The sequence below is a fragment of the Pseudomonas pergaminensis genome (genome assembly GCF_024112395.2).
Taxonomy (GTDB): domain Bacteria; phylum Pseudomonadota; class Gammaproteobacteria; order Pseudomonadales; family Pseudomonadaceae; genus Aquipseudomonas; species Aquipseudomonas pergaminensis.
The window spans coordinates 4,805,176-4,861,114 of record NZ_CP078013.2 but is presented as its reverse complement, the minus strand read 5'-3'; the positions used below and the strand labels follow the sequence as shown (position 1 = coordinate 4,861,114).

Sequence of the window (55,939 nt, the reverse complement as noted above, 5' to 3'; positions counted from 1 at the left end):
TGTTCCCCACATCATCGGCCACCAGCAAATCCCCTTGCTGATCAATCACCACGCCCACCGGCCGGCCCATGGCTTTCTCATCCTTGTCGAGGAACCCCGTCAGCACGTCGACCGGCTGTCCTTTGGGTTGCCCGCCCTCGAACGGCACAAAGATCACCTTGTAGCCACTGTGCGGCTTGCGATTCCACGAACCATGCTGGCCGATAAATGCGCCGTTGCTGAACTGCGCCGGGAGTTTGCTGCCCTCGGCAAACGTCAGCCCCAAGGACGCCGTGTGCGGGCCTACTGCGTAGTCGGGTGCAATTGCCTTGGCCACCAGGTCCAGGTTCTGCGGTGAAACGCGCACATCGACATGCTGGCCGTAGTAGCTGAATGGCCAACCATAGAAGGCGCCATCCTTGACCGAGGTGATGTAGTCCGGCACCAGGTCGCTGCCGATCTCGTCACGCTCATTCACCGCCGTCCACAGCTTGCCGCTCTGGGGTTCCCAGGCCATGCCGTTGGGGTTGCGCAGGCCGGAGGCGAAGATGCGGTGCTCGCCGCTGGCGCGGTCTACTTCCCAGATCGCTGCCCGACCCTCTTCCGCTTCGAGGCCGTTTTCCCCCACATTGCTGTTGGAGCCGACGCTGACGTACAGCTTGCTGCCGTCCTTGCTGGCCACCACGTTCTTGGTCCAGTGGTGGTTGATGCTGCCGCCCGGCAGGTCGACGACCTTGGTGCCGGCTTGCTTGATCGCGGTTTCACCCGGTTGATAGGGAAAGCGCAGCAACTTGTCCGAGTCGGCCACGTACAGGTCGTTGCCGACCAGCGCCATGCCAAACGGTGAACTGAGATTTTCGAGGAACACTGTGCGGGTTTCCGCGACGCCATCGTGGTCGGCGTCACGCAGCAACGTGATGCGATTCGGGCTTGGCACACCGGCACCGGCGCGGCCCATGACTTTTTCCATGACCCAGCCACGAATGCCTTTGGCGTCATCCGGCTTGGGCGGCGCGTTGGTTTCCGCCACCAGCACGTCACCATTGGGCAGCACATACAGCCAGCGCGGGTGGTCCAGGCCGTCGGCAAAGGCCGCCACCTGGGTGCCAGCGGCGGCGGTGGGCTTCGCGCCTTCGGGCCAGCCGATGGCCGGCGCGATATTCACGGTGGGGATCAGCGTCTTGTTCGGTTCCGGCAGCTTGGGCGAGGGGCCGGTGCCGTCGGAGACCTGGAGGGTGGAGCTCTCACCACAGGCGGCGAGGGTGCCGGCGATCATGATGAGTAGGGCGAGTCTGGTTTTATGCATGGTGTTCTCCTTGATACCTGTAAGGGTAGAGGAGGGCGGCAGTGCGATGGTTCAAGTGCAAGGCCAGCTTTAATTGACGCTCCACCCCCAACCCACTAACCTTCGCCGCTTGTTCCAGGTGCTCTGTGACCCATGGGTCGACGGAGTGAAACAGGGAAGCCGGTGAGTGAGCGCACTTGTACACAGTGCTGCCGCGATTCCGGCGCTGCCCCCGCAACGGTAAATGAGTCAAGACGGCGCCTTTTGCCACTGTATCGAGAGCGATATGGGAAGGCGCGCCGTCGGCCTGCCTGCTCGACAAAAGCAAGCGTCACTCATGAGCCCGGAGACCGGCCTGAAACATCCAACAGCATCACGGTGGGCGATGCTTGGCTGTCTTTTATCTTTTTTCCTGCCCGCCGTTTTTGTCCAGCCCCAACGGAGAGCTGCCATGACCGATTCCCCCGACCGCGACGAACGCCACCTGGCGCGCATGCTGCGCAAAAAAGCCGTGATCGACGAGCGCATCGCCAACTCCCCCAACGAATGTGGCTTGCTGCTGGTATTGACCGGCAACGGCAAAGGCAAGAGCAGCTCCGCGTTCGGCATGCTGGCCCGGGCCATGGGCCACGGCATGCAGTGCGGCGTGGTGCAATTCATCAAGGGGCGCAACAGCACTGGCGAAGAGTTGTTCTTCCGCCGCTTCCCCGAGCAAGTGCGCTTCCATGTGATGGGTGAAGGTTTCACTTGGGAGACCCAGGACCGCCAGCGCGATATCGCTGCCGCCGAAGCCGCCTGGGCGGTTTCCCGTGAATTGCTGCAAGACCCGGCCATCGGCCTGGTGGTGCTCGACGAGTTGAACATCGCCCTCAAGCACGGCTACCTCGATTTGGACCAGGTTCTCAGCGACCTGCAAGCCCGCCCGCCGATGCAACATGTGGTGGTCACCGGTCGGGGTGCCAAGCCTGAATTGATCGAAATGGGCGACACCGTCACCGAAATGGGCATGCTCAAGCACGCGTTTCAGGCTGGCATCAAGGCACAGAAGGGCGTCGAACTTTGAATCAGCCCCGTCATTGCCCGGCTGTCCTGATTGCCGCACCGGCGTCCGGCCAGGGCAAAACCACCGTCACCGCCGCACTGGCGCGGCTGCACCGCAACCTGGGGCGCAAGGTGCGCGTGTTCAAATGCGGCCCGGACTTCCTTGATCCGATGATCCACGAGCGTGCCAGCGGTGCGCCGGTTTACCAATTGGACATGTGGATGGTCGGCGAACAGGAAAGTCGCCGCCTGCTGTGGGAAGCGGCGGGGGAGGCGGACCTGATCCTGATCGAAGGCGTGATGGGCCTGTTCGACGGTACACCGTCCAGCGCCGACCTGGCCCGACACTTCGGCGTGCCGGTGCTGGGTGTGATCGACGGCACGGCCATGGCGCAGACGTTCGGCGCCTTGGCGCTGGGCTTGGCGCGTTATCAGCCGGATTTGCCATTCGCTGGCGTACTGGCCAATCGCGTCGGCACCCTGCGCCATGCGCAATTGCTGGAAGGCAGCCTCACCGAAGGCCTGCGCTGGTACGGCGCCTTGTCCCGCGAGACCGGTATCGAATTACCCAGTCGTCACCTCGGCCTGGTGCAGGCCAGCGAACTGAATGACCTCGATGCGCGCCTGGACGCGGCTGCCCAAGCGTTGGGCAGCAGTTGCGAAGTGGCGTTGCCGCCACCGGTGACCTTTGCCGCGCCGCAAGTGATCGACGCCGAGCCATTGCTCAAGGGCGTGCGCATCGCCGTGGCGCGTGACGAAGCCTTCGCCTTTACCTACGGCGCGAGCCTCGACCTGCTGCGGGCAATGGGCGCCGAATTGAGCTTCTTCTCGCCGATCCATGACCGCGAATTGCCTGACGCCGACAGTCTTTATCTGCCTGGTGGCTACCCTGAATTGCACCACCAGGCGCTGTCGCAAAACACCTCGATGCTCGACGCTATCCGTGCCCACCACGCGGCCGGCAAACCCTTGCTCGCCGAGTGCGGTGGCATGCTCTACCTGCTCGACTCGCTGACCGATGTCGACGGCACCCGCGCCGAACTGGTTGGCCTGTTGCAGGGCGATGCCGTGATGCAAAAGAAACTCGCGGCCCTGGCCCTGCAAAGCGTCGAATTGCCGGAAGGTACGCTGCGCGGCCACACCTATCATCACTCCCTGACCAGCACCGAGTGGCAACCGATTGCCCGTGGCCTGAGCCCCAATGGCGGGCGCGGTGCCGAGGCGGTGTATCGGCAGGGGCGGATGACCGCGTCCTATGTGCATTTTTATTTTCCGTCGAATCCGGCTGCGGTGGCCGCGTTGTTTGCGCCGCACCGGGAGGCCGGCATCGCAGGCAAGCCAGCTCCCACATCGACAGTGTTAACAGACCAGCCGGTGGGAGGGGCGGTGCGACGATTCGACTTGCCCGCGAAGAGGCCATGACCGACAACGCCTTCCCCGAGGCCGACCGCCAAGCCGTCTACCGCGCCATTGCCGAACGCCGCGACATGCGCCACTTCAGCGGCGGCACTGTCGCCCCCGAATTGCTGCACCGTCTGCTCCAGGCCGCGCACCAGGCGCCGAGTGTTGGCTTGATGCAACCGTGGCGTTTTATCCGTATCAGCGACCGTGCCTTGCGTGGCCAGATTCAACAACTGGTGGAGCAAGAGCGCATACGCACTGCCGAAGCCCTGGGCGAGCGCTCCGATGAGTTCATGAAGCTCAAGGTCGAAGGCATCCACGACTGCGCCGAAGTGCTGGTGGCGGCGTTGATGGATGACCGTGAGCGGCACATTTTCGGCCGGCGCACCTTGCCGGAAATGGACATGGCGTCGCTGTCCTGCGCGATCCAGAACCTGTGGCTGGCAGCCCGCGTCGAAGGCCTGGGCATGGGCTGGGTCTCGCTGTTCGAACCCCAGGCGCTGGCCGACCTGCTGGGTTTGCCGCCGGGTGCCAAACCCCTGGCCGTACTGTGCCTGGGGCCGGTGGACGAGTTCTATCCGGCACCGATGTTGCAGCTCGAAGGCTGGACCGAGCCTCGGCCATTAAGTGACATGTTGTATGAGAATGTGTGGGGAGTGAGTCAATGAGTGTGGCCTTGCTGTGTGTCGCTGCCGTGGCGCTGGATGCGCTGCTGGGCGAGCCCAGGCGCTGGCATCCGCTGGTGGCGTTCGGCAATTTTGCCGGGCGCATCGAGCAACGTTTCAACAGCGGTGGTCGCGGCTGGCGCAGCCATGGTGTGACCGCGTGGGTTATCGCCGTGGTGCCGTTGACCCTGCTGGCCACGGCCTTGTCGTGGGCGCCGTATATCGGCTGGGTCCTGGAGATCCTGGCGTTGTACTGCGCCCTCGGCATGCGCAGCCTCGGCGAGCATGTGATGCCGGTGGCCCAGGCCCTTCGCAGCGATGACCTGGAGGAAGCGCGCACGCGCGTGAGCTACCTGGTCAGCCGCCAGACCAGCGAGCTGGACCGCACCGAAGTCGCCCGCGCCGCCACCGAATCGGTGCTGGAAAACGGCAGCGATGCGGTATTCGCCGCGATTTTCTGGTTTGTGGTCGCCGGTGTGCCGGGCGTGGTGCTTTACCGCCTGAGCAACACCCTTGACGCCATGTGGGGGTATCGCAACGAACGCTTCGAGCGTTTCGGCTGGGCTGCGGCAAAAATCGACGATGTGCTGAACTACATTCCTGCACGTCTTGTGGCATTGACCTACGCGCTGCTGGGCAAGACGCGGCTGGCGCTCAAATGCTGGCGCACCCAGGGCCCGACCTGGGACAGCCCCAACGCCGGCCCTGTGATGGCTGCCGGTGCAGGTGCCCTGGGCGTGGAGCTGGGTGGTGCGGCGATCTATCACGGTGAAGTGCACCAGCGTCCGCGATTGGGCGAAGGCCCGGCGGCGGATGCCGATTCCATCGAACGGGGCTGGCAACTGGTGCAGCGCGGCGTATGGTTGTGGCTGCTGATCCTATGTGCGGGGGCGCAATTCTATGCTTGAACACGGTGGCCGGCTGCGCAAGGCAGCGATTCAGTACGGGATAGCCGAGGCCGACTGGCTCGACCTGTCCAGCGGCCTCGCGCCTTGGCCTTGGCCGATCCCCGAGGTTCCCCTGCGCGCCTGGGCACGCCTGCCGGAAACCGACGACGGCCTGGAGCAGGCCGCCAGCGAGTATTACGGCGCTGCGCACCTGTTGCCGGTGCCCGGCTCCCAGGCGGCCATCCAGTTGCTGCCGCGCCTGCGCCGTGCCGGCAAGGTCGGCGTGCTGTCGCCGTGCTACGCCGAACACGCCGAAGCCTGGCGCCGCGCCGGTTACGTGGTGCGCGAAGTGCAGGAACAGGAAGTCGACTTCTTCCTTGATGGCCTCGACGTGCTGGTGGTGGTCAACCCCAACAACCCCACCGGCTTGAGCCTCAGCCCACAGCGCTTGCTGGACTGGCACTCGCGGCTGGCCCAGCGCGGCGGCTGGCTGGTGGTGGACGAAGCGTTCATGGACGTGACGCCCCAATTGAGCCTGGCGGGCCACGCGCATCAGGTCGGCCTGATCGTGTTGCGCTCGTTTGGCAAGTTTTTCGGCCTCGCCGGTGTGCGGCTGGGCTTTGTGTTGGCCGAGCGCAAGTTGCTCAAATTGCTCGCCGAACAGGTCGGGCCATGGGCGGTCAGCGGGCCGACGCGGGTGCTGGGCCAAGTGTGCCTGCGCGACACCGCCGGGCAAGCGCGGCAACGCGCACGATGCATCGAGGCGGGCCAGCGTCTGTTCGCTTCGCTTGAGCGCCACGGCTTTCAACCCCAGGGCGGCTGTGCCCTGTTCCAATGGCTGATCACGCCCCACGCCGAACGCATGCATGAATTCATGGCCCAGCGCGGCATCCTGCTGCGCCTGTTTGTCCACGACAGCAGCCTTCGCTTTGGCTTGCCCGATACCGAGGCCGACTGGCAGCGTCTCGACGCAGCCCTGGTCGCCTACAAGGAAGCGACATGAGTACGCTGATGGTGCAAGGCACCACCTCCGACGCCGGCAAGAGCACGCTGGTGACGGCACTGTGCCGCTGGCTGGTACGCCAGGGCGTGGCGGTGGCGCCGTTCAAGCCACAGAACATGGCGCTCAACAGCGCGGTGACGGCCGAAGGCGGCGAGATCGGCCGCGCCCAGGCGGTGCAGGCCCAGGCCGCCAACCTGGCGCCGCACACCGATATGAACCCGGTGCTGCTCAAACCCAACAGCGATACCGGCTCTCAAGTGATCATCCATGGCCGCGCCGTGACCAGCATGAATGCGGTGGCCTATCACGACTACAAAGCCATCGCGATGCAGGCGGTGCTGGCTTCCCATGCACGCTTGAGCCAGGCCTACCCGGTGGTGATGGTCGAAGGCGCGGGCTCCCCGGCGGAGATCAACCTGCGCGCCAACGACATCGCCAACATGGGCTTCGCCGAGGCGGTGGACTGCCCGGTGCTGTTGATCGCCGACATCAATCGTGGCGGCGTTTTTGCTCACTTGGTCGGCACCCTGGAATTGCTCTCGCCCACGGAACAGGCGCGGGTCAAAGGCTTTATCATCAACCGTTTTCGCGGTGACATCGCCTTATTGCAGCCAGGCCTGGACTGGCTGGAAGCGCGCACCGGCAAACCGGTGGTGGGCGTTCTGCCCTACGTAATGGACCTGCACCTGGAAGCCGAGGACGGCATCGACCAGCGCCAGATCGACAAGGCGGCGCAGGTACTCAAGGTGGTGGTGCCGGTGTTGCCGCGTATCAGCAACCACACGGATTTCGACCCACTGCGCCTGCATCCCCAGGTGGATCTGCAGTTCGTTGGTCCTGGCCAGCCGATCCCGGCTGCCGACTTGGTCATCCTCCCAGGCTCGAAAAGCGTGCGCAGCGACTTGGCCTATCTGCGCGCCAACGGTTGGGAAAGCGCCGTGGCGCGGCACTTGCGCTATGGCGGCAAGGTGCTCGGTATCTGTGGCGGCTTGCAGATGCTTGGCGAGCAGGTACATGACCCGTTGGGCCTGGAAGGGCCTGCCGGCTCCAGTGATGGGCTGGGGTTGCTGGCGTTCAGCACCACGCTGGAGGAAGAGAAGCAACTGCGCAATGTGCGCGGGCGGTTGTTACTGGAGGATGTGCACGTCAGTGGTTATGAAATTCATGCGGGCGTGACGACCGGTGCTGCCTTGGCGAACGCCGCTGTTTTGCTGGACGACGGTCGCAGCGATGGCGCCCAGAGTGCTGATGGGCAGATTCTCGGCACCTACCTTCACGGCGTGTTCGAAACACCGGCGGCGTGCAGTGCCTTATTGCGCTGGGCTGGGTTGCAGGATGTGCAGGAGGTTGACTACCACGCCTTGCGCGAGCGCGATATCGAGCGCCTGGCGGACCTGGTGGAGAATCATTTGGATACTGAGTTGTTGCGCAATCTATGTGGGGTTTGAGCGGGGGGACGTGGTCCTCGTGTGGGCGCGGGCTTGCCAGCGAAGGCGGCCATACAGCCGACCACTATTCAACGGACGCACCACGCCCAAAATGTGGGAGCGGGCTTGCTCGCGAACGCGGCCTTACGGTCAACCCATTTCAGCCAATCCAAGGTGCCATCCCATGCTTCAACTGATCCTCGGCGGCGCGCGCTCCGGTAAAAGTCGCCTGGCGGAGAAGCTCGCCAGCGACAGCGCCTTGCCAGTCACTTACATCGCCACCAGCCAACCGCTGGATGGCGAAATGAACGAGCGTGTCGCGCTGCATCGCCAACGTCGCCCGGACCATTGGGGCCTGATCGAAGAGCCGATTGAACTGGCTCGCGTGCTGCGGGACAACGCGGCCCCCGGGCAGTGTCTGCTGGTGGACTGCCTGACCCTGTGGCTGACCAATCTGCTGATGCTCGAAGACGCCGGGCGCTTGGCGTCCGAGCGCGATCAACTGCTGGACGCCCTGGCGTCGTTGCCGGGTGAAATCATTTTTGTCAGCAACGAGACCGGTCTGGGTGTCGTGCCGCTGGGCGAATTGACTCGCCGCTATGTGGACGAAGCCGGTTGGCTCCATCAAGCCTTGGCCGAGCGTTGTCAGCGTGTTGTCCTGACCGTTGCCGGCCTGCCCCTGACTCTGAAAGGTACTGCGTTATGACTGACACCTGGTGGCTCAACCCTTGTAAGGCGATCGACGCTCAAGCGTACGAACAAGCCCTGGCGCGCCAGCAGCAATTGACCAAGCCGGCCGGCTCGCTCGGTCAGTTGGAGGCGCTGGCGGTGCAATTGGCTGGCTTGCAGGGCCAGGTCAAACCGTCGGTGGATTCACTGTGGATCGCCATCTTCGCCGGTGACCATGGCGTGGTCGCCGAAGGCGTGTCGGCGTTTCCCCAGGAAGTCACCGGGCAGATGCTGCAAAACTTTGTCTCCGGCGGCGCGGCCATCAGCGTATTGGCGCGGCAACTGGACGCGCAGCTGGAAGTGGTCGACCTGGGGACAGTAACGCCGTCCTTGAACCTGCCGGGTGTGCGTCACCTGAATATCGGCGCCGGCACCGCCAACTTCGTCAACGCTCCGGCGATGACCGAGGCCCAGGGGCAACTCGCCTTGCAGGCCGGTCGCGACAGTGCGCGACGTGCATTGGCGAACGGTGCGCAACTGTTCATCGGCGGTGAGATGGGCATCGGCAACACCACCGCCGCCAGTGCGCTGGCGTGTGCCTTGCTCGATTGCCAGGTCAGCGACCTCACGGGGCCGGGCACCGGGTTGAATGCCCAGGGTGTCAGCCACAAGGTGGCCGTGATCGAGCGTGCACTGGCGTTGCATGCCGGTCAGCGTGAGGATGCGTTGCAGACCCTGTTCAATCTGGGCGGCTTTGAGATTGCCGCCCTGGTGGGCGCGTATCTGGCGTGTGCCCAGGAAGGCATCGTGGTGCTGGTGGATGGGTTCATCTGCACGGTCGCGGCGCTGGTTGCTACACGTTTGAGCCCGGCGTGCCGTGAGTGGCTGGTGTTCGGCCATCGCGGCGCCGAGCCTGGTCATCGCCATGTGCTGCAGCGCCTCGACGCGCAGCCGTTGCTGGAACTGGGCCTGCGCCTGGGTGAAGGCAGCGGTGCTGCGCTGGCGGTGCCGTTGTTGCGCCTGGCCTGCGCGCTGCACGGGCAGATGGCGACCTTCGCCGAAGCCGCCGTGGCAGATCGCCCGGCATGACCTTGCGCCTTGACCTGCTGCGCCACGGCGAAACCGAATTGGGGGGTGGCTTGCGTGGCAGCCTGGACGACGCACTCACCGCCAAGGGCTGGGCGCAGATGCGCGCGGCGGTGGTGGAGCAGGGGCCGTGGGACCGTTTGGTCAGTTCGCCACTGCAGCGTTGTGCGCGGTTTGCCGAGGAATTGGGCGCTCAGCTCAATCTGCCGGTGACACTGGAGAAGGACCTGCAAGAGCTGCACTTCGGCGCTTGGGAAGGCCAGAGTGCGGCAGCCTTGATGGAGACTGACGCTGAGAGCCTGGGGTTGTTCTGGGCCGATCCCTACAGCTTTACACCACCCGACGGCGAGCCTGTTAGCGTTTTTTCCGACCGCGTTCTGGGCGCAGTCGCACGCTTGCACCAGGCCTACGCCGGTGAGCGTGTGTTGCTGATCAGTCACGGTGGCGTGATGCGTCTTCTGCTGGCACAAGCGCGTGGCTTGCCCCGGGAGCAACTGTTGAATGTCGAAGTGGGCCACGGCGGGCTGTTCAGTGTGCAGGTCGTGGCGGACGGTGTCCTGAAGGAAAGGGTGTAGACATGCTGCCATTCTGGATTGCCCTGCAGTTTCTCAGCAGCCTGCCGATTCGCTTGCCGGGCATGCCGCAGCCTCAGGAATTGGGACGCTCGTTGCTGTTCTATCCCGTCGTCGGGCTATTGTTCGGTGTGCTGTTGTGGGCCCTGAACACCGTCTTGATGGGGGCACCGTTGTTGCTGCACGCCGCACTGTTGCTGACGGCCTGGGTGTTGCTCAGTGGCGGTCTGCACCTGGACGGCCTGGCGGACAGCGCCGATGCCTGGCTGGGTGGCTTCGGCGACCGCGAGCGTACGCTCACGATCATGAAAGACCCGCGCAGCGGGCCGATTGCCGTGGTTACGCTGGGGTTGGTGCTGCTGCTCAAATTCACCGCGCTGGTGGCCTTGATCGAGCAACATAACGGCGCAGCGCTGATCCTGGCACCGCTGATTGGACGCGCGTCGATGCTGGCGTTGTTCCTCTGCACACGCTATGTGCGTGCCGGAGGATTGGGCCAGGCTTTGTCGGACCATTTACCGAGGATTGTCGGCCAACAGGTATTGATCCTCAGTGGCCTGGCCTGCGTGCTGATCGGCGGTGTCAGCGGCGGGATGGCCGTATTGCTCGCGGCGATCTGCTTCATGGGCCTGCGCCAATTGATGGTCAATCGCCTGGGCGGTACCACGGGGGATACCGCAGGCGCCATGCTTGAACTGCTGGAAGTCGCGGTCGTGGTCGGTCTGGCGCTGTAACACTTTCTTGCATTTCCTTAATCGCGGGTATATACACGTTCCATGCTTGCCTCCCAATGTTTGTGTACCAACCTGCGACGTGCCGCACGTGGCGTCAGCAGGCATTACGACGGCGCCCTTGATGGCTTCGGGATCAACGTCGCCCAGTATTCTCTGCTGTGCAACCTGCAGCGCCTCGACCAGCCAAGCATTTCCAGCCTGGCGGAAGCGATGGGCCTGGATCGCAGCACCTTGGGGCGCAACCTGCGGGTGCTGGAAGGCGAGGGCTTGGTGCAGTTGGTTGAGGGTGACGACCTGCGTAACCGCCTGGTGAAGTTGACCGAGGACGGTGAAGCGCGACTCGCCGCCGCATTACCCGCCTGGGAAGCGGCACAGCAGAAACTGATCGATCAACTCGGCGCGGAAAAACGCGAAACCTTGTTGGCCTTGCTAGACGAACTCGCCTGAGCGCGGGTTTGTCCGACTATAAGCGGGTATATACCCGCGAGCGGAGAATAAGAAATGAACTCGATGTGGCGCACCAGTGGCTGGATTCTTGTGGGGAGTGCGCTGATCCTGGCGCTGTCGTTGGGCGTGCGGCACGGCTTCGGCTTGTTCCTCGCACCGATGAGCAGCGAGTTCGGCTGGGGACGTGAGACCTTCGCCTTTGCCATCGCTTTGCAAAACCTGATCTGGGGCCTGGCGCAGCCGTTTACCGGTGCGCTGGCCGACCGGTTTGGCGCCACCAAAGCGGTCTTCGTTGGTGGCGTCCTGTACGCCGCAGGCCTGGTGTTGATGGGCATGTCCGATTCGGCATGGTCGCTGTCCCTCAGTGCGGGCCTGCTGATCGGTATCGGTCTGTCCGGTACGTCGTTCTCGGTGATCCTCGGCGTGGTCGGCCGTGCGGTGGCCCCGGAAAAACGCAGCATGGCGATGGGGATTGCCAGTGCCGCAGGTTCATTTGGACAGTTTGCGATGGTGCCGGGCACCCTGGGCCTGATCAGTTGGCTCGGCTGGTCTGCCGCACTGCTGGCGTTGGGCTTGATGGTGGCGCTGATTTTGCCGCTGGTCGCGATGCTCAAGGATAAGCCACTGCCGGTGATGGCCGGCCAGCAAACCCTGCGTGAAGCCTTGAAGGAAGCCTGCTCCCATTCCGGTTTCTGGCTGTTGGCCTTTGGCTTTTTTGTCTGCGGTTTCCAAGTGGTGTTCATCGGTGTGCATTTGCCGGCCTACCTGGTGGACCAGCACTTGCCGGCCACCGTCGGCACCACAGTGTTGGCGCTGATTGGCTTGTTCAATATCTTCGGGACCTACACTGCCGGGTGGCTAGGCGGGCGCATGTCCAAGCCACGTTTGCTGACCGGCTTGTACCTGCTGCGCGCTGTGGTGATCGTGCTGTTTCTGTGGGCACCGGTCACCGAAGTCACGGCCTACCTGTTTGGCATGGCCATGGGCTTTTTGTGGCTGTCCACCGTGCCGCTGACCAACGGCACCGTCGCGACACTGTTTGGTGTGCGAAATCTCTCCATGCTCGGTGGGATCGTGTTCCTGTTCCACCAACTCGGTTCGTTCCTGGGCGGCTGGTTGGGTGGGGTGGTCTATGATCGAACGGGCAACTACGATTTGATCTGGCAGGTGGCAATTCTGTTGAGCCTGCTCGCCGCGGCCCTGAACTGGCCGGTGCGTGAGCGGCCAGTGGCGCGATTGCAGGCGCAGATGGAGGCAGCATGAGTCTGGCGGTACGCGGTGTGATACTTGCGGCAGGGTTGGTCCTGGTGCTACTGGCCTGGTGGGGCTGGCAACACGGTGGGCTGGCGTTGATGCAACTGGGTATGTCGATCTGTTAAGTTCGTAGCCTGAATATTTTCAAGGACACACGACATGCAGATGCGCTGGCTCGCTGTACCCGTCCTGATGGCCATTGGCGGTGCCGCCCTGGCCGCCAGTTGCCCGCCGTTGTTGGAAGGCCAATTACCCAAGCTGCGCGCCAAGGAATCCATCGACCTGTGCCAGCGTTTTGCTGGCAAGCCCTTGGTGGTTGTCAACACCGCGAGCTTCTGCGGGTTCGCTCCACAGTTCAAAGGCCTGGAAGCTTTGTATCAGCGCTACAAGGGCGAAGGGTTGGAAGTGATCGGCGTGCCGTCCGATGACTTCAAGCAGGAAGCCAAGACTGGCGAAGAGACCGCCAAGGTCTGTTACGTGAACTACGGCGTGACGTTCACCATGACCGAGCCGCAGAAGGTCAAGGGGCCGGATGCGGTGCACCTGTTCAAGGTGTTGGCGCAGCAGACTGACGCGCCGCCGAAGTGGAATTTCTATAAATATGTGGTCGACCGCCAAGGCAAGGTAATCGCCAATTTCTCCAGCCTGACCAAGCCGGACAGTCCGGAATTGATCAAGGCCGTGGAGGCGGCGATAGCCTCCAAGCCTTGAGAGTCAGCCATTAAAAAGCCCCGCCTCCTTTGCAGGAGAGCGGGGCTTTTTCACACCCGTCTGAATCAGAAGGTGTAGGTCATGCCCAGGCCGAAACCGTTGGCACTGTTTTCATATTTGGCGCGGTAGCTGGCGGTAGAAGGAGCGGCAGCGGTCTGGTTGACCTTGACGTCCTCTTCCTTCAAGTACGAGTAAGCCAGGTCGATGGTCATGTTATCCATGACTTTGTAGCCCAGGCCCAGGCTGAAGATCGTGCGGTCGCCCGTAGGGATACGCGGCGAGCGGTTGGTGTTGTTAGTGGGCGACTGGTCGAAGGTCAAGCCGGTGCGCAGCACCACTTGTTTAGTCAACTGGTAAGAAGTACCCACGGCGTAGGCCCAGGTATCGTGCCAGTTTTGCTCTTCAGTGATAGCGCTGAGTTGGCTGGGTGCCAATGCACCGCCTGCCGCGGTCACACCTTTGTTGTTGACGGTGATCTCTTTCAGGCGACTCCAGCGCGTCCAGGTAGCACCGCCATACAGTTTCCAGGCGTCAGTCAGGTCTTGTGTGACCGACAGGTCGTAGGACTCAGGGGTATCGATTTTCAGCGACGCGTCGTAACGGTTGTTACGCAGGAAAGGTTGAGTGGCTGCGGGGCCGCTGACGGTGGTATGGCCGTCCAGCTTGTACTTGACCTTGGAGTGGTAGGTCAGGCCCACACGTGTGGTATCGGTCGCCTGGACCAATACACCGACGTTGAAGCCCAGTGCAGTGTCATCACCCTTGATTTTGACGTTGGTATCGCTGACGGCAGGGTTGAGGGTCTTGTCTGACTCCAGCACACCAGAGATCCGGTTGATGGTCGGACCAAAGCCAACGGATACCCGATCATTGAAGGCATAGCTGACAGTTGGCTGGAAGGTGATGACCTTCACTTCGCTCTTGCTGCCGAAACCTTTGCCCTGGAAGCCGCTTTCATAGTCGGTTACCAAGCCAAACGGTGCGTACACACCGAAGCCGATAGCCCACTGGTCGTTAAGTTTGTTGGTGTAGAAACCAAATGGCACCGCGGTGAATGGAACCATGTCACCTTTGTTGGAGCCGCGCGAGTTACCGCCAGTATCGCTGAGATCAGTCGAGGCATCGATTGCCGCAACGCCGCCCGTGATCTGCTGGCCATTCAGGCGAGCCATACCGGCAGGGTTACCGTAAACAGTGCTTGCATCATCGGCAGAAGAAGAGCGGCCTGCGAAACCCGTACCCATCCCGCTGACGCTCTGTTCGTTCAGTGCGAAACCGCTTGCAAACAGTTGGGAGGATGCCATAGCAACGGCGAGGCTAAGTGTGGTCTTGAGCATTACTTTTTTCATTATTAGAACTCCGTGGTGATCACCGCTGCGGAAAGTAACAATAAATTTAAGATCGCGCTATAGGCTGTAATGCAGGAGATAGAGCGGTTTTGTAGGACAATCCGACCAAAATTCAGGGTTTTTGCCGAATCTTGCAAATTGCCCGGTCAGCAAACCACGTGATTCATGGGTGAAACACAGGTTTGCCAGGCTTGAGTGAAATCGCGCAGTCGTCCGTGTGGGTGAAAAATTTCTTTCCAGATACGCGCCATGGCCAGTACATCTCCAGGCGGTGGCAGTGCGGGGGTGTGTTGTTCGACCAAAAGCCAGGCGATTGCCGTGGCGTAACGCAGGTTTACCGTCAGCTCCAGTTGTGGCGCGCTGAGGAAGGCATGCTGGCTGGCCAACCCGCGTACCAGGCTGGCACGTTCGGGGTCGAGTGCCAGGTAGTCATCCCACAAGGCGCGGTGGCGCGGTTCGGTGATGCTGTACAAGCCATGCCCACGGCGATCGTGCAACGCGGAGCCGAGTTCCGACTGGCTGGCGGCAATGCCCAGCAGCAAGGACTCGGCCGTCGGGTTATGGCGGCCGAGATACATCAAGGTCGGCCGGATCACATAACGACACAATTCGCTGGCGGCGATACCCATACAAGCCTCAATCCGTGAAAGTGGTCGACGAGGCCTGAGAAGGTGGGGGCTTGGCAGCAGTGAATCGGATCTCAGGCTCGCCGGAAGCGGATCATGCCGCTTGAGTTGAAGTGTAGTGTCATATTTGTGATGTAAAGGACTGTTTTTAAAACATCTTCTTCATTTAGTTATAACGTTTATATCTATTTGAACTGAGTGCCATCGCCTGTGCATAAAAGCCAGGCAATAAAAAACCCTGCTTTTTAAACAGGGTTTTTGTGTTTCAGCGACTCGGGTCGATCAGGCAGTCAGTGCCTGACGGGTACGCTCGATCACGGCCTGCAGCGGTTCTGCGCTGGAGTATTGATCGGGGTACAGGCGTTCGCTGTGACGAGCGATGCCGTGTTCGTTGACCAGGGTGAAGCTGAAGCAGCCTTTGCGAGCGGCCATGATCAGGCAGTTCATTGGGGCAAAAGCGTTAGTGAGGGTGCGAATGGCATCCTGAGTGTGGATTTGAGCGTTCATATTATTGGTGTTCCTACAAATGACACGGATTAAGAACCGTGCAACGTTAAAACGTTCCAGTAACGTTGATCACCATTGATCAAACGAAGAACCCGACTGGAACAAAGCAGCCAGTTTGAAGCGCTAATAAGTTAGGCGCGCTTGGGCTGGCAGGTAGGTACTTAGGAGGGCAGGCAGCACAACAGGGGCAAAGGTTCTGGGCCCAGGGTGAAGATCCTGATCAATTTGCAGGCTGGTTCGGTCAGAGTATTGAAACTTCGCGACACCCTTTGCGTGTTCAAAGGCAGTGTCGTCACAAGCGATACCTGGAAACCATCGAGGTGGTCGATCCCGTGTTGGACAGGGGAGTTGTTCGACCAGAATTGACTTTCAGCTTGGTACTAACGCCGCGGATAGTAACGGATTGAATCGGGTAAGGGAAGTGTGATAGCAAAAAAACTTCAATCAGCCGCCCAGCAGGCCGCGATAGACCAATACTGTCATCGCGGCTGCCAGCGAGCAGCCCAGCGCGTAGGCGGCGAGCGTCAGTCGCAGGGACTGGCCAGTCTCCACCACCGTCATCACATCGCCCATGTCATTGATTCGACCTTCACCCAGCTCAATGCACAGGCTGACCGCCGTAAACGCGGCCGACAGCAAGATAGCGATGGCAAACAACGCCCCATCCGGTGACGGCAGTGCGGCATTGATTCCCAGGGAAATGGCGCAGATGGCCAGTAGCAACACGGCGAACAACAGAATTCCTTTCATCGACCCTACTACCATCGCGCTGTAGGTCCGGGAGTGTGGCGAGCCAGGAAAGATTTGAAAAGTCCCAGGTTTGTCCCGGCGGTAACATTTATGACGCGTGTCGCTTCAAAAAAAGCCGCTGATATAACCATCAGATGGGTACTTGTGCACATTAGTTGCGGGGTGTGTAACCGCGCTGTCATCTGCCCTGCGGGGTTGCCATTTGCCTGCAATGGAAATTTAAGTCAATGAAAAATCTGGCTTTTTTTTATTGGTGAAAAAATCGTCAGTTTGACTGCGGCCCCCATTCCATGCGGCTTTGAGCGAGTTAAAGGGGGGTTGTCCACTGAGTTATCCACAGCTTCTGTGGATTGTCCCGAGCGCTTGCTCTAGAACGGGCGTGCAGAGTTTTTTCAGCTTTACCTGTACGAAAAAAAGAGTAGAGTGGCGCGCCTTCCGATCTGTCCCACAGTGCTTTATGAAGTTTCGCTCAGTATCACCTTCTGTTACCGACGCCCCTCAAACTGTTACCGCCCCCAAGCGCTTCTCCTTGAAAGTTGCCTTGTGGTTGCTCGACAGTCCGCGCCTGGGTCACAACACCAACGTCAAACACTTCGCTGGGCGTTTGCTCAAGCAGCCGGCCCGTGAAGGCGTGGTCGCTGCCCAAAGCCGCCTGGGCCAACTGATGTGTCGTGAATGCGGCAATGCCCGCGACCGCCGCATCGGCCACGACCTGCTGCGCCTCGCGGCCCGCGCCGGTGACCGCCGCGCCCAACGTGAACTGGGCCAGGTCGAAGACTGAGCTGTCCTCAGGCCCTGCGCTCCGCTAACCTTGTTTTTTTTCGGTGATGGCAGACATGTCTATGGCTTTTGACTGGACCAGCATTGCCCTGGGCCTCGCTGGCGCTGCCGTGCCTTTATTGGCTGTGTGCTGGCAGCTTCAGCGCCGCTTGACCGCGCGCATGACCGGCTGGGAGCTGCTCGAAGAGCGCCTGGCCACTGCACAATTGGCCCAGGAGGGCCTCGCCGCCCAGTTGGATGCCAGTCGTGATGAAATCAGCGACCTGAGCCAAGCCAATGCCGCCAAGCAGGCCGACCTCGCTGCCGTGCGCCGTGAAGTCGAATTGCTGCAGATCGACCGCGACAATGCCCGCGACGCGGCCCACGCCTGGAACCTCGACCGCAGCGCCAAGGAGGCCGAACTGCGCCGGCTTGATGCGTTGGCGGCGGCCTTGCGTGCCGAACTGCGCGAGCAACAGGACAGCCATCAACAGCGCCTCACCGACCTGCAAGGCTCGCGCGATGAGCTGCGCGCGCAATTTGCCGAGCTGGCCGGCAAGATTTTCGATGAGCGTGAACAGCGTTTCGCCGAGACCAGCCAGGAACGCCTGGGCCAGTTGCTCGACCCGCTGAAAGAGCGCATTCAATCGTTCGAAAAACGCGTGGAAGAAAGCTACCAGAACGAGGCGCGTGAGCGGTTTTCCCTGGCCAAGGAGCTTGAACGCCTGCAGCAACTGAACCTGCGTCTGTCAGACGAGGCCACCAACCTCACCCGTGCGCTCAAGGGCCAGAAAACCCAAGGCAACTGGGGTGAACTGATCCTTGAGCGGGTACTTGAGCATGCGGGCCTGGAGAAGGGGCGCGAGTACCAGACCCAAGTCAGCCTCAAAGGCCCGGACGGCGAGCGGTTCCAGCCGGACGTGCTGATCATGCTGCCCGGCGACAAGCAGGTGGTGGTGGACTCCAAGGTCAGCCTCACTGCATATCAACAGTACGTGGCCGCTGAGGACGACGTGATCGGCCAGGCGGCCTTGAAGCAACACGTGCTGTCGCTGCGCAATCACGTCAAAGGCTTGGCCGGCAAGGATTACAAGCGCCTGGAAGGCCTGCACAGCCTGGATTTCGTGTTGCTGTTCGTGCCTATCGAGGCGGCGTTTTCCGCCGCACTGCAAGCCGAACCTAACCTGTTCCAGGAAGCGTTCGACCGCCATATCGTTATCGTCAGCCCCACCACCTTGCTCGCCACCCTGCGGGTGATCGACAGCCTGTGGAAGCAGGAGCGCCAGAGCCAGAACGCCCGCGAAATCGCCGAGCGTGCGGGCTGGCTGTACGACAAATTCGTGCTGTTTATCCAGGACCTGGATGAAGTGGGCAACCGTTTGCAGCAGTTGGATAAGGCTTACAGCGCAGCACGGAACAAGCTGACAGATGGACGCGGAAATCTGGTCAGCCGCACCGAGCAATTGAAGTTGCTCGGTGCGCGCGCCAGTAAAAGCTTGCCGACGGATTTGCTGGAGCGGGCGATGACCGATTCCGATGGTGTAGCGCACCTGCCCGAATAAACGCGGCCATTGTAGGAGCCGGCTTGCCGGGGATGGCGTCGGTACAATCGGCGCCATTCCCAAGGCCCTCATCGCCGGCAAGCAGGCTCCTACAGATGACCTACAGCGGTAGGTGCCGGCTCAGCAACGCCCGCAACGCCGCCGGCTTCACCGGCTTGGCCAAGTAATCCAACCCGGCCGCATGCACCTCGGCCACCATCTCCGGGCGGCCGTCGGCGCTGATTACCACGCCGGGAATCGGCTCGGCCAATTGCGCGCGCAGCCACCCCATCAATTCAGTACCGGTTTCACCGTGGTCCAGGTGGTAGTCCACCAGGGCCAGCTGCGGGCGCACGCCCTCGGCCAGCAACGCCGCGCACTGCGCCTGGTCGGTGGCGGTCCACACTTCGCAGCCCCAGCGCGTCAACAGGCTGCGCATGCCGATCAGGATGCTTTCTTCGTTATCCACGCACAGCACCTGCGCGCCGCTCAACGGCAGGCCGGTTTCCTGGGGTGTCTTGATCTGCGGGCTGGCCTGGTTGCGTGCCAGCGGCACGCGCACACTGAATACGCTGCCCTTGCCCGGCCACGAGCGCACGCTCAGGCGGTGGCCCAGCACGCGGCACAGGCCGTCGGCGATCGCCAGGCCCAGCCCCAGGCCTTTCTCCGCGCGGGTCTGGTGGCTGTCCAGGCGCTTGAATTCTTCAAAGATCACCTTTTGTTTATCCTGCGGTATCCCCGGGCCACGGTCCCACACTTCCAGGCACAACTCGCCCTTGCGGCGACGTACGCCGAGCAGCACCGGGCCGTCGGCATAACGGAAGGCGTTGGTGAGAAAGTTCTGCAGAATCCGGCGGAGCAACTTGATGTCACTGTCCACGCGTAAATGGCTGCCGCGCAGGCGAAAGCGCAGGCCTTGCTCCTGGGCCAGCGCCTTGAACTCCGCGCCCAAGGTGTCGAACAGCTCATTGAGCACAAAGGGCTGGCGCTGTGGAGTGATCTTGCCGTTTTCCAGGCGCGAGATGTCCAGCAAATCGCTGATCAGGTCTTCGGCAGAACGCAGCGAGCTGTCCAGGTGCTGCACCAATTGCCGGGCTTCGCTGGACAGGCCGTCGTTCTGGTGGGAGAGGGCGGCCGAGAACAGGCGTGCCGCGTTCAGCGGTTGCATCAAGTCATGGCTGACGGCTGCCAGGAAGCGTGTCTTCGACTGGCTGGCGGACTCGGCCACACCCTTGGCGTCGGTGAGCGCTACGTTAAGCTGGGACAGCTCGTGGGTGCGCTCGGTGACCCGCTGCTCCAGGCCTTCGTTGGCTTCGGTGAGTGCCTGTTCAGCTTCGCGGAACGCGGTAATGTCGGTGAAGCTCATGACGAAACCGCCACCGGGCATCGGGTTGCCGATCAGTTCGATCACGCGGCCATTGGGGAATAAACGTTCGGAGGTGTGTGCACGACCCTGGCGCATCCAGTGCAGGCGGCGCGCCACATGCACTTCGGCCTCGCCCGGGCCGCACAGCCCGCGCTCGGCGTTGTAGCGGATGATGTCGGCAATCGGCCGGCCCACGCTGATCAGCCCGTCCGGGTAGTTGAACAGTTCCAGGTAGCGCCGGTTCCAGGCCACCAGCTTGAGCGACTGGTCGACCACGCTGATGCCCTGGGTAATGTTCTCGATCGCGCCTTGCAGCAGCGCGCGGTTGAACTGCAGCACTTCCGACGCTTCGTCGGCAATGCGTACTACATCCTCCAGCTGCATTTCCCGCCCTTCGATGGCGGCTTTCACCACCGCACGGGTCGAGGAAGCCCCGAGTACACCGGCCAGCAAGCGCTCCGTGTGAGCGATCCAATCGTTGTCGGCATTCTGGTTGGGGTTGAAGCCCTTGCCTTGGCGATAGGCGAAGCGGATAAAGCTTTGCTGGGCCCGTTCCTCGCCCACAAAGCGCGCAGCCAGGCTGAGCAAGTCGCTGATCTGCACCGACAACATCGAGCGGGCACTGGCGCGCTGGCTGATTTCCTGGCCGATAAAGCGCCCGGCTTGCCAGTGCTCGGACACCCGCGTGCGCGAGAGCATCGACACCCACACAAACAATGTGAAGTTACCCGCCAGTGAGAACACGGTGCCCAAGGTCAACGAGGTGACGGACAGCCCCAGTGGGTGGGAATGCATCCACGTCAGCCCTGGGAAAAGGCTGAGCGACCAACCCAGGCTTTTCGCCGTCACCGGTAAGACCAAGGTGTAGAACCACAGGAAGGTACCCGCCGCCAGCCCGGCAAATACGCCGCGTCGGTTTGCCTGTTTCCAATACAGCGCACCCAGCATCGCCGGTGCCAATTGGGTCACGGCGGCAAAGGCGATCTGGCCAATGGTCGCCAGGCTCGCAGACGAGCCCAGCAGGCGGTAACTGACGTAGGCCAGCAGCAGGATAATCACGATGCTGACCCGGCGTACCGACAGCATCCAGTGGCGGAACACTTCGAACGGCCGCTCGGCACTGGAGCGACGCAACAACCACGGCAGCAGCATGTCGTTGGAGACCATGGTCGACAGCGCGATGCTTGCCACGATCACCATGCCGGTAGCCGCTGAAGCACCGCCGATAAACGCCAGTACGGCCAGCGCCGGGTGGGCTTCAGCCATGGGCAGGCTGATCACGTAGGAATCCGGCAGTACCGAGCCAGGCAGCATCATCTTGCCGCCCAGGGCGATCGGGACGACAAACAGTGCGGCAAGAATCAGGTAAGCAGGAAACACCCATTTGGCCAGGCGCAGGTCCTGTGGGTCGATGTTCTCGACCACCGTGACATGGAACTGCCGGGGCAGGCAGATAATCGCCATCATGGCCACGCCGGTCTGCACCACCATCGACGGCCAGTTGACGGTCTCCTTCCAGTACTCCTCCAACCTTGGCGCCAGCATGGCTTGGCTGAACAGGTCGCCGAAACCGTCGTACAGGCCGAAGGTCACGAATGCGCCGACAGCCAGAAACGCGAACAGCTTGACCAGGGATTCGAACGCAATCGCCAGCACCATGCCACGGTGGTGTTCCGTGGCGTCGAGGTTGCGCGTACCGAACACAATGGTGAACAGCGCCAGCACCAGCGACACGATCAGCGCGGTGTCCTGGGCGCGGGTACCGGTGGTGTCGGCGCCTGCGCCGATCAGCAGGTTGACCCCCAGCACGATGCCTTTGAGTTGCAGGGCGATATAGGGGAGCACGCCGACCAGGCAGATCAGCGCGACCACCACGGCCAGGGACTGGGATTTGCCGTAGCGCGCCGCGATAAAGTCGGCGATGGAGGTGATGTTTTCCTGCTTGCTGATCAGAATCATCTTCTGCAGCACCCAGGGTGCCAGCACCAGCAGCAGCACGGGGCCTAGGTAGATCGGTAAAAATGCCCACAGCTGTTCGGCGGCTTGGCCCACGGCGCCGAAGAAGGTCCAGCTGGTGCAATAAACCGCCAGCGACAGGCTATACACCCAGGCACGCACGCGCGGCGGTAACGGCGCTCGGCGACGGTCACCGTAGAAGGCGATGGCAAACATAATGGCCATATAGGCCAGGGCAACGGCGGCGATCAGCCCGCTGGACAGCGTCATGGTAACTCCGAGCATGGGAACACCCGGGCATTCCAGGCCCGGTTGGACAGTCTCGCATGATGCCTGGGGTTAGTCAGTGTCGACCAAGGTCGTGTGGGATCGAATGTCGCAGGGGCGTTTAGCGCGGTGGCAGGGTTTTCTGGCGCAGGATGTAGATCGTCACCAGCACGGCACTGGTCAGCATGAAGCCACGCGCCCAGGGCAGCGGCACTAGATAGCAGGACACGCTGATGCTCAGCCACATTAAACCGATGGCGTAGACCTTGCCTTTGAGGGGGATACCGTTGCCGTCCAGGTAATCGCGGATCCACGGGCCCAGGCGCGGGTGTTGCACCAGCCAGTGGTAGAAGCGCGGGGAGCTTCGGGCGAAGCAGGCGGCGGCGAGCAGCAGGAAGGGCGTGGTCGGCAATACCGGTAGGAAAATGCCGATCACCCCCAACGCTACGCTCAACCAGCCGATGGCCAGCAGCACGTAGCGCAGGAGCAGCGAACGATTGCCCATGGGTGTCACGGGCAAGCGACTCAGTGGTGACGTGGCTTGAGGATCGCAGGTTTTTCGTCAGGGGCGTTGCACAGCAGGTACAGGGCGGTGAGGGCTTCCGGGATCTGTACGATCATGTCGTCCATCAGGTTGGCGTCGGCGGCGATGTCGGAGAACTCCGGCTGGTCGTCGAACAGGCCCGAACCGACCATGATCGGCAGCAGCATTTCGCTGACTTCTTCCTCGGCGGTTTCGAACCAGGCGGCTTCGCGCAGGAACACGCCTTCCATGAAGCCGATGCACCAGCCGCGCAGGTCGGAGTCATCCGGCTCTTCACCCAGGTCCAGCTCGCATGGCAGCTCGAATTCTTCGTCGGAGGCCAGTTGGCGACCGATGTGGGCCTTGAGGGCCAGCAGGGTGGATTCGATTTCTTCGCGTTGGGCGGCGTCGGCGTAGTGCGGCTCCTCGGCGAACAGTGCGTCGATCCATTCACGGTCGGGCACGACCTCGGAGCAGATCGACAGGGCGGTCAGGTAGCCGTGGGCGGCCACGTAGTCCAGCGCCTCGTCATGCAGCTCATCGGCGTCGAGGAAGGCTTGCAGGCGGGTTAGTTGCTCAGCGAAGGACATTGAAGGACTACCTTGGGAATAAACGATGCTGAATTCTAGGCCTTCTTGAGCGCCCAGGCCAGCCACACTGCATATTTGCCAGGTTTTAGATAGCGTTCGCTGTTCGTCAGTGGCGCCCTTTGCCGCGTATCGCTCGGGTATACTGCCGCGTTTTGTGATGCCCTTGCAGGCCAAGCGCCAGTCCGAGAAAACTTCGCTTACGGATTATTTCCCGTGAACGCGCATTTTTTCGGCCAGCCTGTACAGAGGGATTTCGGCACTATTTTGGAGTTTTACATGCTCGAGCAGGCACAACGCGTCCTCAAGGACATCTTCGGCTACGACAGTTTTCGTGGCCGCCAGGGTGCGATCATTGAGCGCGTGGCCAGTGGCGGTGACGCACTGGTACTGATGCCTACCGGTGGCGGCAAGTCGTTGTGCTTCCAGGTGCCGGCGCTGTTGCGCAATGGCTTGGCTGTGGTGGTGTCGCCGCTGATCGCGCTGATGGACGATCAGGTCGCCACCCTCGAAGAGCTGGGCGTTGCCGCGGCGTCCTTGAACTCCACCCTCAGCGCCGAGCAGCAACGCGACCTGGCCGCGCGGATCAAGCGCGGTGAAGTGAAGATGCTCTATCTGGCCCCCGAGCGCTTGGTGCAGCCGCGCATGCTGGCCTTTTTGCAGAGCCTGGAAATTGCCCTGTTCGCCATCGACGAAGCCCACTGCGTGTCGCAATGGGGACACGATTTTCGCCGCGAATACCTGCAGCTCGGCCAACTGGCAGAGCTGTTTCCCGATGTGCCGCGCATTGCCCTGACCGCCACCGCCGACAAGCGCACCCGCGAAGAAATCGTCGAGCGCCTGCATCTGCAGAACGCCGAGCGCTTCCTGTCGAGTTTTGACCGGCCGAATATCTTCTACCGCATCGTGCCCAAGGAGCAGCCGCGCAAGCAATTGCTGGCGTTCCTCTCCGAGCGGCGCAGCGATGCGGGCATTGTCTATTGCCTGTCGCGCAAGAAGGTCGATGAAGTGGCCGCGTTCCTCTGCGAGCAGGGCTACCCGGCGCTGCCGTACCACGCCGGCCTGCCCAACGAAACGCGTTCGGCTCACCAGAAGCGCTTCCTCAACGAGGAAGGCCTGATCATGGTGGCTACCATCGCGTTCGGCATGGGCATCGACAAATCCAACGTGCGTTTCGTGGCGCACATGGATTTGCCCAAATCCCTGGAGGCGTACTACCAGGAAACCGGTCGCGCCGGCCGGGATGGCCTGCCTGCGGATGCCTGGATGGTCTACGGCCTGCAGGATGTAGTGATGCTCAAGCAGATGTTGCAGAACTCCGAAGGCGACGAGCGTCACAAGCGCCTTGAGCAGCACAAGCTCGATGCGATGCTCTCGCTGTGCGAGGAAACCCGTTGCCGCCGCCAGACCTTGCTGGCCTACTTCGACGAAGACATGCCTGAACCTTGTGGTCATTGCGATAACTGCGTCGACGGTGTGCAGACCTGGGATGCCACCGAGCCGGCGCGTCAGGGCTTGTCCGCCATCTACCGCACCGGCCAGCGTTATGGTGTCGGTCACCTGGTGGATGTACTGCTGGGCAAGGACAACGAGAAAGTCCGCAGCTTCGGCCACGAGAAACTCTCGGTCTACGGCGTCGGCAAGGCCCGCGCTGAAGGCGAGTGGCGCTCGCTGTTCCGGCAGATGGTCGCGCGCGGCCTGGTGGACATCGACATCGAGGGCTACGGCGGGTTGCGCTTGAATGACAGTTGCCGGCCGTTGCTCAAGGGCGAAGTCAGCCTGGAACTGCGCCGCGACCTCAAGCCGCAGACCACCGCCAAGAGCAGCACCAGCCAAGCCAGCCAACTGGTGCGTGGCGAAGAGCGCGAGCAGTGGGAAGCCTTGCGCACCCTGCGGCGCAAACTGGCGCAGGAACACAGCGTGCCGCCGTACGTTATTTTCCCCGACTCCACCCTGCTGGAGATGCTGCGCGAGCAACCCACCACCATGGCCGAGATGGCGCGCGTCAGCGGCGTGGGTGCGCGCAAGCTGGAGCGTTACGGCCAGGCCTTCCTCGAAGTGCTCGGCGGCCAGGCCGAAGCGCCGAAGGAAGTCGCCGATATCCGCCACGAACTGATCAGCCTGGCACGTGCCGGCATGACCCCGATCCAGATCGCGGGTCAACTGCAATGCTCGGAGAAAAACGTCTACACCTTGCTCGCCGAATCCATCGGCAAGCAGCAACTCTCGTTGGAGCAGGCGCTTGATTTGCCGGAGGATTTGCTCGGCGAAATCCAGGACGCGTTCCTCGACGGAGAAGGCGAATTGCCACCGGTGGCGGAGATTGCGCCGCTGTTTACGGGTCGCGTTCCGGAGGGGGTTTTGTACTGCGTAAGGGCGGCTTTGCAGTCCGAATTCGAAATTTAGTGCGTCAATTAGGACAATGTAACGAATCAGTACATAGCAACTCTTGCCTATGGGCAAAGCTCATGCTTAGCTGACTAATAATTAGCCACACTTTATTTTCAGTCTAAAACATGAGTTTTTTATGCCGTTAACCGATCAACACCGATTTGGCATGCAACTGGCGCAAATGTCCCGAGGTTGGCGTGCCGAACTGGACCGTCGCCTGGCCGGGCTAGGCCTGTCCCAGGCGCGCTGGCTGGTGCTGCTGCACCTCGCTCGTTTTGAAGAAGCACCCACCCAGCGTGAGCTGGCGCAAAGCGTCGGCGTCGAAGGGCCAACCCTGGCCCGCCTGCTGGACAGCCTTGAAGGCCAGGGCCTGGTGCAACGCCAAGCCGTGGTGGAAGACCGCCGTGCCAAGCGCATCCTGCTGTGCGATACCGCCCGGCCGCTGATCGAACAAATCGAAACCATCGCCACCGCCCTGCGCCATGAGCTGTTTGTAGGCGTGGACGAAGCCGACTTGAGCGTGTGCATGCGCGTGCATGGGCACATCCTGGCTAACTTGGAAAAATCCTGACCTTGCATACGCCGCAGGTCGAAAATGTGGGAGCTGGCTTGCCTGCGATAGCATCACCTCGAAGCAACTGAAAAAATCGAGGTGCCTGCATCGCAGGCAAGCCAGCTCCCACATTAGTTTTGCGAACGCCCTTTTTAGAACGTCTGCCCCAGGTTCAGGTACACCGCCTTCTGATTGTCATCGTTGAACCCATAACTGAAATTCAGCGGCCCCAACGGTGTATCAAAGCCCAGGAAAATACTCGCCGCGTTGATGTAGCCGCTGTCGAATTCATTGTCGTTGTTCCACGCCCGGCCGCGTTCCAGTGACGCACCCAGGTACAGCGGGAAGTCCAGCGGCAGGTACGAACGTGGTGTGAGCCGGCGGTAGTACACGGCCCGCATCAGGCTGATGTTCTGGCCCGAGATTGCATCCTGGCGAAAGCCCGACAGCTGCCGCGCACCGCCCAGCAGGAAGCTGGAAATCACCACGTCCGAATCATCCAGGGTGCGCCCGTAGCGGCCACCCAGCACCAGGTTGTCCGGGCCGTGGCTCATGGCCTTGTCCAGCTTGAATTCCCATTGGCGGTAGCGTTGGTCCGAACCCAGCCCCGGTTCGAATTCGCGGTAGGCCAGGCCGATGTCTTCGCCGGTATGGGGGAAGTACACGTTGTCCAGGGAATCGAAGGAGTACTTCAATTCGTAGAAGCCTTCGCTGAAACTCACGCTGGGCAGGTCGCGGTCGCCGATGCGCACATCCGCCTTGCCCCAGGCTTCACCGACGCCAAAGCGGATCTCGCCGCTGTTGCCAATCTGGCGGCCGACGTTCAAGCCAAAACCGTAGCGTTCCAGGCGGTATTCGGAGATGGGGTCGTTGTCCAGGATCAGCTCGACGTTCTGTGCCTGGGCACTGATGTAGGGGGCGACAAAGTAGCGCGAGCCGGTGTCCATCGGCTGGTAGAACTCGCTGTACAGCTCTTGCCGATCACCGATCTGCACCCGCGTCAGCCATTCGGCGCCCAGGCGGTTGATGCCGTTCATGCGGTAGCTGGCGCCGAGGTTGAAGGCGCTGTCGCCGCGCATGTCATCCGACAGGTTCAGGCCCAGGCGCAGGTAATCGGTGCCGCTGCGTTTGCCGCGCGCGCTGATCACCAGGGTGTTGTCCTGGCCTTTCTTGACCACGCGGTACTGCACCTGCTCGAAGTAGTCCAGGCCGTACAAGGTGCCCATGTCTGACTGCAGGCGGCCCAGGTTCAACGGCTCGCCCAGGGGTTGGCGGATGTAGTAGCGAATCACGTCGTCGCTGACTTTCGAATCGTTTTCCACGTTGATGGCGGTGATCACTGGCGTGCGCTCGCCCGGAGTGCGGGCCGCCACCAGTTGCGGGTCGATCGGTTCGGTGGGGCGCAGGTGGGCCAGGCGTGCATCAAGGGCGCGGGTGGCGCGGTAGCCGGCGTCGATCATGTCCTTGGCGCGGCCGAAGTCGGTCACGCCATAGGCGGCGAGGGGCGGCTGGATCAGCACGTCCTTGGGGTGCAGATCCTTGAGCTGTTCCTCGGAGTTGCGCCGGGTCATCAAGGTGATGGACTGGTTGAGCACGTCCACCACCGTCGCCAGTTGCTTGCGCGAGCGCAGTGGGGTGCCGATGTCGACGACGATGGCGATATCCACGCCCATTTCCCGCGCCACATCCAGCGGGATGTTGTCGGTCATGCCGCCGTCCACCAGCAGCCGGCCATCCAGTTCTACCGGGGCAAATACCGCCGGGATCGACATGCTGGCGCGGATTACCTGGGGCAGGTGGCCCTTGCGGAACACCACCTTCTCGCCGGTGGTGATGTCGGTTGCCACCGCGCGGAAGGGGATAGGCAGCTTGTCGAAGTTACGCGTGTCGCTGCTGTGGGCGAACATGCTTTCCAGCAGCAGCGCCAGGTTCTGACCCTGGATCACCCCCAGTGGCAGGCCCAGGCTGCCGTCGTCGCGGAAGCTGAGTTTCTGTTTGACCAGGAAATCCCGGTCATCCTGCTTGCGCCGGAACGGCACATCTTCCCGAGGCGGCGCGTCGGACAGGGCCTGTTGCCAATCAATATTGAGCGCCAGTTTTTCCAGCTCGTCGATCTTGTACCCCGACGCGTACAGCCCACCGATCACCGCGCCCATGCTGGTGCCGGCAATCGCATCGATCTGGATGCCTTGCTCTTCCAGCGCCTTGAGCACGCCGATATGGGCCAGCCCACGGGCGGCGCCGCCGGACAGCACCAGGCCGATTTTCGGGCGTGGCGGTTCGACGGCGTCGGCAACAAAAGGAAGTAGGCACAGAAACAGGCAGGACAGCAGACGGCGCATCATGAATCTCGAGGCTGGGCGATAAAGGCCGGTATTATAGCCACTCGATCCACCGAGCCCGTTATGCCAGGAGCCTCTCTAATTATGTCGTCGATTAAACCCGAGATCGTCATTACCTATTGCACCCAGTGCCAGTGGCTGCTGCGCGCGGCGTGGCTGGCGCAGGAACTGCTGAGTACGTTTGCCGATGACTTGGGCAAGGTGTCGCTGGCGCCGGCCACCGGTGGCACGTTTCGTATCACTTGTGATGGCGTGCAGATTTGGGAGCGCAAGGCCGACGGTGGCTTCCCGGAAGCCAAGGTGCTCAAGCAGCGCGTACGTGACCAGATCGACCCGCAGCGTGACCTGGGGCACAACGACCGTACGCAGTAGACGTCACCGCCGTGTGAGGGCGGTGACCCTGCAGGGTGGAATTATTTGGCGGCCATCTTTTGCTTGATGAAACCAACCAGCCAAGTCAGTACCAGCCCGCCGACACCACCGCCGACAATGTTGCTGCCGACCGCCGCCACATCCAGCGCTTCACCACCGGAGGTGCCAGTGAATAGCGCCAGGATTTGGCCCAGGATCAGCCCGCCAATACCACCGATAAACGTATTGAGACCCGTACCCAGGCTTTGTTTGGTCATGCCGGCCAAATTGCCGCCGACGGCACCGCTGATGATCTGCACCAACAAGTTTATGAGCATTTCCATAGTGAAACCCCTGCATGCGTTAATGGAGTGACCACTCGCTTGCAGCAACTTCAACTGGCATGGCTGTCGTCGAGGAGTCTGTATCCGTTGAACGACGACAAACTGTTGCGGATGTTCAAAGTGTAGATCAAGCCGTTGCAGCGGGTTGTTTGGCCTGGCTGGCACCGCCCATCAACCCGGAAAGCACGATTGCGACGATGATCAGCACGCCGCCCAACAGCATGCGCAGTGTCGGGGTTTCGGCGAACAGCAACCAGGCCGCGGTGATGCCGTAGACCGGCTCCATGGCAAACACCACCGAGGCGGTGCGCGCCTTGATCACCGCGAGGCTGGCGACAAACAGGCTGTGGGCCAGGCCGGTGCAGAACACGCCGAGCAAGCCGATCCACAGCCAGTCGATTGCGCGCACCTCGGTCAGCCCTGGTGCCGCCACGGGCAGCAGGCACAAGGCGACCACCACGTTCTGGCACAACGCCGCTTGCACCGCCGGGATGCGTCCGGAACTGGCACGGTTGTTCAGCGACAACAGCGAAAACAGCAGCCCCGAGGCGATCCCCCAGAGCAACCCACCGGTGGCTTCGCTGGCGAGGTTGAAGTCCGGGGTCACCAACACCAGGCCGATGCTGACCAGCACCACCAGCAGCACTTCGTTGGCGCGGATGCGCTCGCGGAATATCAGCCCTTCGAGGATCACGGTAAAGGCCGGGAATGCGGTAAAGCCCAGGGTTGCGACGGCCACGCCGGCAACTTTTACCGCAATAAAGAAGGTGACCCAGTGTGCCGCCAGCAAGACACCGCTGAGCAGCAGCCGGCGCCAGTCGCGCAGTTCCAGCTTTTTCCACGCCGTGTTGCTGGCGAACCGGGCAAAGACCGCCAGGGCCACCACGGCAAACACCGCGCGACCAAACACGATGATGGCTGGCGAGGCGGCCGCCAGTTTGCCGAACACGCCGGTGAGGCCAAACATCAATGCGCCGATATGCAGGGCGCCGAGGGCTGAGCGGGGAGTCATTGCGGTCCTTGAGTCAGGCGGGTGACAGAAGCGCAGTCTAGTGGCTCCGTCGTGCAGGCGTCTGTCGTCCGGCTCGCGATTTTTATCGCAAGGCTCTTACTGCGCGTTGCGCCGCAATGCGCCTGGCGAGGCGCCAAACTCACGCAGCATCGCGGCAGCAAAGGCACTTTGCGAGGTGTAGCCGACGCGGTCGGCGATTTCACCAATGGGCAAAGGGGTTTTGCGCAGCAGGTCCAGGGCCATTTGCAGGCGGCGACTGCGGATATAGTCCATGGGCGTTTGCCCGCATTCGGTCACGAAGCGTGCGTGTAAACGCGCCACCGACAGGTCGGCGATACGCGCCAGGTCTGCCACCTGCAACGGGTGCGCAACATGGCGCTCGATGTGCGCATTGAACGCCGCATACGGCAGGCGTCGCCCCGGCAGTGGTTGAGCCAGCGGATGATTGAGGCTGGCCAGTAACAGCACCGCGCCCTGCTGGACGATCAGCGGGTCATCCACCGGGCTCTGCGCCAGCCAGTGCACCAACTGGCTTTGCCGCGTGTCCAGGGCCAACCGCGTGGGTTGGTCGAGCAGGCGGCGACTGGCCTCGGCATGTTCGCCCAAGGATTGCAGCACCCAGTGCTCGGTGGGCACGTCCAGCACCAGGCAGCGGCTGCCATCGCGACTGCCGCACGCATGGTGGGCGGAGAAGGGCAGCACCATCACGCTGCTTTCGCGCACTTGGCTGCCACGCCCATCGACTTCCAGGTCCAAATGCCCGGACAGGCCGAACACCAACTGCGCATGGTCATGGCTGTGGGCGAGCGGCGCTTCGGTGTAGTGGCGTAGCGTGAGAGTGGGGCTCATCGCGGTCTCCTTGGGTGCTGGCGCCAGTCTACAACGCTTCGCGGTCTGCGGGCGCTGTCATCAGACTGACGCACTTCTGTCATGGGCTATTAATCGCCAGGGCGCAAGCTCGCGAAAACACCGTCGAGGGACGCCCATGACCAGTGCCGAATTCACCAAGCCCAGCCGCAAGCAACGGGTTCGTACCCTGTGGATTTCCGATGTGCACCTGGGCACCCGGGATTGCCAGGCCGAACATTTGTCGCAGTTCCTCAAGGGGTACCACGCGGACAAGGTCTACCTGGTCGGCGACATCATTGATGGCTGGAAGCTGCGCGGCGGGATGTATTGGCCCCAAGCCCACACCAACGTGATCCGTCGCCTGCTGACCATGGCCAAGCGCGGCACCGAGGTGATCTACGTCACCGGCAACCACGACGAGTTCCTGCGCCGCTATTCCAAGCTGATCCTGGGCAATATCCAGTTGGTGGACGAGGCCGTGCACGTGACTGCCGATGGCCGGCATTTGTTGGTGATCCACGGCGATCAGTTTGATGTGATCACCCGCTACCACCGCTGGCTGGCGTTCCTTGGCGACTCAGCCTACGAGTTCACCCTCACGCTGAACCGTTGGCTGAACCATTGGCGTGCGCGCTATGGCTATGGCTATTGGTCGCTGTCGGCGTACCTCAAGCACAAGGTCAAGACAGCGGTGAACTTCATCAGTGATTTCGAAGAAGCCATCGCCCACGAAGTGACCAAGCGCGAGTTGCACGGCGTGGTGTGCGGGCATATCCACCATGCGGAGATTCGCAAGGTGGGCGAGGTGGATTACCTCAACTGCGGGGATTGGGTGGAGTCGTGCACGGCATTGATCGAGCACTGGGATGGGAGTATCGAGTTGTATCGGTTGGCGGATGCGCAGGCCAAAGAGGCTCTGCTGAAAGCAGAAATGGTCGCAGGTTAAAGGATTCACAAGGTCAAACTGTGGGAGCAGGCAAGCCAGCTCCCACAGTTTTGATTCGGTTTCTTCAGTTGGAGACGTCGGCGATGGCTTGAGCCAGCAACGCCAATCGCGTCGCATCTATCCCCGCCACGTTGGCCCGCCCCGAACTCACCATGTACACGCTGTGCTTCTCCCGCAGTTGCTTCACCTGCTCGGCACTCAAGCCGGTGTAGGAGAACATCCCACGCTGCGCCCCGATGTGTGCAAACCGCTCCGACAGGCCATGGGGTGCCAACGCTTCCACCAGTCCGGAGCGCAGGTGTGCAATGCGCGAGCGCATGGCTTCGACCTCGTCGCTCCATAGCGTTTTCAGCTCGGCATCGCCCAGGATGGTCGCCACCACTGCGGCGCCATGATCCGGTGGCGTCGACCACAGGTTACGTGCCGTGTTAGCCAGCTGGCTGCGCACATCCGTCAGCTTCTCGGCATCCGCCGCGCACACGATCAATGCGCCGACACGGTCGCTGTACAGGCCGAAGTTCTTCGAGCAGGAACTGGTGACCAGCACTTCCGGCAACTCGGCCGCAAACAGCCGCACCGCCCAGGCGTCCTGCTCCAGGCCGTCGCCAAAGCCCTGGTAGGCAAAGTCGATCAGCGGCAGCAAATGGCGTTCGCGCACGATCTGCAGCACTTGGCGCCAGTCATCCTGTGACAGGTCGAAACCGGTCGGGTTGTGGCAGCAGGCGTGCAATAGCACGACGTCGCCCTTGGGCACAGTGGACAGGGTGGCGAGCATCGCCGCCACGTCCAGGCGGTTATCAGCGCCCACGTAAGGATAATGGCTGACCGGAATGCCGGCCTTGGCGAAGATGGTTTCGTGGATCGGCCAGGTCGGGTTGCTCAGCCATACGCCGCGACCAGGCAGGTTTTGCGCGATGAAGTCGGCGCTCAGGCGCAGGGCGCCGGTGCCGCCTGGGGTCTGGGTGGCGCCGGCACGGCGTTCGCGGATCAGCGCGGAGTCCGCGCCGAGTACCAGCTCGCTGATCAGCTTGCCGAACGCGGCGTTGCCGTGGCCGCCGATGTAGGTCTTGGTGGCCTGGGTATCGACCAGGCGCTGCTCGGCCAGCTTGACCGAGTGCGGAATGGGCGTCAGGCCTTGGTCATCCTTGTAGACGCCAACACCCAGATCGAATTTGTTCGGGTTGGTGTCCTGGGCATACAGGTCCATCAGCCCGAGGATCGGGTCGCCGGGTACGCGGCCAATGGCATCGAAATGCATTACTTGCGGCCCTCGGCGTCCTTGGCCACTTCGTCGGTGCGCGCGGCCATGATGAAGTCGTTGCGGTGCAGGCCCTTGATGGAGTGGCTCCACCAGGTCACGGTGACTTTGCCCCACTCGGTGAGCAGGCCTGGGTGATGGCCTTCGGCCTCGGAGATTTCACCCATGGCGTTGGTGAAGGCCAGGGCAAATTTGAAGTTCTTGAACAGGAAGACCTTTTCCAATTGCATCACACCGTCACGGACTTCGATGTTCCAGTCGGGGATCTGCTTGAGCAGTACCGGCAGTTCTTCGTCGCTGACTTGAGGGGCATCGGCACGGCAGGCTTCGCAGTGGGCTTGGTTCAAGGTGGTCATGGGGGTGTCCTGAATTCGAATGTTGAAGGTCAGTAGCGTCACCCTAAAGCAACGCGGGGCCAGGGAACAGACTCACCTGGCCTCAAGATGTAAGGTTCAAGCCGCTTTGGGTTTGGGTGGAAACTTTGGAGCGTGAAGACCCAGCTGCATGCCGCGCTCGACCATGCCCATGATGTCTTCTTGGGCCACTTCGAACAGCCGCTTGAGGTTGGGCAGCACGAAGTACAAAGGTTGCAGAATGTCGATGCGATAGGGCGTGCGCATCGCCTCCAGCGGGTCGAACAGCTGATGTTCAGGCTCGGACGACAGGCTGTACACCGTCTCCTTGGGCGACGACAAAATGCCGCCACCGTAGATGCGCCGACCTTCGGGGGTGTCCACCAGGCCGAACTCGATGGTCATCCAATACAGGCGCGCCAGGTACACCCGCTGCTCCTTGCTGGCCGCCAGGCCGAGCTTGCCGTAGGTGTGGGTAAATTCGGCGAACCATGGGTTGGTCAGCAGCGGGCAGTGGCCAAAGATCTCGTGGAAAATGTCCGGCTCTTGCAGGTAGTCCAATTCTTCGCGGGTACGGATAAACGTTGCCACCGGAAATTGCTTGTTGGCGAGCAATTCGAAGAAGGTCTGGAAGGGGATCAGTGCTGGCACGCGGGCGACTTGCCATCCCGTGGTCTCGGCCAGCACTTTGTTGATTTCGCCCAGTTGCGGAATCCGGTCCATGGGCAGGCCGAGCTTATCGATGCCGTCCAGGTATTCCTGGCAGGCGCGACCCTCGATCACTTTCAACTGGCGAGTGATCAGGGTATTCCACACCGCGTGTTCTTCTGGCGGGTAGTGGATAAAACCTTGCGCGTCGGGCTCGCGGGCCACGTACTGCGTCTGCTTCATACGGCTCTCCTGCTAGGCATTCGTTCTTGTTATGTCCTGCGATGAGCTTATTGATAACCCGTGCGCGGCCGGATTCCACCCGTTTAAAACGGCGCTGCGTAGGAAAACTTACCATTTTTCGTAAAGTATTCGTTACGCTTGTGAGGCTGGCCGCTGCATTGGGCTGGGAAAAGCCTGCAAGCTGTCACATAATCTTGACGACTATCTGCGCCCAGCGACAAAAAGACGCGGCGCCTCCCCACTTTTCGGGCCTCTTCATGCGTATCAAAGTGCACTGCCAGAACCGCATCGGCATCCTGCGGGACATCCTCAACCTGTTGGTGGAATACGGTGTCAACGTCGCCAAGGGCGAGGTCGGCGGTGAGCATGGCAATGCCATCTACCTGTTTTGCCCGAATCTGGTGAACATGCAGTTCCAGGCGCTGCGCCCGCAGTTCGAGGCGATTGCCGGGGTGTTCGGGGTCAAAAGGGTAGGGCTGATGCCCAGTGAGCGTCGGCATATGGAGCTCAATGCACTGCTCGGCGCGCTGGAGTTCCCGGTACTGTCCATCGATATGGGCGGCTCTATCGTCGCCGCCAACCGCGCGGCGGCGCAGTTGCTCGGGGTGCGGGTGGATGAGGTGCCGGGCATTCCGTTGTCGCGGTATGCCGAGGACTTCGACTTGCCGGAGCTGGTGCGCGCCAGTAAATCGCGGATCAACGGCCTGCGGGTCAAGGTCAAGGGTGACGTGTTCCTGGCGGACATCGCGCCGCTGCAATCCTCCGAGCATGATGACAGCGAGGCCATGGCCGGCGCCGTGTTGACCCTGCACCGCGCCGACCGCGTGGGTGAGCGCATCTACAACGTGCGTAAGCAGGAGTTGCGTGGCTTCGACAGCATCTTCCAAAGCTCCAAAGTCATGGCCGCCGTGGTGCGCGAAGCCCGGCGCATGGCGCCGCTGGATGCGCCTCTATTAATAGAAGGCGAAACCGGCACCGGCAAGGAACTGCTGGCGCGCGCCTGTCACTTGGCCAGCCCGCGTGGGCAATCGCCGTTGATGGCGCTTAATTGCGCGGGCTTGCCAGAGTCGATGGCCGAGACCGAGCTGTTCGGCTACGGTCCCGGCGCGTTCGAAGGCGCACGGGCCGAAGGCAAGTTGGGGCTATTGGAACTGACGGCGGGCGGTACGCTGTTTCTCGATGGTGTCGGGGAGATGAGCGCGCGGCTACAGGTGAAGTTGCTGCGTTTTTTGCAGGATGGATGCTTCCGACGTGTAGGCAGTGATGAAGAGGTGTACCTGGACGTGCGCGTGATCTGCGCGACCCAGGTGGACTTGTCCGAGCTGTGTGCCCGTGGCGAATTCCGCCAGGACCTCTACCACCGCCTCAATGTGTTGTCCCTGCATATCCCGCCGCTGCGCGAATGCCTTGACGGCCTGGGGCCTTTGGTCGAGCACTTTCTCGACCAGGCCAGCCGGCAAATCGGCTGCCCGCTGCCGAAGCTGGCTCCCGCCGCGATGGATCGCCTGAGTCACTACCACTGGCCAGGCAACGTGCGGCAGCTGGAAAACGTGCTGTTCCAGGCGGTGTCGTTGTGCGACGGCGGTATGGTCAAGGTTGAGCATATCCGCTTGCCCGATTATGGCGTGCGTCAGCCGCTTGGCGACTTCTCCCTGGAAGGTGGCCTGGAAGACATCGTCGGGCGGTTTGAGAAAGCGGTGTTGGAAGCCTTGTACGCCGAGCATTCCAGCAGCCGGCAGTTGGGTAAGCGACTGGGGGTATCCCACACCACCATCGCCAATAAACTGCGCGATTACGAAATCCTGAAGAGCGATAAATAACCCAAGGTGGGAGGGGGCAAGCCCCCTCCCACATTTGATCTTTGTCGTTTTCAAGGACGGCGTTTGCCGCAGGCGGCAGTAGTCCGCCGTTTTTTCGACTCGCGCTCAACCCGGCATTCCTCACGCCTCGCCGCAAACCCCCGCCCCGCCTGCACTTCTCGTTCTTTTCAAAAGTTGGTTCGCAAATTGCTTAAGCCTCATCAGTACAGCGGTGGGCGGCAAGCGTCCGTCAGAAAGAGGAAAGAGCGTGGACAAGTACCTTTATGTGGCAATGACCGGCGCCAGCCAGAATGCTCTGGCGCAGAAGGCCCATGCCAACAACCTGGCGAACATTTCCACCAACGGTTTTCAACGTGACCTGGAACAGGCGCGTTCGATGCCGGTGTTCGGTGACAGCTTTCCGGCGCGGGCGTTTGCCATGACCGAGCGCCCAGCCACCGACTTCACCCCTGGCGCCATGATCGAAACCGGTCGGGACCTGGACGTGGCCATCAACGGCAATGGCTGGATGGCCGTGCAGACCCCGGATGGCAGCGAAGCCTACGTGCGCAGCGCGAGCATGAACGTCGACGCATTGGGCGTGCTGCGTGCCGGCAACGGCATGCCGATCATGGGCAACGGTGGTCCGATTGCCGTGCCGCCACAGCAGAAAATCGAAGTGGGTTCCGACGGCACCATCAGCATCCGCGCCATGGGCGAAGGCCCGCGGGTGATGGCTGAAGTGGACCGCATCAAGCTGGTCCAGCCGGACCTGAAGAACATGAACAAAGGCTTGGACGGCACCATCCACACCAAGGATGGCCAGCCAGCCCAGGCTGACGCGAACGTTACGCTGACCTCGGGTTTCCTGCAGGCGAGCAACGTCAATGCCGTGGAAGAAATGACCGCGGTGCTGGCGCTTTCCAAGCAGTTCGAGCTGCACATCAAGATGATGAACAGCGCCAAGGAAGACGACCAGGCCATGACGCGCGTCATGCAGATGAGCTGATCGCCGCGTCACTGACCCACTACTAATTTTGCAGCGCAGCGCCAACAAACAGGCGCACGAAGGAGAACAGCATGCTTCCGGCTCTATGGGTTGCCAAAACAGGCCTGTCCGCCCAGGACACCAACCTGACCACCATTTCCAACAACTTGGCCAACGTGTCGACCACGGGCTTCAAACGTGACCGTGCCGAGTTCCAGGACTTGCTCTATCAGATCAAGAAGCAGCCGGGCGCCCAGTCGACCCAGGACAGCGAACTGCCGTCGGGCCTGCAATTGGGTACCGGTGTGCAGATCGTCGGCACCCAGAAGAACTTCAGCGCCGGTAACCTGCAGCAGACCGGCCAGCCGCTGGACATGGCCATCAACGGCCGTGGCTTCTTCCAGATCCTGCAACCGGATGGCACCACTTCCTACACCCGTGACGGTACGTTCCACTTGGACTCCAATGGCCAGATCGTCACCGCCAACGGGTTTGCCCTGGAACCGGCCGTGGTCGTCCCCGCCGACGCCAAGACCTTCACCGTCGGCAACGACGGCACCGTGTCCATCACCGTGGCCGGCAACCCGGCGTCGCAAGTGATCGGCAACCTGCAAACCGCCGACTTCATCAACCCGGCCGGCCTGCAGGCGATGGGCAACAACCTGTTCCTGGAAACCGCCTCCAGCGGCGCGCCGCAGATCGGCACCCCTGGCCTGAATGGTTTCGGCACCACGCTGCAAAGCACCCTGGAAACTTCCAACGTGAGCACCGTTGAGGAGATGGTCAACATGATCACCACCCAGCGCGCCTACGAGATGAACTCCAAGGTGATTTCCACCGCCGACCAGATGCTTTCGTTCGTAACGCAGAATCTGTAATCAAGTCTATGAGGCGCTCTTGAGGGCGCCTGCAACACCGTGAGGTAAGGGTCATGAATCGCTATGTTTCTGTTCTGGCATTGAGTGGGATTGCCGTGCTCGCGGGCTGTGTCGCCCCGACGCCAAAACCCAATGACCCGTACTACGCGCCGGTGTTGCCACGCACGCCGTTGCCGGCGGCTGCCAATAATGGCTCGATCTACCAGGCCGGTTTCGAACAGAACCTGTACAGCGACCGTAAGGCGTTCCGGGTCGGTGACATCATCACCATCACCCTGAACGAGCGCACCCAGGCCAGCAAGAACGCTAACTCGCAGATCGGCAAGACCAGCAAGGCCAACCTCGGCCTGACCTCGTTGTTCGGCGCGGTGCCCAACACCAATAATCCATTGGGTGACGGCGACCTCAGCCTCAGCGCCGGCTACAGCGGCGATCGTGCCACCAACGGCAAGAGCGCGGCAGGGCAGGGCAACAGCCTGACCGGTTCGATCACGGTGACCGTGGCCGACGTATTGCCCAACGGCATCATCGCCGTGCGCGGTGAAAAGTGGATGACCCTTAACACCGGCGATGAGCTGGTGCGCATTGCCGGCATGGTCCGCGCCGATGACATCTCCACCGACAACACCGTGCCGTCCACACGGATTGCCGATGCGCGCATTACCTACTCGGGTACGGGTTCGTTTGCTGATGCGAGTCAGCCGGGCTGGTTCGACCGTTTCTTCCTTAGCCCGCTGTTCCCTTTCTAGGTGGCCACTTTGAACTTCAAACAGCTGATGGCGGCCGCACTCCTGCTTTCCTTGAGCGCTGTCGCCCAGGCCGAACGCCTGAAGGACATCGCCAGCATTTCCGGCGTGCGTTCCAACCAGTTGATCGGCTATGGCCTGGTGGTGGGGCTCAACGGTACGGGTGACCAGACCACCCAGACCCCGTTCACCCTGCAGACCTTCAACAACATGCTCTCGCAGTTCGGCATCAAGGTGCCGGCGGGGTCGGGCAACGTGCAGCTGAAAAACGTCGCGGCAGTGTCGATCAGCGCCGACCTGCCGGCGTTCTCCAAACCGGGTCAGATGGTGGACATCACCGTGTCGTCCATTGGTAACTCGAAAAGCCTGCGCGGCGGCACCTTGCTGATGACGCCGCTCAAGGGTATCGACGGCAACGTCTACGCCATCGCCCAGGGCAACCTGGTGGTCGGCGGGTTCGACGCCGAAGGTCGCGACGGTTCGAAGATCACCGTCAACGTGCCGTCGGCCGGGCGTATCCCGGGCGGCGCCACGGTTGAACGTACCGTGCCAAGTGGTTTCAACCAGGGCAACAGCCTGACCCTGAACCTCAACCGCTCCGACTTCACCACCGCCAAGCGCGTGGTCGACAAGATCAACGACATGCTCGGCCCGGGCGTGGCCCAGGCCATCGACGGCGGCTCGATCCGTGTGACGGCGCCGCTGGACCCGAGCCAGCGCGTCGATTACCTGTCGATCCTGGAAAACCTTGAAGTCGACCCTGGCCAGGCCGTGGCCAAAGTCATCATCAACTCGCGCACCGGCACCATCGTGATCGGCCAGAACGTCAAGGTCTCGCCTGCGGCCGTGACCCACGGCAGCCTGACCGTGACCATCACCGAAGACCCGATCGTCAGCCAGCCTGGCCCGTTGTCCAACGGCCAGACGGCGGTGGTGCCGCGTTCGCGGGTGAATGCCCAGCAAGAAGCCAAGCCGATGTTCAAGTTCGGCCCTGGCACTACCCTGGACGAGATTGTCCGCGCGGTGAACCAGGTGGGCGCAGCGCCTGGCGACTTGATGGCGATCCTCGAAGCATTGAAACAGGCCGGCGCCTTGCAAGCCGACCTGATCGTGATCTGAGGCCATGGTCATGGATATGCGCAAGAGCGGGATCAGCAGCACGGCGGATTCGGGGTCTTACTCCGACCTGAACCGGCTTAACCAGCTCAAGGTCGGTGCCGACAAGAACAGCGAAGGCAACATGCGCAAGGTCGCGCAGGAGTTCGAATCGCTGTTCTTGAGCGAGATGCTCAAGTCCATGCGTTCGGCTACCGAGGCGCTGGGTAAAGACAACCCGATGAACACGCCGGCCGCCAAGCAATACCAGGAAATGTACGACCAGCAGCTGGCCGTCTCGATGTCCCGCGAGGGCGGTGGTATCGGCCTGGCCGACGTGCTGATGCGCCAGATGCAGAAGAACAAGCCGGTGGAGGCCCAGGCCGCCACCTTGCAGGGCCCGGCAGGTACCACGCCTGAGAAGAAAGTCGATGTGCCGACCGAGATTGCGGCCGGCACCCAGGCCGAAGGGCCGCTGGGCCGCTCCAATGGCCAGCGTCCGTTGTGGGCGTACCGAGTGGCTGAGCCGCAGGCCGGCGCCGCGGCGTCCCACAGCAACGACATGGAGCTGATGAACCAGCGTCGCATCGCCTTGCCGAGCAAGCTGACCGATCGCCTGCTGGCCGGCATCGTGCCGAACGCGCCCGTTGCTATCGATGCCAAAAGCGCGCCGCTGCGTAACAGCGTGGCCGATGACAACGTGATCAACAGCAGCGCGCGCACCTTCGCCGTGCCGAGCGGGCGCATGCAGGTCTACGGTCGCGCCGTGGCCCAGCCACCCTTGGCGCCGGCGAAGAAGGCCTTCAGCTCACAGGATGAATTTGTCGCCACCATGTTGCCGATGGCCAAGGCGGCCGCCGCGCGCATCGGTGTCGATCCGAAGTACCTGGTGGCCCAGGCCGCCCTGGAAACCGGTTGGGGTAAATCGGTGATGCGCGCCGAAGACGGCAGCAGCAGCCACAACCTGTTCGGCATCAAGGCCGGCCAGAGTTGGCAGGGCGGCCAGGCACGTGCGATCACCAGCGAGTTCCGGGATGGGGCGATGGTCAAGGAAACGGCGCAGTTCCGTTCCTACGCCTCATACCAGGACAGCTTCCACGACCTGGTGACCTTGCTGCAAAGCAATGATCGCTATAAAGAAGTCATCAAATCGGCCGACAACCCGGAACAGTTTGTACGCGAGTTGCAGAAAGCCGGTTACGCCACCGACCCGGCCTATGCCAGCAAGATTTCGCAGATCGCCAAAACGATGGACAGTTACCAGAATTACGCTGCCGCTGGCGCAACCACACATTTATAAGGTCTGAACCATGAGTTTGCTCAGTATCGGGATGTCAGGGCTCAATGCCTCTCAAGGATCGCTGTCGGTCTTGAGTAATAACATTGCCAACGCCAATACTCCGGGTTATTCGCGTCAGCAGACCACCCAGAACGCCAGTGCGGCCAACCAGTACGGTGGTGTGTACATCGGCAGCGGTACCACCCTGGCCGATGTGCGCCGGGTGTATAACGAGTTCCTCGACGCGGCCTACCAGAACAGCACCTCGCTCAACAGCGATGCCAAGGCTTACCTCGACCAGGTCAGCGCTGTCGACAAGACCCTGTCGGACAAGACCACCGGTATGTCGGCTGTGCTCAGTGAGTTCTTCTCGGCCGTGCAGACTGCCTCGGCCAACCCGAGCGATGTCTCGGCCCGCCAGGTGTTGATCACCAAGGCGCAGGCGCTGAGCAATCGCTTCAACTCGATCTCTACACAGTTGGGCCAGCAGAAAGAAACCATCAACAGCCAGCTGTCGTCGATGAGTGACCAGGTCAACAAGCTGACGTCGTCCATTGCCTCGCTCAACAAGCAGATCGCCCAGGTGCAGGGTTCGTCGAACACGGCCCCGGCCAACCTGCTGGACGCGCGTGCCGAAGCCGTGCGTTCGCTGAACGAATTGGTCGGCGTGACCGCCACCGAGAAGAATGGCATCTTCAGCGTCAGCACCGGTTCCGGCCAGTCGCTGGTATTGGGTGACCAGTTCAACACCATCTCCGCCGTACCGAGCAAGAACGACACCAGCCAGTTCACCATCCAGCTCAACGTGGGCGGCGGTGAGTCGCTCGATCTGGGCAACGTGCTCAGCGGCGGTAGCATCGGTGGTCTGTTGCGTTATCGCAGCGATGTCCTGATGCCTGCCATCAATGACCTGGGGCGCATCGCCATCGCCACCGCAGACACCATCAACAACCAGTTGGGCCAGGGCCTGGACCTCAACGGCCAGTTCGGCAGCTCGCTGTTCAAGGACATCAACAGCGCCGCGGCCATTGCCCAGCGCAGCCAGGCTTCGGGTGGCAACAGCGCGGGTTCCGGCAACCTGAACGTGTCGATCAAGGACAGCAGCAAGCTGACCAATTTCGATTACAAGGTCACCTTCAACGACAGCGCCAACCCGAACAACGTCACCGTGGTGCGTTCCGATGGCAAGGCCATGGGGACGTTTGACGTCACCGCCACGCCACCGGCCGTGATCGATGGTTTCACGTTGGCGCTCGACGGCAAGGGGCCGATGGCTACCGGGGACAGCTTCAAGGTCAGCCCGACCGCCAATGGTGCCAAGGACATTGGCACCGTGATGACGGATCCGAACAAGATCGCTTTTGCCGCGCCACTATCCGGGCAGGCCAGTAAGACCAACGAAGGTACCGGCACGTTTACCCCGCCGACCCTGACGGTGCCTTTGGATATCCAGGGCGGCGCCGCCACTGCCCAGTTGCGCACGGGGATTGAACATTCGATGCCGGTGAAGATGGTATTCGGCAAGCCGGCAGCCGACGGCACCCAGCCGTACACACTCAATGATGCCCAGGGCAACCCGATCGGCACCGGCAGCATTGTTCCGGGGCAGGGCAACAAGGTCACGATCAACGTGCCGATGCGCGATGCCAACGGTGCCCTGGTGGTGCCGGCCAAGAGCTTCAGTTTCGACACCACGGTGGGCGGTTCGCCGGCCAACGGCGACAGCACGACGTTCTCGTTCAATGCCTCCGGCAAGTCCGACAATCGCAACGCCCAGCAACTGATCAACCTGCAGACCAAGGCGACTGTAGGCACGGCGGCCGATGGCAGCGGCGGCACCAGCCTGGTGGGGGCCAACAGCAAGTTGGTCTCGACGGTCGGCGCCAAGGCCGCTTCGGCCGGTACCGACAGCACGGCCACCGGGGCGCTGCTGACCGCCAACAAGAATGCGCGCAACTCGGTCTCCCAGGTCAACCTGGATGAAGAGGCGGGCGACATGATCAAGTTTCAGCAGTACTACACCGCGTCGTCGCAGATTATCAAAGCTGCGCAAGAAACCTTCAGCACACTGATCAATGCCCTTTAAAGGAGTCTGGGACGATGCGTATTTCTACACAGCAGTATTTTGAAACCAGCTCCGCCAAGTACACGGAGAACTACTCCGGTGTGGTTAAGGCTCAGGATCAGGCGAGTTCCGGCGTACGCGTGCAAACTGCTGCGGATGATCCGGTTGCAGCGGCGCGCCTGCTGATGTTGCAGCAGCAGAAGGACATGCTGGGTCAGTTCAATGGCAACATCACCAGCTTGAAAAACTCGCTGACAAACGAGCAAAGTGTGCTTGATGCAATCAACGACGCCATGCAGCGCGCCAGTGAGTTGGCGCTCCGTGCGGGCGGTTCAGTCAGTGACGCCGATCGCAAGTCCATTGCCAGTGAAGTCGGTGCCATCGAGGATCAGGTATTAGGTCTGCTCAACAGCAAGGACTCGTCTGGCAACTATATATTTTCCGGGTCAACGACTCAGACACCGCCGTATTCTCGTAACAGCGATGGTACTTACAGTTATCAAGGCGACGAAACGCCCTTGAGCCTGCAAGTGTCTGACACCCTGAACGTCGCTGCAGGTGACACCGGTAAAAATGTCCTGGAAGGTGCGGTCAACTCTGGGCGTACGCAAGCCAAGTGGATTCAGCCGGCTACTGTCCCGCCGGCTCCGCCAGCGGTCAATGACAACAAGGTTTCGCTGTCCGCTGGGTTGGTCACCTCGGGCACTGACTACACCCGCAAATTTGCTGATGGCCAACCCTACAAGCTGACCTTTACCAGCAGTACCCAGTACAAGGTGTCGGACAAAGATGGCAACGATGTCACATCTGAAATTCCCGGCAACGGCACATTCGACTCCACCAAAGAGGGCAGTTCCACTGTTGCGCTGCGTGGTGTGAAGTTTGAAATCTCCTTGAACCTCAAAGGTGTCACGCCTGGTGCGGAATCTGATGCGTTGGTCAAGGATCGTGCCTTTACCCTGGAGACCAAGCCGGATACCTTCAGTGTTTCACGAACCCCGAGCAACCTCTCAACCGTCCAGTTGACAGGTGCCCGAGTCAGTAGTCAGGCAGACTATGCCAGCACTTTCCCTAATAGCGGTGCGGTGATCAAATTCACCAGTTCCACCGCCTATGAAGTGTATGCCCAGCCCTACACAACCAACAGCAAGGCGATTGCCAGCGGTGACACCGGAGGGGCGACCACCGTTACTGCAGCCGGCATCACGTTTGATATAAGTGGCGGCACTCCTCTAGGAACGCCGTCTGCCGGCGATCAGTTCGCTGTGGGGGCCAGCACCAAAAAAACACAGAGTGCCTTGGATACCCTCAGCCAATTGCGCCAGGCCCTGGAAGAGCCGGCGGACGGTAACCCGGCTGCACAAGTCAAGCTCAAGGACACTCTGGATGCTTCTTTGAGCAACCTTGCCAACTCCCGCACACAATTGGATAACGTGCGCGGCTCCATCGGTGCGCGCATGAACGCACTGGATATCCAATCTGCGGAAAACACCAGTATTGGCACGGCCAACAAGAGCACCATGAGCGACCTGGCCAACATCGACATGGGCGAAGCAGCGATCAACCTGGCATTGCAGCAAACCATGCTCCAAGCCTCTCAGCTGGCTTTTGTGAAAATCGCCCAGTTGAGCCTCTTCAACAAGATGTAAGTGGCACTACATCAAGCGGCCCGCCCTGGAAACAGGGCGGGCCGTTGTCGTTTCTGGGATTTAATTGTTTGAAGGTTTTGCATAAAGCACACAAAATTGAGTGACCTGTGAGTCATAAAGCGCATCTTCACTGTATCGTGTGAAAAGGATAAGTCGTCACAGGGTCCTTGCGAGGCGGCTTTCAGCGAGATTTTTATGGGGTTATCCCCTTTATTGTCAGCACTCCGGGCGTGGCCCAGGGGTGTTCTCCAGCTATTTAGTATTGGGAAGCCACAATGATTGGCATAAAAAGCATCGCCAGTTACGTGCCGGCAGACGGGATCGATAACTACGCCCAGGGTGCCAAATTCGCCAAGGATGAAGAATTCATCATTGGCAAGATCGGCTCGGCGTTCCTGCCGCGCAAGGATGCCGCGCAGGAAACCTCCGATCTGTGTGTCGAGGCGGTCAACGCTTTGTTTGCCAATAACCCGGATTTGAAGCGCGAGTCCATCGATGCGCTGATCGTCGTCACCCAGAACGGTGATGAAGAAGGGCTGCCGCACACGGCCGCCATCGTCCAGGACAAGCTCGGCTTGCCGACCCACGTCGCGGCCTTTGATATTTCCCTGGGCTGCTCCGGCTACGTCTACGGGATCTACGCAATGAAGGGCTTCATGGAAGCTGCCGGCCTGAAAAACGGCCTGCTGATCACTGCCGACCCGTATTCGAAGATCGTCGACCCGGAAGATCGCAACACCACCATGCTGTTCGGCGATGCCGCCACCGCCACCTGGATGGGCGAAGACGCGTCTTGGTTGCTGGGCAAATCCAAATTTGGCACCGACGGTTCCGGTGCGCCGCACCTGAAGGTCAGCGACGGCGTGTTCTTCATGAACGGTCGCCAGGTCTTCAACTTCGCCTTGCTCAAGGTGCCGGCGCACTTGCACGAGTTGCTCGATGAGTCGCAGCTCAAGGCGGACGAGATCGATGCCTTCTGCATTCACCAGGGCAGTGCGGCGATTGTCGATGCCGTGGCGCGTCGTTTTGAAGATGCGCCGGTGGACAAGTTCATCAAGGACATGGTCGAGACCGGCAACACCGTGTCGTCGAGCATTCCGTTGCTGCTGGAAAAGCACGTGATGGACGCCACCTGGAAGCGGGTGGCTATCAGCGGTTTTGGTGTGGGCCTGTCGTGGGGCTCGGCAATTCTCTATCGCCCTTGATGCCTTGATAGCGTCCACAAAAAACGCCGATGATCGAAAGATCATCGGCGTTTTTTATTTGGCGCCAAAAAACCCAATGAAATCGGGCTTTGGAGCTCGCGTAAACCCTTGAATTGCAAGGGGTGGCACGACGCCAGCAAAAAAAACAAAAAAAATCCTCAAGCAACCGGCTACCACGACGATAACTATTACGTAGGTTCTCAGGCCACACCCGGCGGTTGCCAGGGCCGGAAGCCGCAGTATCCATCCAACGAGGATTTCGTCATGGCTTTAACAGTAAACACCAACATTGCTTCGATCACTACTCAGGGCAACCTGAACAAAGCTGGCGGCTCCCTGGCCACTTCCATGCAGCGCCTGTCTTCCGGTCTGCGTATCAACAGCGCCAAAGATGATGCTGCCGGCCTGCAGATCTCCAACCGCCTGACCAGCCAAATCAACGGTCTGGGTCAAGCAGTTAAAAACGCCAACGATGGTATCTCCATCGCGCAGACCGCTGAAGGCGCAATGCAGGCTTCGACCGACATTCTGCAAAAAATGCGTACCCTGGCTCTGTCCTCGGCAACCGGCTCCCTGAGCCCTGACGACCGTAAGTCGAACAACGACGAATACCAGGCCCTGACTTCGGAACTGACCCGTATCGCCCAGACCACTACTTTCGGTGGCCAGAAGCTGCTGGACGGTTCGTACGGTACCAAAGCTATTCAGGTTGGCGCCAACGCTAACGAAACCATCAACCTGAGCCTGGACAACGTTGCAGCGAACAACATCGGTTCGCAGCAAATCAAGTCCGGCACCATCCTGGCTGTAGCTGGCAAAATCACCGTGACCGGTAACGGTCAAACCGCAGACGTTGACGTTGCTGCCAACGCTTCGGCTAAAGACATCGCCAAAGGCATGAACGGCGCGATCGGTGGCCTGACCGCTACTGCCAGCACTGAAGCTCAGTTCAAGGTCGACAAGACTGCCGCTACTGCTGCTCCTGCTACTTTCACCATGGATGTGGGTGGCCAGAAGGTCGACTTCATCGGTGTTACCAGCAACGCCAACCTGGCTGACCAACTGAAGTCCAACGCTGCCAAGCTTGGCATCAGCGTTAGCTACGATCAGTCCAAAGATGTACTGACTGTAAAATCCGACTCGGGTGAGAACATCGCGTTCAGCGCTGTGACTGCTGGTGCTTCGGTGACTGTCGCTACCAAAGATGGTTCGGGCAAGTTCGGTGCCGACGTGGCGGTTGCCAACGCCGTGATCGCTACTGGTGCTGTCAACCTGGATTCGGCCAGCGGCTATTCGCTGACCGGCACAAGCGCCGCCGGTGTGTTCGGTGCCGTTACCGCATCGACCAAAACCAGCGTTGCTCAGACTGACGTCACCAGCTCTACCAACGCTCAGAATGCCCTGGCTGTTATCGACAAAGCCATCGGCACCATCGACGGCGTGCGTTCCGGTCTGGGTGCTACCCAGAACCGTCTGACCACTACTGTAGATAACCTGCAGAACATTCAGAAGAACTCCACCGCTGCACGTTCCACTGTTCAGGACGTCGACTTCGCTGCTGAAACCGCCGAACTGACTAAGCAACAAACTCTGCAGTCGGCTTCCACTGCGATCCTGTCGCAGGCTAACCAACTGCCATCCGCTGTACTGAAACTGCTTCAGTAATCAGCGCGCTTGGTAACTGACGGAAGGGCGCGTTTACGTGCCCTTTCGTCTTTTCAGTTGTAGAGGAGATTGGACATGGACATGAGTGTGAAGTTGAACCAGTCTTATCCACCGGTTGCACCTCAGAGTGCAGTGGCACATGTCATTGCGGCTGACAAAGAGAAGGCAAAAGTAGGGGCGGTAGCACCATCTGGAGGCGAGCCTGAGCGAGCCGATCTGGAAAAAGCGGTGACCGACATACGCGAATTCGTACAAGCGGCCCAGCGTAAACTGGATTTTACCATTGATGATTCCACCCATCGGGTTGTGGTCAAGGTCATTGCCACTGAAAGCGGTGAAGTGATCCGCCAGATACCCTCGGAAACAGCATTGAAACTGGCTCAGAGCTTGTCCAGTGCAAGCCATGTGTTGTTTGATGACAAAGCCTGAGCTGGCATGAAACTTGTTGCTGTCGAGGCTTGAAGTGTTGTTAGTCAAGAAAACGGCAGCCACCGATTAGGAGAAAGATGATGGCGGGTTCAACGGTTAGCGGTATTGGTTCGAATATCGATACGCAAGCGATTGTGAAGTCCTTGGTGGACTCCGAGAGAGCACCCAAGCAGACTCAGATCAATACCCAAACGCAGAAAGCGACCACCACGCTGTCTTCGATCGGCAAAATTCAGGCTGCTCTGGATGCTTTCCGCGGCGCTCTAGACACAATGACCAATAGTGCCAGCTTTACTGGTCTTACCGGCTCATCTTCGGATGAAAAGGTCGCCACCATGAAGGCGAGTAATACTGCCTCCAACGGTAGTTTCAGGCTGGTAGTCGATAACCTGGCAGTGGCTTCCAAGTTGTCAAGCAAGACGTTTGCAGCGGGCCCTCAATCGGTCGTCAATGCAAGTGATCAGGCGACAACGCTGACGATCACGCAGTCGGGCAAGAAGTTCGATGTGAGTGTGCCGCCAGGAGCGACCCTGCAACAAGTGCGTGATTCCATCAACACTCAATTCGCGACGGCAGGCTTGAGTGCCAACGTCCTGACTGACTCCAGTGGCTCGCGTCTGATCTTGACGTCCACCACCATGGGGGTTGGGTCGGACCTGACATTGTCCGGTAATTCCGGCCTGGACGTCGGCTCCACGGTGGTTGATACGCCAAAAGACGCCAAATACAGCATCGACGGTATTCCAGCGACGTCCAAGACCAACGACATCTCCGATGCGTTAAGTGGTGTAAGCATCAAATTGCTCTCGCCGTCTCCGTTCCCGACAACCGGTGATACAAGCAAACCTATTGCTACGCTGATCACGGTGAGTACTAACACTGCGACACTCAAGTCTGGGGTCAAAGGGTTTGTCGACACCTACAATGCCTTGCTGACGGCGATGACGGCAGAGACTAAAGTTACGAAAAACCCGGATGGCACAACCACGGCGTCAACACTCACCGGCGATTCGACGATGCGTACCCTGCAGACAGCGCTGCGCAATGAATTCAATTCGCTGGGAGGGACTGGGGCGTTGAAATCCCTGGCTCAATTTGGCATCAGTACCAACTCGACCACTGGCCAGTTGGTGATGGATGACAAAAAGTGGGACGCTGCCATGGTCAATAACGCAGCCGATATCAACAGTATCTTCACTGGCAAGACCGGCCTGCTCGCTCGCCTGAAGACGGCAACCGATGATTACGCCAAGCCTGCAACGGGTATTCTTGCTACTCGTTCGACGAGCTTGTCCGACAGTCTGAAAGACTTGGTGACCCAGCAGTCGGCTTTGGATGAGCGGATGACTGCTTTGCAAAAGAGTTTGCAAGACAAGTACAACGCCATGGACACCCTGGTTGCGCAAATTCGCCAGCAAAGTAACAACATCCTTGGGACGCTCAACGCTTTGAACAACCAGAAGAACAATTGATATTGCTCCGGAGTCATTAGCATCGCTTAGAGAGCCACCTAAAGCTTTTTATGCTCCGGACGACATATTGGTAACAGAAAACTTTTTCGATATGCCTGTCACGAGGTAGATACATGAATCCCATGAGAGCCCTTCGCCAATACCAGAAGGTCAATTCCCATGCCCAGATCTCTGAGGCTAGTCCGCATCGCCTGGTGCAAATGCTGATGGAAGGCGGCCTTGACCGCATGGCGCAGGCTAAAGGTGCATTGGCTCGTGGAGATGTTGCGCAGAAGGGCCTGATGCTTGGCAAAGCTGTGGACATTATTATTGGCTTGCGCGACGGACTGGATGCCGAAAAAAGCGAAAACCCAGCCTATGTCCAGCAACTGGAAAGTCTGTACGCGTACATGACCAACCGTTTGATGGAAGCCAATTTGCACAACGACGCCGACATGATCGACGAAGTCGCGCGTTTGCTGATCACCGTGAAAGAAGGCTGGGATGCCATCGGCGCGCCACAGACCGCCGCACAATAAGGCCATCGGCCTTGAGGAACACGTCATGAGCCAAGCATTGCAACGCATTGATGAAACCCGTGAGGCGCTGATCGGCGCGCTGGCGGACCGTAACTGGGACGCCATTGGCGAACTGGACCTGGGCTGTCGTCATGTCATCGACGAGGTGCTCAGTGAAGCGCCGGTCGATGAGGATGCGTTGCGCGAAAAGCTTGAAAGCCTGCTGGCGGTGTACCAGCAATTGCTTGAGGTGACGACTGGCGAGCGCCAGGCGATTTTCGAAGAGATGTCGCAGATCAACCAAGCTAAAAACGCGTCAAAGGTTTACCATCTGTTCGGCTGAATGGGCTCAGTTAGTCCGAACGGCGCGTCATATATTTGACTGTGCCAGCATTTTTGACTTAACTAGTGCTGTTTTCAGATTTCAGACGTCTAGTAAGGTACAAAGTCTTACAGGCGTCTCGATTGCCCTCACATCGGGGCAGGAAGTTTTACTAGGGAAGTTGCTATTGCATGTGGCGTGAAACCAAAATTCTGCTGATTGATGACGATAGCGTCCGCCGCCGCGATTTAGCGGTGATTTTGAATTTTCTTGGCGAAGAAAATTTGCCCTGCGGCAGCCATGACTGGCAGCAGGCGGTCAGCTCATTGTCATCGAGCCGTGAAGTCATTTGTGTGCTGATCGGGACGGTGAACGCTCCTGGCGCTGTTTTGGGCTTGTTAAAGACACTGTCCACCTGGGATGAGTTCCTTCCCGTGTTGCTAATGGGCGATATTTCTTCTGTCGACCTGCCGGAAGACCAGCGCCGCCGAGTGCTTTCCACCCTGGAAATGCCCCCCAGCTACAGCAAATTGCTCGACTCCCTGCACCGTGCCCAGGTCTATCGCGAGATGTACGACCAAGCCCGCGAGCGCGGTCGCCATCGCGAACCCAACCTGTTCCGCAGCCTGGTCGGCACCAGCCGTGCCATCCAGCACGTGCGCCAGATGATGCAGCAAGTGGCCGATACTGACGCCAGCGTGCTGATCCTCGGCGAGTCCGGCACTGGCAAGGAGGTGGTCGCGCGCAACCTGCACTATCACTCCAAGCGCCGCGACGGGCCCTTTGTGCCGGTCAACTGCGGGGCGATTCCGGCAGAGCTGCTTGAAAGCGAATTGTTCGGCCACGAGAAGGGCGCCTTTACCGGGGCGATCACCAGCCGTGCCGGGCGTTTTGAGCTGGCCAACGGCGGCACCCTGTTCCTCGACGAGATCGGCGACATGCCGCTGCCGATGCAGGTCAAGCTGCTGCGCGTGTTGCAGGAGCGTACGTTCGAGCGCGTGGGCAGTAACAAGACCCAGAGCGTCGACGTGCGCATCATCGCGGCGACCCACAAGAACCTCGAGAGCATGATCGAGGTCGGCAGCTTCCGCGAAGACCTGTACTACCGCCTCAACGTATTCCCGATCGAGATGGCCCCGCTGCGTGAGCGCGTGGAAGACATCCCGTTGCTGATGAACGAGCTGATCTCGCGCATGGAGCACGAAAAGCGCGGTTCGATCCGCTTCAATTCCGCCGCGATCATGTCCTTGTGCCGCCACGGCTGGCCGGGCAACGTGCGCGAGCTGGCCAACCTGGTGGAGCGCATGGCGATCATGCACCCCTACGGTGTGATCGGCGTGGTCGAGCTGCCGAAGAAATTCCGCTACGTCGACGACGAAGACGAGCAACTGGTCGACAGCCTGCGCAGCGACATGGAAGAGCGGGTGGCCATCAACGGCCATACCCCGGACTTCGGTTCGACCGCCATGCTGCCGCCCGAAGGCCTGGACCTGAAGGACTACCTCGGCAACCTGGAGCAAGGCCTGATCCAGCAGGCTCTGGACGACGCCAACGGCATTGTCGCCCGTGCCGCCGAGCGCCTGCGCATTCGTCGAACCACCCTGGTGGAGAAGATGCGCAAGTACGGCATGAGCCGCAAAGAAGGTGACGAACAGGCGGAAGATTGACGCCTGTTTTTTAAATCACTGAAACTTCAGTGGTTTTTTTTCGGCACGGGTATTGCTACAGCCCTCGCAACGTTCCGTTTAACTGACGGTCAGCCAGCGAGAGAGCATGATGCCCCACGCCGCCCAACACGCTTCCAGTCCTGCCATTGCAGGGCTGGTTCCCTCTGTAGAACAGCAAAGCCGCCAAGGCCTGGAACAGGCTTTTTCGCTGTTCAACCAGATGTCCAGTCAATTGACCGACTCCTACAGCCTGCTCGAAGCCCGTGTGTCCGAGCTTAAAGGCGAGTTGGCCGTGGTCAGTGCCCAGCGCATGGAAGAGTTGGCCGAGAAGGAACGCCTGGCCAACCGTCTGCAAAACCTGCTGTCGCTGCTGCCCGGTGGCGTGATTGTCATCGACGAAGAAGGCCGCGTGCGCGAAGCCAACCCGGCGGCCTGCGACATGCTGGGCCTGCCGCTGGAAGGCGAACTGTGGCGGCATGTCATCACCCGCTGCTTTGCGCCGCGTGAAGACGACGGTCACGAAATTTCCCTGAAAGACGGCCGCCGTTTGTCCATCGCCACCCGTTCCCTGGACGCAGAGCCGGGCCAGTTGGTGTTGCTCAATGACCTGACTGAAACCCGTCACCTGCAAGACCAGTTGGCGCGGCACGAGCGTCTGTCGTCGCTGGGGCGCATGGTCGCTTCTCTGGCGCATCAGATCCGCACGCCGCTGTCGGCGGCGCTGATCTACGCCAGTCATTTGACTGACGAACAATTGCCTGCCGCCACCCACCAGCAGTTTGCCGGGCGGCTCAAGGAGCGCCTGCACGAGTTGGAGCATCAGGTGCGCGACATGCTGGTGTTTGCCCGTGGCGAATTGCCGCTGACCGACCGCATTACGCCGGCCGAGTTGATGCAGGCGCTGCAGGCGGCGGCCGCCACTCATATTCAAGACGTGCACGTGCGTTGGCAGTGCGATAGCCACCTTGGTGAACTGCTGTGCAACCGTGACACCCTCGTCGGCTCGCTGCTCAACCTGATCGAGAACGCCACCCAAGCCAGCGGTCCCGGTGCGCGGCTCAAGGTGCACCTGTACAACCGCGAGCAAAACCTGCGCCTGTGCATCAGTGACAGCGGCAGCGGTATCGAGCCCGCCGTGTTGCAGCGTCTGGGCGAACCTTTTTTCACCACCAAGACCAACGGCACCGGCCTGGGCCTGACCGTGGTCAAGGCAGTGGCGCGTGCTCATCAGGGAGAATTGCAGTTGCACTCCCGGGTTGGGCGGGGCACCTGTGCATTGATGACCTTGCCGCTGTTTTCATGCGCGGCAAGCGCGGAGTAGGAAGGCTATGGCAATCAAGGTTCTGTTGGTGGAAGACGATCGCGCCCTGCGTGAAGCATTGGCTGACACGCTGCTGTTGGCGGGCCATGACTACCGGGCGGTCGGTTCTGCCGAAGACGCCTTGGAGGCGGTGGAGCAGGAGTCCTTCAGCCTGGTGGTCAGCGATGTGAACATGCCCGGCATGGACGGGCACCAGTTGCTCGGCCTGCTGCGCGCGCGTCAGCCGCAGTTGCCGGTATTGCTGATGACCGCCCATGGCGCCGTTGAGCGTGCGGTCGATGCCATGCGCCAGGGTGCGGCGGATTACCTGGTCAAACCCTTCGAACCCAAAGCTTTGATCGAACTGGTCGCACGGCATGCGCTGGGCGTGATCCCGGCCAGCGACGGCGAAGGTCCGATTGCCTTCGAGCCGGCCAGCGCGCAATTGCTGGAGTTGGCGGCCCGTGTGGCGCGCAGCGATTCCACCGTATTGATTTCCGGCGAGTCCGGCACGGGCAAAGAGGTGCTGGCACGTTACATCCATCAGCAATCGACCCGCGCCAAGCAGCCGTTTATCGCCATCAACTGCGCGGCGATCCCCGACAACATGCTCGAAGCCACGCTGTTCGGCCACGAAAAAGGCTCCTTTACCGGCGCCATCGCGGCCCAGGCGGGCAAGTTCGAGCAGGCTGACGGCGGCACCATTCTGCTCGATGAGATTTCGGAAATGCCCCTGGGCCTGCAAGCCAAGTTACTGCGGGTGCTGCAGGAACGTGAAGTGGAGCGCGTCGGCGCCCGCAAGCCGATCCAGCTGGATATTCGTGTGGTTGCTACGACTAACCGTGACCTGGCGGGCGAAGTGGCGGCGGGGCGTTTTCGCGAAGACCTGTTCTACCGTCTGTCGGTATTCCCCCTGGCCTGGCGCCCGTTGCGCGAACGCCCGGCGGACATCATCCCGCTGGCCGAGCGCCTGCTGAACAACCACGTCAAAAAAATGAAGCACGCCCAGGCGCGGCTGTCGGCTGAGGCCCAGGCCTGCCTGATCGCCTACCCGTGGCCAGGAAATGTGCGGGAGCTCGACAACGCCATCCAGCGTGCGCTGATCCTGCAACAGGGCGGCCTGATCCAGCCCCAGGATTTCTGCCTGGCCATGGGCAGCGGGGCCGCGCCGCTGCCAACCTTGGCGCCGGCGCCCGTGGTGGCCGACACCGAAACCGCCGGTGCGCTGGGCGACGACCTGCGTCGCCGCGAATTCCAGATGATCATCGACACCCTGCGCGCCGAGCGTGGCCGTCGCAAAGAGGCCGCCGAGCGCCTGGGCATCAGCCCGCGCACCTTGCGCTACAAGCTGGCGCAGATGCGTGACGCGGGGATGGATGTCGAGGCGTATCTGTTCGCCACCTGATTAGTATCGAGGCCGACAAGGTTTGTCGCCTTTTCTTACGAGTTGAACCAGAGCTGGCACCCTTGTTGCTACCTCCCCTAGTAAGTGCGGCGTAGCGTCAAAAAAAATGCGGGTTGTCGGAGAGAGAAGTTCATGAGCCAGGGTATTGAGTTCAATCGGTTGATGTTGGATATGCGCTCCATGCAAATGGATGCCATGGCTCAACCGAAATCCGTCGCGCCAGCGCCGGAATTGGGCCAAAGCAGCTTCGCCGACATGCTCGGCCAGGCCATCAACAAAGTCAGTGACACCCAGCAAGCTTCCAGCCAGTTGGCCAACGCGTTCGAGATCGGCAAGAGCGGCGTGGACCTCACCGACGTGATGGTCGCCTCGCAAAAGGCCAGCGTTTCGTTCCAGGCGTTGACCCAGGTGCGTAACAAGCTGGTTCAGGCTTACCAAGACATCATGCAGATGCCGGTTTAAGGACGAGATTTAAGTCATGGCAGAAGCAGTCGTGGACAACGTACCCGCCAAGGCAGACGGCAAACCGCCGCTGTTTGGCCTGTCGTTCCTGGAAAACCTCTCCGAAATGACCATGTTGCGTCAGGTGGGCCTGATGGTCGGCCTGGCTGCCAGCGTGGCGATTGGTTTTGCCGTGGTGCTGTGGTCGCAGCAACCCGATTACCGGCCGCTGTATGGCAGCCTGGCGGGCATGGATTCCAAGCAGATCATGGAAACCCTGGCCGCCGCCGACATCGCCTACACCGTAGAGCCCAACTCCGGGGCGCTGCTGGTCAAGGCCGACGATGTGGCCCGT

53 protein-coding genes and 1 riboswitch (2 of these 54 running past the window's edge) are annotated in these 55,939 nt (G+C 60.9%); of the genes, 38 read left to right on the top strand and 15 right to left on the bottom strand.

The genetic code is table 11. The features are described 5' to 3' along the window. On the bottom strand, positions 1 to 1,285 hold the 5' portion of the coding sequence (locus KUA23_RS21970) for a PQQ-dependent sugar dehydrogenase (RefSeq protein ID WP_252992840.1). It extends 29 nt beyond the left edge of the window; 1,285 of the gene's 1,314 nt are visible here — the first part of the coding sequence; its start codon is at positions 1,283 to 1,285; the stop codon falls past the left edge of the window. Positions 1,286 to 1,384: 99 nt separating this feature from the next. Continuing rightward, positions 1,385 to 1,637: riboswitch (cobalamin riboswitch) on the top strand. Positions 1,638 to 1,715: 78 nt separating this feature from the next. On the opposite strand from KUA23_RS21970, the gene cobO reads away from it, so the two are divergent. The 13 genes from cobO to KUA23_RS21905 all read left to right on the top strand — a co-directional run bounded on the left by cobO (position 1,716) and on the right by KUA23_RS21905 (position 13,161). Continuing rightward, positions 1,716 to 2,327: a cob(I)yrinic acid a,c-diamide adenosyltransferase gene (gene cobO, locus KUA23_RS21965; protein WP_025855821.1), complete on the top strand. Its 612-nt coding sequence runs from the start codon at positions 1,716 to 1,718 to the stop codon at positions 2,325 to 2,327. Continuing rightward, positions 2,324 to 3,727 (top strand): cobyrinic acid a,c-diamide synthase CobB, encoded by a 1,404-nt coding sequence (locus KUA23_RS21960; protein ID WP_252992839.1) that lies wholly within the window; start codon positions 2,324 to 2,326, stop codon positions 3,725 to 3,727. Before cobO ends, KUA23_RS21960 begins: the two co-directional genes overlap by 4 nt. Then, the gene (gene bluB, locus KUA23_RS21955; protein ID WP_099493551.1) at positions 3,724 to 4,374 is read left to right on the top strand and encodes a 5,6-dimethylbenzimidazole synthase; all 651 of its coding nucleotides are present in this window, start codon (positions 3,724 to 3,726) and stop codon (positions 4,372 to 4,374) included. The genes KUA23_RS21960 and bluB overlap by 4 nt, the downstream gene beginning before the upstream one ends. After that, positions 4,371 to 5,279 carry an adenosylcobinamide-phosphate synthase CbiB gene (cbiB, locus tag KUA23_RS21950; protein ID WP_252992838.1) on the top strand — a complete coding sequence of 303 codons (909 nt, stop codon included), beginning with the start codon at positions 4,371 to 4,373 and terminating at the stop codon, positions 5,277 to 5,279. The genes bluB and cbiB overlap by 4 nt, the downstream gene beginning before the upstream one ends. Further along, positions 5,272 to 6,261, top strand: a complete 990-nt coding sequence (cobD, locus tag KUA23_RS21945; protein WP_078049655.1) for a threonine-phosphate decarboxylase CobD — start codon at positions 5,272 to 5,274, stop codon at positions 6,259 to 6,261. The genes cbiB and cobD overlap by 8 nt, the downstream gene beginning before the upstream one ends. Continuing rightward, positions 6,258 to 7,709 (top strand): cobyric acid synthase, encoded by a 1,452-nt coding sequence (locus tag KUA23_RS21940; RefSeq protein WP_252992837.1) that lies wholly within the window; start codon positions 6,258 to 6,260, stop codon positions 7,707 to 7,709. The genes cobD and KUA23_RS21940 overlap by 4 nt, the downstream gene beginning before the upstream one ends. A 163-nt stretch (positions 7,710 to 7,872) precedes the next feature. Next, entirely contained in the window at positions 7,873 to 8,394 is a 522-nt protein-coding gene (cobU, locus tag KUA23_RS21935) for a bifunctional adenosylcobinamide kinase/adenosylcobinamide-phosphate guanylyltransferase (RefSeq protein ID WP_252992836.1), read from the top strand. Beyond that, positions 8,391 to 9,446, top strand: coding sequence for a nicotinate-nucleotide--dimethylbenzimidazole phosphoribosyltransferase (gene cobT / locus KUA23_RS21930; protein WP_252992835.1), 1,056 nt, complete (start codon positions 8,391 to 8,393; stop codon positions 9,444 to 9,446). The genes cobU and cobT overlap by 4 nt, the downstream gene beginning before the upstream one ends. Then, the gene (cobC, locus tag KUA23_RS21925; protein ID WP_252992834.1) at positions 9,443 to 10,018 is read left to right on the top strand and encodes an alpha-ribazole phosphatase family protein; all 576 of its coding nucleotides are present in this window, start codon (positions 9,443 to 9,445) and stop codon (positions 10,016 to 10,018) included. The genes cobT and cobC overlap by 4 nt, the downstream gene beginning before the upstream one ends. A gap of 2 nt (positions 10,019 to 10,020) precedes the next feature. Continuing rightward, on the top strand, positions 10,021 to 10,749 hold the full coding sequence (locus KUA23_RS21920; RefSeq protein WP_252992833.1) for an adenosylcobinamide-GDP ribazoletransferase: 729 nt from the start codon (positions 10,021 to 10,023) through the stop codon (positions 10,747 to 10,749). A gap of 42 nt (positions 10,750 to 10,791) precedes the next feature. After that, a complete protein-coding gene (locus KUA23_RS21915) occupies positions 10,792 to 11,196 on the top strand; it encodes a MarR family winged helix-turn-helix transcriptional regulator (protein WP_034108018.1) in 405 nt (134 codons plus the stop codon). Between the two features lie 63 nt (positions 11,197 to 11,259). Continuing rightward, positions 11,260 to 12,459, top strand: coding sequence for an MFS transporter (locus KUA23_RS21910; protein ID WP_178076835.1), 1,200 nt, complete (start codon positions 11,260 to 11,262; stop codon positions 12,457 to 12,459). 150 nt (positions 12,460 to 12,609) lie between these two features. After that, positions 12,610 to 13,161: a glutathione peroxidase gene (locus tag KUA23_RS21905; protein ID WP_252992832.1), complete on the top strand. Its 552-nt coding sequence runs from the start codon at positions 12,610 to 12,612 to the stop codon at positions 13,159 to 13,161. Between the two features lie 65 nt (positions 13,162 to 13,226). Here KUA23_RS21905 and KUA23_RS21900 read toward each other — a convergent pair whose 3' ends face one another. The 4 genes from KUA23_RS21900 to KUA23_RS21885 all read right to left on the bottom strand — a co-directional run bounded on the left by KUA23_RS21900 (position 13,227) and on the right by KUA23_RS21885 (position 16,393). Further along, positions 13,227 to 14,510 (bottom strand): OmpP1/FadL family transporter, encoded by a 1,284-nt coding sequence (locus tag KUA23_RS21900; RefSeq protein WP_100492387.1) that lies wholly within the window; start codon positions 14,508 to 14,510, stop codon positions 13,227 to 13,229. 146 nt (positions 14,511 to 14,656) lie between these two features. Beyond that, positions 14,657 to 15,139, bottom strand: coding sequence for a hypothetical protein (locus tag KUA23_RS21895; RefSeq protein ID WP_078049646.1), 483 nt, complete (start codon positions 15,137 to 15,139; stop codon positions 14,657 to 14,659). 279 nt (positions 15,140 to 15,418) lie between these two features. Then, positions 15,419 to 15,643 carry a hypothetical protein gene (locus tag KUA23_RS21890; RefSeq protein ID WP_005790139.1) on the bottom strand — a complete coding sequence of 75 codons (225 nt, stop codon included), beginning with the start codon at positions 15,641 to 15,643 and terminating at the stop codon, positions 15,419 to 15,421. 444 nt (positions 15,644 to 16,087) lie between these two features. Beyond that, complete coding sequence (locus tag KUA23_RS21885; protein ID WP_252992831.1) at positions 16,088 to 16,393, bottom strand: hypothetical protein; 306 nt, start codon at positions 16,391 to 16,393, stop codon at positions 16,088 to 16,090. 457 nt (positions 16,394 to 16,850) lie between these two features. Between KUA23_RS21885 and KUA23_RS21880 the strand changes: the two genes are divergently transcribed. Continuing rightward, positions 16,851 to 17,174: an SEL1-like repeat protein gene (locus tag KUA23_RS21880; protein ID WP_078049644.1), complete on the top strand. Its 324-nt coding sequence runs from the start codon at positions 16,851 to 16,853 to the stop codon at positions 17,172 to 17,174. Positions 17,175 to 17,349: 175 nt separating this feature from the next. Then, the gene (locus tag KUA23_RS21875; RefSeq protein ID WP_177409548.1) at positions 17,350 to 18,714 is read left to right on the top strand and encodes a DNA recombination protein RmuC; all 1,365 of its coding nucleotides are present in this window, start codon (positions 17,350 to 17,352) and stop codon (positions 18,712 to 18,714) included. 100 nt (positions 18,715 to 18,814) lie between these two features. Here KUA23_RS21875 and KUA23_RS21870 read toward each other — a convergent pair whose 3' ends face one another. The 3 genes from KUA23_RS21870 to KUA23_RS21860 form a co-directional block, all read right to left on the bottom strand. Then, complete coding sequence (locus tag KUA23_RS21870) at positions 18,815 to 22,285, bottom strand: hybrid sensor histidine kinase/response regulator (protein WP_252992830.1); 3,471 nt, start codon at positions 22,283 to 22,285, stop codon at positions 18,815 to 18,817. Positions 22,286 to 22,403: 118 nt separating this feature from the next. After that, entirely contained in the window at positions 22,404 to 22,787 is a 384-nt protein-coding gene (locus KUA23_RS21865) for a YbaN family protein (protein ID WP_065873769.1), read from the bottom strand. Positions 22,788 to 22,807: 20 nt separating this feature from the next. Beyond that, the gene (locus KUA23_RS21860) at positions 22,808 to 23,395 is read right to left on the bottom strand and encodes a UPF0149 family protein (RefSeq protein ID WP_015885221.1); all 588 of its coding nucleotides are present in this window, start codon (positions 23,393 to 23,395) and stop codon (positions 22,808 to 22,810) included. A gap of 276 nt (positions 23,396 to 23,671) precedes the next feature. Between KUA23_RS21860 and recQ the strand changes: the two genes are divergently transcribed. Both recQ and KUA23_RS21850 read left to right on the top strand, forming a co-directional pair. Next, positions 23,672 to 25,798, top strand: coding sequence for a DNA helicase RecQ (recQ, locus tag KUA23_RS21855; protein WP_078049641.1), 2,127 nt, complete (start codon positions 23,672 to 23,674; stop codon positions 25,796 to 25,798). A 121-nt stretch (positions 25,799 to 25,919) separates the two neighbouring features. Continuing rightward, positions 25,920 to 26,354, top strand: coding sequence for a MarR family transcriptional regulator (locus tag KUA23_RS21850; protein WP_028617350.1), 435 nt, complete (start codon positions 25,920 to 25,922; stop codon positions 26,352 to 26,354). Between the two features lie 134 nt (positions 26,355 to 26,488). On the opposite strand, the gene KUA23_RS21845 is transcribed toward KUA23_RS21850, so the two are convergent. After that, the gene (locus KUA23_RS21845; protein WP_252994306.1) at positions 26,489 to 28,678 is read right to left on the bottom strand and encodes a patatin-like phospholipase family protein; all 2,190 of its coding nucleotides are present in this window, start codon (positions 28,676 to 28,678) and stop codon (positions 26,489 to 26,491) included. Between the two features lie 84 nt (positions 28,679 to 28,762). Here KUA23_RS21845 and KUA23_RS21840 point away from each other — a divergent pair, with 84 nt between their 5' ends. Beyond that, the gene (locus KUA23_RS21840) at positions 28,763 to 29,050 is read left to right on the top strand and encodes an Rdx family protein (protein ID WP_078049639.1); all 288 of its coding nucleotides are present in this window, start codon (positions 28,763 to 28,765) and stop codon (positions 29,048 to 29,050) included. Between the two features lie 41 nt (positions 29,051 to 29,091). Here the strand turns inward: KUA23_RS21840 and KUA23_RS21835 are convergent, their stop codons facing one another. The 3 genes from KUA23_RS21835 to KUA23_RS21825 form a co-directional block, all read right to left on the bottom strand. Then, on the bottom strand, positions 29,092 to 29,373 hold the full coding sequence (locus tag KUA23_RS21835; protein WP_078049638.1) for a hypothetical protein: 282 nt from the start codon (positions 29,371 to 29,373) through the stop codon (positions 29,092 to 29,094). A gap of 127 nt (positions 29,374 to 29,500) precedes the next feature. Next, a complete protein-coding gene (locus KUA23_RS21830) occupies positions 29,501 to 30,385 on the bottom strand; it encodes a DMT family transporter (RefSeq protein ID WP_078049637.1) in 885 nt (294 codons plus the stop codon). 96 nt (positions 30,386 to 30,481) lie between these two features. Further along, positions 30,482 to 31,234 carry an AraC family transcriptional regulator gene (locus KUA23_RS21825; protein WP_078049636.1) on the bottom strand — a complete coding sequence of 251 codons (753 nt, stop codon included), beginning with the start codon at positions 31,232 to 31,234 and terminating at the stop codon, positions 30,482 to 30,484. A gap of 136 nt (positions 31,235 to 31,370) precedes the next feature. Between KUA23_RS21825 and KUA23_RS21820 the strand changes: the two genes are divergently transcribed. After that, complete coding sequence (locus KUA23_RS21820; protein ID WP_069077942.1) at positions 31,371 to 32,180, top strand: UDP-2,3-diacylglucosamine diphosphatase; 810 nt, start codon at positions 31,371 to 31,373, stop codon at positions 32,178 to 32,180. 64 nt (positions 32,181 to 32,244) lie between these two features. Here the strand turns inward: KUA23_RS21820 and KUA23_RS21815 are convergent, their stop codons facing one another. The 3 genes from KUA23_RS21815 to phhA form a co-directional block, all read right to left on the bottom strand. Next, a complete protein-coding gene (locus KUA23_RS21815; RefSeq protein ID WP_252992829.1) occupies positions 32,245 to 33,438 on the bottom strand; it encodes an amino acid aminotransferase in 1,194 nt (397 codons plus the stop codon). Further along, positions 33,438 to 33,794, bottom strand: coding sequence for a 4a-hydroxytetrahydrobiopterin dehydratase (locus KUA23_RS21810; RefSeq protein WP_010208721.1), 357 nt, complete (start codon positions 33,792 to 33,794; stop codon positions 33,438 to 33,440). The genes KUA23_RS21815 and KUA23_RS21810 overlap by 1 nt, the downstream gene beginning before the upstream one ends. Positions 33,795 to 33,890: 96 nt before the next feature. Next, a complete protein-coding gene (phhA, locus tag KUA23_RS21805) occupies positions 33,891 to 34,682 on the bottom strand; it encodes a phenylalanine 4-monooxygenase (RefSeq protein WP_078049633.1) in 792 nt (263 codons plus the stop codon). A gap of 257 nt (positions 34,683 to 34,939) precedes the next feature. Between phhA and KUA23_RS21800 the strand changes: the two genes are divergently transcribed. From KUA23_RS21800 to fliF, 19 genes are all read left to right on the top strand, one after another. Then, on the top strand, positions 34,940 to 36,502 hold the full coding sequence (locus tag KUA23_RS21800; protein WP_078049632.1) for a sigma-54-dependent transcriptional regulator: 1,563 nt from the start codon (positions 34,940 to 34,942) through the stop codon (positions 36,500 to 36,502). Between the two features lie 247 nt (positions 36,503 to 36,749). Next, positions 36,750 to 37,490: a flagellar basal body rod protein FlgF gene (locus KUA23_RS21795; RefSeq protein WP_078049631.1), complete on the top strand. Its 741-nt coding sequence runs from the start codon at positions 36,750 to 36,752 to the stop codon at positions 37,488 to 37,490. Positions 37,491 to 37,561: 71 nt separating this feature from the next. Beyond that, positions 37,562 to 38,347: a flagellar basal-body rod protein FlgG gene (gene flgG / locus KUA23_RS21790; RefSeq protein ID WP_005790105.1), complete on the top strand. Its 786-nt coding sequence runs from the start codon at positions 37,562 to 37,564 to the stop codon at positions 38,345 to 38,347. 53 nt (positions 38,348 to 38,400) lie between these two features. Beyond that, on the top strand, positions 38,401 to 39,096 hold the full coding sequence (gene flgH, locus KUA23_RS21785; protein ID WP_028617341.1) for a flagellar basal body L-ring protein FlgH: 696 nt from the start codon (positions 38,401 to 38,403) through the stop codon (positions 39,094 to 39,096). A gap of 27 nt (positions 39,097 to 39,123) precedes the next feature. Then, positions 39,124 to 40,212, top strand: a complete 1,089-nt coding sequence (locus KUA23_RS21780) for a flagellar basal body P-ring protein FlgI (protein WP_177409549.1) — start codon at positions 39,124 to 39,126, stop codon at positions 40,210 to 40,212. A 4-nt stretch (positions 40,213 to 40,216) separates the two neighbouring features. Next, entirely contained in the window at positions 40,217 to 41,488 is a 1,272-nt protein-coding gene (gene flgJ / locus KUA23_RS21775; RefSeq protein WP_100492392.1) for a flagellar assembly peptidoglycan hydrolase FlgJ, read from the top strand. Positions 41,489 to 41,498: 10 nt separating this feature from the next. Continuing rightward, positions 41,499 to 43,553 (top strand): flagellar hook-associated protein FlgK, encoded by a 2,055-nt coding sequence (gene flgK / locus KUA23_RS21770; protein WP_100492393.1) that lies wholly within the window; start codon positions 41,499 to 41,501, stop codon positions 43,551 to 43,553. Between the two features lie 14 nt (positions 43,554 to 43,567). Further along, entirely contained in the window at positions 43,568 to 45,181 is a 1,614-nt protein-coding gene (locus KUA23_RS21765) for a flagellar hook-associated protein 3 (protein ID WP_100492394.1), read from the top strand. Positions 45,182 to 45,456: 275 nt separating this feature from the next. Next, a complete protein-coding gene (locus tag KUA23_RS21760) occupies positions 45,457 to 46,386 on the top strand; it encodes a ketoacyl-ACP synthase III (protein WP_078049628.1) in 930 nt (309 codons plus the stop codon). A 264-nt stretch (positions 46,387 to 46,650) separates the two neighbouring features. Continuing rightward, positions 46,651 to 48,051, top strand: coding sequence for a flagellin N-terminal helical domain-containing protein (locus KUA23_RS21755; protein WP_100492395.1), 1,401 nt, complete (start codon positions 46,651 to 46,653; stop codon positions 48,049 to 48,051). Between the two features lie 75 nt (positions 48,052 to 48,126). After that, positions 48,127 to 48,480: a flagellar protein FlaG gene (locus tag KUA23_RS21750; RefSeq protein ID WP_100492396.1), complete on the top strand. Its 354-nt coding sequence runs from the start codon at positions 48,127 to 48,129 to the stop codon at positions 48,478 to 48,480. An 80-nt stretch (positions 48,481 to 48,560) separates the two neighbouring features. Next, positions 48,561 to 49,952: a flagellar filament capping protein FliD gene (gene fliD / locus KUA23_RS21745; RefSeq protein ID WP_033900746.1), complete on the top strand. Its 1,392-nt coding sequence runs from the start codon at positions 48,561 to 48,563 to the stop codon at positions 49,950 to 49,952. Positions 49,953 to 50,065: 113 nt separating this feature from the next. Then, positions 50,066 to 50,470: a flagellar export chaperone FliS gene (gene fliS, locus KUA23_RS21740; RefSeq protein ID WP_100492397.1), complete on the top strand. Its 405-nt coding sequence runs from the start codon at positions 50,066 to 50,068 to the stop codon at positions 50,468 to 50,470. A gap of 25 nt (positions 50,471 to 50,495) precedes the next feature. After that, positions 50,496 to 50,792 (top strand): flagellar protein FliT, encoded by a 297-nt coding sequence (fliT, locus tag KUA23_RS21735; protein WP_078049623.1) that lies wholly within the window; start codon positions 50,496 to 50,498, stop codon positions 50,790 to 50,792. A gap of 170 nt (positions 50,793 to 50,962) precedes the next feature. Beyond that, positions 50,963 to 52,438, top strand: a complete 1,476-nt coding sequence (locus tag KUA23_RS21730) for a sigma-54 dependent transcriptional regulator (protein WP_252992828.1) — start codon at positions 50,963 to 50,965, stop codon at positions 52,436 to 52,438. A gap of 109 nt (positions 52,439 to 52,547) precedes the next feature. Continuing rightward, entirely contained in the window at positions 52,548 to 53,759 is a 1,212-nt protein-coding gene (locus tag KUA23_RS21725; protein ID WP_252994305.1) for a sensor histidine kinase, read from the top strand. 7 nt (positions 53,760 to 53,766) lie between these two features. Continuing rightward, positions 53,767 to 55,143 (top strand): sigma-54-dependent transcriptional regulator, encoded by a 1,377-nt coding sequence (locus KUA23_RS21720; RefSeq protein ID WP_252992827.1) that lies wholly within the window; start codon positions 53,767 to 53,769, stop codon positions 55,141 to 55,143. A gap of 132 nt (positions 55,144 to 55,275) precedes the next feature. After that, positions 55,276 to 55,605, top strand: coding sequence for a flagellar hook-basal body complex protein FliE (fliE, locus tag KUA23_RS21715; protein WP_015885194.1), 330 nt, complete (start codon positions 55,276 to 55,278; stop codon positions 55,603 to 55,605). A 16-nt stretch (positions 55,606 to 55,621) separates the two neighbouring features. Further along, positions 55,622 to 55,939: the start of a flagellar basal-body MS-ring/collar protein FliF gene (gene fliF / locus KUA23_RS21710; protein WP_078049621.1), read on the top strand. Its footprint extends 1,461 nt past the window's final position; 318 of the gene's 1,779 nt are visible here — the first part of the coding sequence; it begins with the start codon at positions 55,622 to 55,624; its stop codon lies off the right edge, out of view.

Excerpts from the sequence above, each read along its gene's own strand:
- cobO (WP_025855821.1), top strand. The coding sequence starts at position 1,716 with ATGACCGATTCCCCCGACCGCGACGAACGCCACCTGGCGCGCATGCTG.
- bluB (WP_099493551.1), top strand. The coding sequence starts at position 3,724 with ATGACCGACAACGCCTTCCCCGAGGCCGACCGCCAAGCCGTCTACCGC.
- cbiB (WP_252992838.1), top strand. The coding sequence starts at position 4,371 with ATGAGTGTGGCCTTGCTGTGTGTCGCTGCCGTGGCGCTGGATGCGCTG.
- cobD (WP_078049655.1), top strand. The coding sequence starts at position 5,272 with ATGCTTGAACACGGTGGCCGGCTGCGCAAGGCAGCGATTCAGTACGGG.
- KUA23_RS21940 (WP_252992837.1), top strand. The coding sequence starts at position 6,258 with ATGAGTACGCTGATGGTGCAAGGCACCACCTCCGACGCCGGCAAGAGC.
- cobU (WP_252992836.1), top strand. The coding sequence starts at position 7,873 with ATGCTTCAACTGATCCTCGGCGGCGCGCGCTCCGGTAAAAGTCGCCTG.
- cobT (WP_252992835.1), top strand. The coding sequence starts at position 8,391 with ATGACTGACACCTGGTGGCTCAACCCTTGTAAGGCGATCGACGCTCAA.
- cobC (WP_252992834.1), top strand. The coding sequence starts at position 9,443 with ATGACCTTGCGCCTTGACCTGCTGCGCCACGGCGAAACCGAATTGGGG.
- KUA23_RS21920 (WP_252992833.1), top strand. The coding sequence starts at position 10,021 with ATGCTGCCATTCTGGATTGCCCTGCAGTTTCTCAGCAGCCTGCCGATT.
- KUA23_RS21915 (WP_034108018.1), top strand. The coding sequence starts at position 10,792 with ATGCTTGCCTCCCAATGTTTGTGTACCAACCTGCGACGTGCCGCACGT.
- KUA23_RS21910 (WP_178076835.1), top strand. The coding sequence starts at position 11,260 with ATGTGGCGCACCAGTGGCTGGATTCTTGTGGGGAGTGCGCTGATCCTG.
- KUA23_RS21905 (WP_252992832.1), top strand. The coding sequence starts at position 12,610 with ATGCAGATGCGCTGGCTCGCTGTACCCGTCCTGATGGCCATTGGCGGT.
- KUA23_RS21900 (WP_100492387.1), bottom strand. The coding sequence starts at position 14,510 with ATGAAAAAAGTAATGCTCAAGACCACACTTAGCCTCGCCGTTGCTATG.
- KUA23_RS21895 (WP_078049646.1), bottom strand. The coding sequence starts at position 15,139 with ATGGGTATCGCCGCCAGCGAATTGTGTCGTTATGTGATCCGGCCGACC.
- KUA23_RS21890 (WP_005790139.1), bottom strand. The coding sequence starts at position 15,643 with ATGAACGCTCAAATCCACACTCAGGATGCCATTCGCACCCTCACTAAC.
- KUA23_RS21885 (WP_252992831.1), bottom strand. The coding sequence starts at position 16,393 with ATGAAAGGAATTCTGTTGTTCGCCGTGTTGCTACTGGCCATCTGCGCC.
- KUA23_RS21880 (WP_078049644.1), top strand. The coding sequence starts at position 16,851 with ATGAAGTTTCGCTCAGTATCACCTTCTGTTACCGACGCCCCTCAAACT.
- KUA23_RS21870 (WP_252992830.1), bottom strand. The coding sequence starts at position 22,285 with ATGACGCTGTCCAGCGGGCTGATCGCCGCCGTTGCCCTGGCCTATATG.
- KUA23_RS21865 (WP_065873769.1), bottom strand. The coding sequence starts at position 22,787 with ATGGGCAATCGTTCGCTGCTCCTGCGCTACGTGCTGCTGGCCATCGGC.
- KUA23_RS21860 (WP_015885221.1), bottom strand. The coding sequence starts at position 23,395 with ATGTCCTTCGCTGAGCAACTAACCCGCCTGCAAGCCTTCCTCGACGCC.
- recQ (WP_078049641.1), top strand. The coding sequence starts at position 23,672 with ATGCTCGAGCAGGCACAACGCGTCCTCAAGGACATCTTCGGCTACGAC.
- KUA23_RS21850 (WP_028617350.1), top strand. The coding sequence starts at position 25,920 with ATGCCGTTAACCGATCAACACCGATTTGGCATGCAACTGGCGCAAATG.
- KUA23_RS21845 (WP_252994306.1), bottom strand. The coding sequence starts at position 28,678 with ATGCGCCGTCTGCTGTCCTGCCTGTTTCTGTGCCTACTTCCTTTTGTT.
- KUA23_RS21840 (WP_078049639.1), top strand. The coding sequence starts at position 28,763 with ATGTCGTCGATTAAACCCGAGATCGTCATTACCTATTGCACCCAGTGC.
- KUA23_RS21835 (WP_078049638.1), bottom strand. The coding sequence starts at position 29,373 with ATGGAAATGCTCATAAACTTGTTGGTGCAGATCATCAGCGGTGCCGTC.
- KUA23_RS21830 (WP_078049637.1), bottom strand. The coding sequence starts at position 30,385 with ATGACTCCCCGCTCAGCCCTCGGCGCCCTGCATATCGGCGCATTGATG.
- KUA23_RS21825 (WP_078049636.1), bottom strand. The coding sequence starts at position 31,234 with ATGAGCCCCACTCTCACGCTACGCCACTACACCGAAGCGCCGCTCGCC.
- KUA23_RS21820 (WP_069077942.1), top strand. The coding sequence starts at position 31,371 with ATGACCAGTGCCGAATTCACCAAGCCCAGCCGCAAGCAACGGGTTCGT.
- KUA23_RS21815 (WP_252992829.1), bottom strand. The coding sequence starts at position 33,438 with ATGCATTTCGATGCCATTGGCCGCGTACCCGGCGACCCGATCCTCGGG.
- KUA23_RS21810 (WP_010208721.1), bottom strand. The coding sequence starts at position 33,794 with ATGACCACCTTGAACCAAGCCCACTGCGAAGCCTGCCGTGCCGATGCC.
- phhA (WP_078049633.1), bottom strand. The coding sequence starts at position 34,682 with ATGAAGCAGACGCAGTACGTGGCCCGCGAGCCCGACGCGCAAGGTTTT.
- KUA23_RS21800 (WP_078049632.1), top strand. The coding sequence starts at position 34,940 with ATGCGTATCAAAGTGCACTGCCAGAACCGCATCGGCATCCTGCGGGAC.
- flgG (WP_005790105.1), top strand. The coding sequence starts at position 37,562 with ATGCTTCCGGCTCTATGGGTTGCCAAAACAGGCCTGTCCGCCCAGGAC.
- flgH (WP_028617341.1), top strand. The coding sequence starts at position 38,401 with ATGAATCGCTATGTTTCTGTTCTGGCATTGAGTGGGATTGCCGTGCTC.
- KUA23_RS21780 (WP_177409549.1), top strand. The coding sequence starts at position 39,124 with ATGGCGGCCGCACTCCTGCTTTCCTTGAGCGCTGTCGCCCAGGCCGAA.
- flgJ (WP_100492392.1), top strand. The coding sequence starts at position 40,217 with ATGGTCATGGATATGCGCAAGAGCGGGATCAGCAGCACGGCGGATTCG.
- flgK (WP_100492393.1), top strand. The coding sequence starts at position 41,499 with ATGAGTTTGCTCAGTATCGGGATGTCAGGGCTCAATGCCTCTCAAGGA.
- KUA23_RS21765 (WP_100492394.1), top strand. The coding sequence starts at position 43,568 with ATGCGTATTTCTACACAGCAGTATTTTGAAACCAGCTCCGCCAAGTAC.
- KUA23_RS21760 (WP_078049628.1), top strand. The coding sequence starts at position 45,457 with ATGATTGGCATAAAAAGCATCGCCAGTTACGTGCCGGCAGACGGGATC.
- KUA23_RS21755 (WP_100492395.1), top strand. The coding sequence starts at position 46,651 with ATGGCTTTAACAGTAAACACCAACATTGCTTCGATCACTACTCAGGGC.
- KUA23_RS21750 (WP_100492396.1), top strand. The coding sequence starts at position 48,127 with ATGGACATGAGTGTGAAGTTGAACCAGTCTTATCCACCGGTTGCACCT.
- fliD (WP_033900746.1), top strand. The coding sequence starts at position 48,561 with ATGGCGGGTTCAACGGTTAGCGGTATTGGTTCGAATATCGATACGCAA.
- fliS (WP_100492397.1), top strand. The coding sequence starts at position 50,066 with ATGAATCCCATGAGAGCCCTTCGCCAATACCAGAAGGTCAATTCCCAT.
- fliT (WP_078049623.1), top strand. The coding sequence starts at position 50,496 with ATGAGCCAAGCATTGCAACGCATTGATGAAACCCGTGAGGCGCTGATC.
- KUA23_RS21730 (WP_252992828.1), top strand. The coding sequence starts at position 50,963 with ATGTGGCGTGAAACCAAAATTCTGCTGATTGATGACGATAGCGTCCGC.
- KUA23_RS21725 (WP_252994305.1), top strand. The coding sequence starts at position 52,548 with ATGCCCCACGCCGCCCAACACGCTTCCAGTCCTGCCATTGCAGGGCTG.
- KUA23_RS21720 (WP_252992827.1), top strand. The coding sequence starts at position 53,767 with ATGGCAATCAAGGTTCTGTTGGTGGAAGACGATCGCGCCCTGCGTGAA.
- fliE (WP_015885194.1), top strand. The coding sequence starts at position 55,276 with ATGAGCCAGGGTATTGAGTTCAATCGGTTGATGTTGGATATGCGCTCC.